Annotated in this window: 60 protein-coding genes and 2 pseudogenes (1 of these 62 only partly in view); 25 read left to right on the forward strand and 37 right to left on the reverse strand. The window is 66.2% G+C overall.

The features are described from left to right. The 12 genes from ACRARE_RS12445 to ACRARE_RS12500 all read right to left on the reverse strand — a co-directional run. Positions 1-1,033: phage portal protein (locus ACRARE_RS12445; RefSeq protein WP_432656773.1), on the reverse strand; the 1,033-nt coding region annotated here is incomplete at its 3' end. Beyond that, complete coding sequence (locus tag ACRARE_RS12450; RefSeq protein WP_432656774.1) at positions 1,030-2,697, reverse strand: terminase large subunit; 1,668 nt, start codon at positions 2,695-2,697, stop codon at positions 1,030-1,032. The genes ACRARE_RS12450 and ACRARE_RS12445, both read right to left, overlap by 4 nt. Next, complete coding sequence (locus ACRARE_RS12455) at positions 2,684-3,127, reverse strand: P27 family phage terminase small subunit (protein WP_432656775.1); 444 nt, start codon at positions 3,125-3,127, stop codon at positions 2,684-2,686. The genes ACRARE_RS12450 and ACRARE_RS12455 overlap by 14 nt, the downstream gene beginning before the upstream one ends. Before the next feature lie 109 nt (positions 3,128-3,236). Beyond that, positions 3,237-3,614 carry an HNH endonuclease signature motif containing protein gene (locus ACRARE_RS12460; protein ID WP_432656776.1) on the reverse strand — a complete coding sequence of 126 codons (378 nt, stop codon included), beginning with the start codon at positions 3,612-3,614 and terminating at the stop codon, positions 3,237-3,239. 457 nt (positions 3,615-4,071) lie between these two features. Further along, positions 4,072-4,404 (reverse strand): hypothetical protein, encoded by a 333-nt coding sequence (locus ACRARE_RS12465; protein ID WP_432656777.1) that lies wholly within the window; start codon positions 4,402-4,404, stop codon positions 4,072-4,074. Positions 4,405-4,546: 142 nt separating this feature from the next. Further along, a complete protein-coding gene (locus ACRARE_RS12470; RefSeq protein ID WP_432656778.1) occupies positions 4,547-5,197 on the reverse strand; it encodes a hypothetical protein in 651 nt (216 codons plus the stop codon). After that, positions 5,197-5,775 (reverse strand): hypothetical protein, encoded by a 579-nt coding sequence (locus tag ACRARE_RS12475; protein ID WP_432656779.1) that lies wholly within the window; start codon positions 5,773-5,775, stop codon positions 5,197-5,199. The genes ACRARE_RS12470 and ACRARE_RS12475 overlap by 1 nt, the downstream gene beginning before the upstream one ends. 167 nt (positions 5,776-5,942) lie before the next feature. Further along, entirely contained in the window at positions 5,943-6,596 is a 654-nt protein-coding gene (locus ACRARE_RS12480) for a hypothetical protein (protein WP_432656780.1), read from the reverse strand. Then, on the reverse strand, positions 6,596-7,240 hold the full coding sequence (locus ACRARE_RS12485) for a hypothetical protein (protein ID WP_432656781.1): 645 nt from the start codon (positions 7,238-7,240) through the stop codon (positions 6,596-6,598). The genes ACRARE_RS12480 and ACRARE_RS12485 overlap by 1 nt, the downstream gene beginning before the upstream one ends. Further along, a complete protein-coding gene (locus ACRARE_RS12490; RefSeq protein WP_432656782.1) occupies positions 7,231-7,989 on the reverse strand; it encodes a hypothetical protein in 759 nt (252 codons plus the stop codon). The genes ACRARE_RS12485 and ACRARE_RS12490 overlap by 10 nt, the downstream gene beginning before the upstream one ends. A gap of 394 nt (positions 7,990-8,383) precedes the next feature. Further along, positions 8,384-8,857: a hypothetical protein gene (locus tag ACRARE_RS12495; protein WP_432656783.1), complete on the reverse strand. Its 474-nt coding sequence runs from the start codon at positions 8,855-8,857 to the stop codon at positions 8,384-8,386. Between the two features lie 102 nt (positions 8,858-8,959). Further along, a complete protein-coding gene (locus ACRARE_RS12500; protein ID WP_432656784.1) occupies positions 8,960-9,175 on the reverse strand; it encodes a helix-turn-helix domain-containing protein in 216 nt (71 codons plus the stop codon). A 90-nt stretch (positions 9,176-9,265) separates the two neighbouring features. Here ACRARE_RS12500 and ACRARE_RS12505 point away from each other — a divergent pair, with 90 nt between their 5' ends. The 8 genes and pseudogenes from ACRARE_RS12505 (at position 9,266) to ACRARE_RS12540 (ending at position 12,173) form a co-directional block, all read left to right on the forward strand. Beyond that, positions 9,266-9,580, forward strand: coding sequence for a helix-turn-helix domain-containing protein (locus ACRARE_RS12505; protein ID WP_432656785.1), 315 nt, complete (start codon positions 9,266-9,268; stop codon positions 9,578-9,580). A gap of 349 nt (positions 9,581-9,929) precedes the next feature. Further along, positions 9,930-10,265: a hypothetical protein gene (locus tag ACRARE_RS12510; protein WP_432656786.1), complete on the forward strand. Its 336-nt coding sequence runs from the start codon at positions 9,930-9,932 to the stop codon at positions 10,263-10,265. Then, on the forward strand, positions 10,262-10,441 hold the full coding sequence (locus ACRARE_RS12515; protein ID WP_432656787.1) for a hypothetical protein: 180 nt from the start codon (positions 10,262-10,264) through the stop codon (positions 10,439-10,441). Before ACRARE_RS12510 ends, ACRARE_RS12515 begins: the two co-directional genes overlap by 4 nt. Beyond that, the gene (locus ACRARE_RS12520) at positions 10,438-11,004 is read left to right on the forward strand and encodes a MazG-like family protein (RefSeq protein ID WP_432656788.1); all 567 of its coding nucleotides are present in this window, start codon (positions 10,438-10,440) and stop codon (positions 11,002-11,004) included. Before ACRARE_RS12515 ends, ACRARE_RS12520 begins: the two co-directional genes overlap by 4 nt. Continuing rightward, positions 11,001-11,195 carry a hypothetical protein gene (locus tag ACRARE_RS12525; RefSeq protein WP_432656789.1) on the forward strand — a complete coding sequence of 65 codons (195 nt, stop codon included), beginning with the start codon at positions 11,001-11,003 and terminating at the stop codon, positions 11,193-11,195. Before ACRARE_RS12520 ends, ACRARE_RS12525 begins: the two co-directional genes overlap by 4 nt. A 17-nt stretch (positions 11,196-11,212) precedes the next feature. After that, positions 11,213-11,554, forward strand: coding sequence for a hypothetical protein (locus ACRARE_RS12530; RefSeq protein WP_432656790.1), 342 nt, complete (start codon positions 11,213-11,215; stop codon positions 11,552-11,554). 43 nt (positions 11,555-11,597) lie between these two features. Continuing rightward, a pseudogene (locus ACRARE_RS12535) lies at positions 11,598-11,834 on the forward strand (DNA translocase FtsK); the annotation flags it as partial. A 63-nt stretch (positions 11,835-11,897) separates the two neighbouring features. Further along, positions 11,898-12,173 (forward strand): DUF2312 domain-containing protein, encoded by a 276-nt coding sequence (locus ACRARE_RS12540; RefSeq protein ID WP_432657241.1) that lies wholly within the window; start codon positions 11,898-11,900, stop codon positions 12,171-12,173. Between the two features lie 13 nt (positions 12,174-12,186). Here ACRARE_RS12540 and ACRARE_RS12545 read toward each other — a convergent pair whose 3' ends face one another. Next, on the reverse strand, positions 12,187-12,708 hold the full coding sequence (locus tag ACRARE_RS12545; protein WP_432656791.1) for a hypothetical protein: 522 nt from the start codon (positions 12,706-12,708) through the stop codon (positions 12,187-12,189). Between the two features lie 143 nt (positions 12,709-12,851). On the opposite strand from ACRARE_RS12545, the gene ACRARE_RS12550 reads away from it, so the two are divergent. The 6 genes from ACRARE_RS12550 (at position 12,852) to ACRARE_RS12575 (ending at position 16,617) form a co-directional block, all read left to right on the forward strand. Next, complete coding sequence (locus ACRARE_RS12550; protein WP_432656792.1) at positions 12,852-14,882, forward strand: DNA cytosine methyltransferase; 2,031 nt, start codon at positions 12,852-12,854, stop codon at positions 14,880-14,882. Then, positions 14,861-15,019, forward strand: a complete 159-nt coding sequence (locus tag ACRARE_RS12555; protein ID WP_432656793.1) for a hypothetical protein — start codon at positions 14,861-14,863, stop codon at positions 15,017-15,019. The genes ACRARE_RS12550 and ACRARE_RS12555 overlap by 22 nt, the downstream gene beginning before the upstream one ends. After that, positions 15,016-15,189, forward strand: a complete 174-nt coding sequence (locus ACRARE_RS12560; protein WP_432656794.1) for a hypothetical protein — start codon at positions 15,016-15,018, stop codon at positions 15,187-15,189. Before ACRARE_RS12555 ends, ACRARE_RS12560 begins: the two co-directional genes overlap by 4 nt. Next, on the forward strand, positions 15,186-15,353 hold the full coding sequence (locus ACRARE_RS12565) for a hypothetical protein (RefSeq protein WP_432656795.1): 168 nt from the start codon (positions 15,186-15,188) through the stop codon (positions 15,351-15,353). Before ACRARE_RS12560 ends, ACRARE_RS12565 begins: the two co-directional genes overlap by 4 nt. A gap of 83 nt (positions 15,354-15,436) precedes the next feature. Beyond that, a complete protein-coding gene (locus tag ACRARE_RS12570) occupies positions 15,437-15,613 on the forward strand; it encodes a hypothetical protein (protein WP_432656796.1) in 177 nt (58 codons plus the stop codon). Continuing rightward, on the forward strand, positions 15,610-16,617 hold the full coding sequence (locus ACRARE_RS12575; RefSeq protein ID WP_432656797.1) for a tyrosine-type recombinase/integrase: 1,008 nt from the start codon (positions 15,610-15,612) through the stop codon (positions 16,615-16,617). The genes ACRARE_RS12570 and ACRARE_RS12575 overlap by 4 nt, the downstream gene beginning before the upstream one ends. A 54-nt stretch (positions 16,618-16,671) precedes the next feature. Here the strand turns inward: ACRARE_RS12575 and ACRARE_RS12580 are convergent. Beyond that, positions 16,672-17,208 (reverse strand): annotated as a pseudogene (locus ACRARE_RS12580) (response regulator transcription factor); the annotation flags it as partial. A gap of 95 nt (positions 17,209-17,303) precedes the next feature. Next, positions 17,304-17,582 (reverse strand): CtrA inhibitor SciP, encoded by a 279-nt coding sequence (gene sciP / locus ACRARE_RS12585; RefSeq protein WP_432656798.1) that lies wholly within the window; start codon positions 17,580-17,582, stop codon positions 17,304-17,306. Positions 17,583-17,751: 169 nt separating this feature from the next. On the opposite strand from sciP, the gene mnmA reads away from it, so the two are divergent. Beyond that, positions 17,752-18,897: a tRNA 2-thiouridine(34) synthase MnmA gene (mnmA, locus tag ACRARE_RS12590; protein ID WP_432656799.1), complete on the forward strand. Its 1,146-nt coding sequence runs from the start codon at positions 17,752-17,754 to the stop codon at positions 18,895-18,897. Between the two features lie 341 nt (positions 18,898-19,238). On the opposite strand, the gene lpxB is transcribed toward mnmA, so the two are convergent. The 14 genes from lpxB to pyrH form a co-directional block, all read right to left on the reverse strand. Beyond that, positions 19,239-20,396, reverse strand: coding sequence for a lipid-A-disaccharide synthase (lpxB, locus tag ACRARE_RS12595; RefSeq protein ID WP_432656800.1), 1,158 nt, complete (start codon positions 20,394-20,396; stop codon positions 19,239-19,241). A gap of 4 nt (positions 20,397-20,400) precedes the next feature. Beyond that, complete coding sequence (locus ACRARE_RS12600; protein ID WP_432656801.1) at positions 20,401-21,270, reverse strand: LpxI family protein; 870 nt, start codon at positions 21,268-21,270, stop codon at positions 20,401-20,403. Position 21,271: 1 nt separating this feature from the next. Further along, a complete protein-coding gene (gene lpxA / locus ACRARE_RS12605) occupies positions 21,272-22,072 on the reverse strand; it encodes an acyl-ACP--UDP-N-acetylglucosamine O-acyltransferase (protein ID WP_432656802.1) in 801 nt (266 codons plus the stop codon). A gap of 3 nt (positions 22,073-22,075) precedes the next feature. After that, positions 22,076-22,555 carry a 3-hydroxyacyl-ACP dehydratase FabZ gene (gene fabZ, locus ACRARE_RS12610; protein ID WP_432656803.1) on the reverse strand — a complete coding sequence of 160 codons (480 nt, stop codon included), beginning with the start codon at positions 22,553-22,555 and terminating at the stop codon, positions 22,076-22,078. 174 nt (positions 22,556-22,729) lie between these two features. Further along, positions 22,730-23,428, reverse strand: coding sequence for an OmpH/Skp family outer membrane protein (locus ACRARE_RS12615; RefSeq protein WP_432656804.1), 699 nt, complete (start codon positions 23,426-23,428; stop codon positions 22,730-22,732). A gap of 50 nt (positions 23,429-23,478) precedes the next feature. Continuing rightward, positions 23,479-25,827, reverse strand: coding sequence for an outer membrane protein assembly factor BamA (gene bamA, locus ACRARE_RS12620; protein WP_432656805.1), 2,349 nt, complete (start codon positions 25,825-25,827; stop codon positions 23,479-23,481). A gap of 195 nt (positions 25,828-26,022) precedes the next feature. Beyond that, a complete protein-coding gene (locus ACRARE_RS12625) occupies positions 26,023-26,154 on the reverse strand; it encodes a hypothetical protein (RefSeq protein ID WP_432656806.1) in 132 nt (43 codons plus the stop codon). A gap of 200 nt (positions 26,155-26,354) precedes the next feature. Then, positions 26,355-27,713 carry an RIP metalloprotease RseP gene (rseP, locus tag ACRARE_RS12630; RefSeq protein WP_432656807.1) on the reverse strand — a complete coding sequence of 453 codons (1,359 nt, stop codon included), beginning with the start codon at positions 27,711-27,713 and terminating at the stop codon, positions 26,355-26,357. Positions 27,714-27,765: 52 nt separating this feature from the next. Further along, entirely contained in the window at positions 27,766-28,947 is a 1,182-nt protein-coding gene (gene dxr / locus ACRARE_RS12635) for a 1-deoxy-D-xylulose-5-phosphate reductoisomerase (protein ID WP_432656808.1), read from the reverse strand. A 1-nt stretch (position 28,948) separates the two neighbouring features. Continuing rightward, positions 28,949-29,737 (reverse strand): phosphatidate cytidylyltransferase, encoded by a 789-nt coding sequence (locus tag ACRARE_RS12640; RefSeq protein WP_432656809.1) that lies wholly within the window; start codon positions 29,735-29,737, stop codon positions 28,949-28,951. A gap of 10 nt (positions 29,738-29,747) precedes the next feature. After that, positions 29,748-30,422: a polyprenyl diphosphate synthase gene (uppS, locus tag ACRARE_RS12645; RefSeq protein WP_432657242.1), complete on the reverse strand. Its 675-nt coding sequence runs from the start codon at positions 30,420-30,422 to the stop codon at positions 29,748-29,750. A gap of 176 nt (positions 30,423-30,598) precedes the next feature. After that, a complete protein-coding gene (gene frr, locus ACRARE_RS12650; protein WP_432656810.1) occupies positions 30,599-31,162 on the reverse strand; it encodes a ribosome recycling factor in 564 nt (187 codons plus the stop codon). A gap of 259 nt (positions 31,163-31,421) precedes the next feature. Beyond that, the gene (locus ACRARE_RS12655) at positions 31,422-32,285 is read right to left on the reverse strand and encodes an aldo/keto reductase (protein ID WP_432656811.1); all 864 of its coding nucleotides are present in this window, start codon (positions 32,283-32,285) and stop codon (positions 31,422-31,424) included. Between the two features lie 333 nt (positions 32,286-32,618). Beyond that, entirely contained in the window at positions 32,619-33,350 is a 732-nt protein-coding gene (gene pyrH / locus ACRARE_RS12660) for a UMP kinase (RefSeq protein WP_432656812.1), read from the reverse strand. Between the two features lie 110 nt (positions 33,351-33,460). On the opposite strand from pyrH, the gene miaA reads away from it, so the two are divergent. The 6 genes from miaA (at position 33,461) to ACRARE_RS12690 (ending at position 41,764) form a co-directional block, all read left to right on the forward strand. Next, positions 33,461-34,333 (forward strand): tRNA (adenosine(37)-N6)-dimethylallyltransferase MiaA, encoded by an 873-nt coding sequence (gene miaA / locus ACRARE_RS12665; protein WP_432656813.1) that lies wholly within the window; start codon positions 33,461-33,463, stop codon positions 34,331-34,333. Positions 34,334-34,411: 78 nt separating this feature from the next. Then, positions 34,412-35,206, forward strand: a complete 795-nt coding sequence (locus tag ACRARE_RS12670; RefSeq protein ID WP_432656814.1) for a helix-turn-helix transcriptional regulator — start codon at positions 34,412-34,414, stop codon at positions 35,204-35,206. Positions 35,207-35,566: 360 nt separating this feature from the next. Continuing rightward, positions 35,567-37,207, forward strand: coding sequence for an ABC transporter substrate-binding protein (locus ACRARE_RS12675; protein WP_432656815.1), 1,641 nt, complete (start codon positions 35,567-35,569; stop codon positions 37,205-37,207). Positions 37,208-37,338: 131 nt separating this feature from the next. Further along, positions 37,339-38,382 (forward strand): ABC transporter permease, encoded by a 1,044-nt coding sequence (locus ACRARE_RS12680; RefSeq protein ID WP_432656816.1) that lies wholly within the window; start codon positions 37,339-37,341, stop codon positions 38,380-38,382. Positions 38,383-38,395: 13 nt separating this feature from the next. Further along, on the forward strand, positions 38,396-39,592 hold the full coding sequence (locus tag ACRARE_RS12685; protein WP_432656817.1) for an ABC transporter permease: 1,197 nt from the start codon (positions 38,396-38,398) through the stop codon (positions 39,590-39,592). Between the two features lie 87 nt (positions 39,593-39,679). After that, on the forward strand, positions 39,680-41,764 hold the full coding sequence (locus tag ACRARE_RS12690; protein ID WP_432656818.1) for a dipeptide ABC transporter ATP-binding protein: 2,085 nt from the start codon (positions 39,680-39,682) through the stop codon (positions 41,762-41,764). Positions 41,765-41,909: 145 nt separating this feature from the next. On the opposite strand, the gene ACRARE_RS12695 is transcribed toward ACRARE_RS12690, so the two are convergent. Beyond that, positions 41,910-42,395: a hypothetical protein gene (locus ACRARE_RS12695; RefSeq protein ID WP_432656819.1), complete on the reverse strand. Its 486-nt coding sequence runs from the start codon at positions 42,393-42,395 to the stop codon at positions 41,910-41,912. A gap of 217 nt (positions 42,396-42,612) precedes the next feature. Beyond that, entirely contained in the window at positions 42,613-43,221 is a 609-nt protein-coding gene (locus ACRARE_RS12700; protein ID WP_480428943.1) for a lytic transglycosylase domain-containing protein, read from the reverse strand. Between the two features lie 246 nt (positions 43,222-43,467). Here ACRARE_RS12700 and ssb point away from each other — a divergent pair, with 246 nt between their 5' ends. The 3 genes from ssb (at position 43,468) to typA (ending at position 46,928) form a co-directional block, all read left to right on the forward strand. Beyond that, complete coding sequence (ssb, locus tag ACRARE_RS12705) at positions 43,468-44,022, forward strand: single-stranded DNA-binding protein (RefSeq protein WP_432656820.1); 555 nt, start codon at positions 43,468-43,470, stop codon at positions 44,020-44,022. A 189-nt stretch (positions 44,023-44,211) separates the two neighbouring features. After that, the gene (locus ACRARE_RS12710) at positions 44,212-45,042 is read left to right on the forward strand and encodes a GNAT family N-acetyltransferase (RefSeq protein ID WP_432656821.1); all 831 of its coding nucleotides are present in this window, start codon (positions 44,212-44,214) and stop codon (positions 45,040-45,042) included. A 71-nt stretch (positions 45,043-45,113) separates the two neighbouring features. Beyond that, entirely contained in the window at positions 45,114-46,928 is a 1,815-nt protein-coding gene (gene typA, locus ACRARE_RS12715; RefSeq protein WP_432656822.1) for a translational GTPase TypA, read from the forward strand. A gap of 80 nt (positions 46,929-47,008) precedes the next feature. Here the strand turns inward: typA and ACRARE_RS12720 are convergent, their stop codons facing one another. The 5 genes from ACRARE_RS12720 to recA form a co-directional block, all read right to left on the reverse strand. Then, positions 47,009-47,791, reverse strand: coding sequence for a pyrroline-5-carboxylate reductase family protein (locus ACRARE_RS12720; RefSeq protein ID WP_432656823.1), 783 nt, complete (start codon positions 47,789-47,791; stop codon positions 47,009-47,011). Between the two features lie 116 nt (positions 47,792-47,907). Next, positions 47,908-48,198, reverse strand: coding sequence for a DUF1330 domain-containing protein (locus tag ACRARE_RS12725; RefSeq protein WP_432656824.1), 291 nt, complete (start codon positions 48,196-48,198; stop codon positions 47,908-47,910). An 11-nt stretch (positions 48,199-48,209) separates the two neighbouring features. Beyond that, a complete protein-coding gene (gene alaS, locus ACRARE_RS12730) occupies positions 48,210-50,864 on the reverse strand; it encodes an alanine--tRNA ligase (RefSeq protein ID WP_432656825.1) in 2,655 nt (884 codons plus the stop codon). A gap of 154 nt (positions 50,865-51,018) precedes the next feature. Continuing rightward, a complete protein-coding gene (locus ACRARE_RS12735; protein WP_432656826.1) occupies positions 51,019-51,558 on the reverse strand; it encodes a DM9 repeat-containing protein in 540 nt (179 codons plus the stop codon). 323 nt (positions 51,559-51,881) lie between these two features. Next, complete coding sequence (gene recA, locus ACRARE_RS12740) at positions 51,882-52,958, reverse strand: recombinase RecA (RefSeq protein WP_432656827.1); 1,077 nt, start codon at positions 52,956-52,958, stop codon at positions 51,882-51,884. A gap of 191 nt (positions 52,959-53,149) precedes the next feature. On the opposite strand from recA, the gene ACRARE_RS12745 reads away from it, so the two are divergent. Next, the gene (locus ACRARE_RS12745; RefSeq protein ID WP_432656828.1) at positions 53,150-53,746 is read left to right on the forward strand and encodes a gamma-glutamyl kinase; all 597 of its coding nucleotides are present in this window, start codon (positions 53,150-53,152) and stop codon (positions 53,744-53,746) included. 116 nt (positions 53,747-53,862) lie between these two features. Here the strand turns inward: ACRARE_RS12745 and ACRARE_RS12750 are convergent, their stop codons facing one another. Further along, positions 53,863-54,735: the 3' portion of an ATP-binding response regulator gene (locus tag ACRARE_RS12750; RefSeq protein WP_432656829.1), read on the reverse strand. The gene runs 1,698 nt beyond the window's last position; 873 of the gene's 2,571 nt are visible here — the last part of the coding sequence; the start codon falls outside the window, past its right edge — the gene reads right to left on this strand; its stop codon occupies positions 53,863-53,865.

Genomic DNA, 54,735 nt, shown 5'->3' on the forward strand with positions numbered 1-54,735 from the left:
GCTGGGTCTCGATGAACCCGCCCCAATGGCTGAGGCAATCCGAGCGGTAGTCGATGGCCTGCTGCTGGCCGTTGGCCTTCACCCCGAACTCCAGCATCTGGAGTTTCGAGGGCGGCATCCGATAGGTCGCGGCGATCTGTTCGCGGTCGAACTTGCGGCTTTCCAGCAGCTGTTGATCGGCGGCCGAGAGATCGAGGCGCTTGATGTCGTCATCCGGGCCGATGACCGGGATCCCATTGTCGCCTTCGTCGCGCAGCGCCCGGCGCAGGCGTTCCCGCTGGCGCTGGTAATTCTCCTCGTCCGCATCGAAGGCCTGGATCTTGGCATAGGCCTTCATCGACGTTCCCGAGGCCGAGCGCGCCGCCGCTTCCTGCCCCGCAAGCGCGATCCCGAAGCTTTCCGCCGCGACCGCGATCGGGCTGCGCCCGGTCCAGCCGTCCTCGGCCATGTAGCGCAAATGGACCATCGCCCGGCCCGGCGCCCGGCGGTGGATCCCGTCGCCGTCCTCGAAATCGTAGAACCGCGCCCGACCGTTGCGCAGAACGCTGCACTGGTCGGGATGCACCCAGTCGATCATCGTCAGCTCGCCCGCCCCGTCCCGGGGGGCATAGGCATAGGCGGTGCCGCGCAGGGCAAAGGCATAGGCCATGGCGAAGCGGGTCACCATCGCGGTGACCCCGGCCGAGGCCTCGATGTTCAGCAGATAGCCCGCCGCATGGTCCCGCACCCGCACCTCGCGCCCCTGGGCGTCGCGCTGCCAGACCTGAAGCGGCAGCTTGGCCAGGTCACCGGCGATGATCGTGCAGCAGGCGGTCACCGTCGCATGGCGCTGCGCGATCACCGGGGTGACACGGGGCAGCGCCGCAACGCGGCTGCCGCCGCCGCTGAAACCGATGTCCTGAAGCCAGGGCTCGGGCTGGGCGGTGCCGCTGGCCGCGACGGCGTCGCGGGTCGTCACCGGCGGTTCCGCCCGGGGCGCGGCCGGGATCGGCGCGGCGCGAGGGCCGCGCGTCAGTGCTGCGAAGATGCTCATATGACCTCGATCTCCCGGTGTTTGGTCTTGCCCTTGCCCGCCACCGCCCGGCCCACCGCCATGATCATGGCGACGGCCGCGTCGATGCGCCCGGTGCTTTTCTTCTTGTTCGGCTTCACGTTCTCCGACGCGTCCTCGTCGCGGTGCACATTGCCGACCTGCCAGGCCAGAACCGGGTTGCCGCCGTGGCGGATCCGGTTCTGTGCCACCAGCTCCTCGACCCGCTTCATCGGGTTGGACATGCTGGCGAAGCCCTGGCGGTGCTCGACCATCGGGAAGCCGTCCTTTTCCAGACGTTCGGCCAGGTACTTCATGCCCCAGGGATCATAGGCGACTTCCTGGATGTCGAGATGCCGACGCAGCCAATGCAGCCGCGCCCGGATCTCTTCCTCGTCCACCGAACCGCCCTTGCAGATCTCCAGCCATCCGGCCTGTTGCCAGCCCACATATTCCCGCTTCTCGGTCTGGGCGCGGTGGATGAAGCCCCGCGGCCCTTCCGGCAGGAAGGTATAGGCGAAGACGTGGATCAGCTCGCCCTCGGGGATCGCCACCACGATGGCGGTCGTGTCCACCTTGTTGGACAGGTCCAGGCCGACCCAGGCGCGCCGCCCCTTGAAGGCGGTGATGTCCTGCGGCGTGGCGGCCGAGCCCTGATCCCAGACGTCTCGGGCGATCCAGGTCTCGGCGCCTTCAGTCCAAAGGTTCAGGTGAAACCGCCGGAAGTTCGGCATCTTGGCCGCGATGATCTGCGCCAGCTTCGCCGCCGCCTCGATCTCGGCCCGGGGCTTCGACACGTCCAGGTTCGGGTTGCCCATAGCCCAGCTCGCCGGGTCCATCGGGTCGCAGTCCACCGGCGGCTCGGCCACATAGGCGAAGAACCGGTCATCCTGCACGTCGCCGCGCAGAACGCTTTCGGCATAGTCGCGCAGCTCGCCGCAGAGCGAGGCCCGGTCATGGCCCGCCGTGGTGATCACCCAGTCGATGGGCTGGCTGCGGGCGATCATCGATTCCGTGATCGTCTCGGCCAGCTCGCGGTCGGTCCAGCGGTGCATTTCGTCCCGCGCCAGGAAGTGCGGGTTGATCCCGTCCGAGCTGTTCCCGTCGCGCGACAGGCAGGCGATCAACCCGTCGGTGTGCGGGTTCTCGATCTGGGTCCGGTAGACATCCATCCCCCGGCTCAGCACCGGCGAGTGCTTGATCATCCGCTTGATGCCGCGAAACAGCAGCCCCGCCTGATCCCGCGTCGTCGCCGCGCAATAGGCCTGCGGCGCCGCCTCGCCGTCCAGCAGCTGCGAAAAGAGCATCGGCACCGCCGTGTCGGTGGTCTTGCCGTTCTTCTTGCCCACCTGGTGATAGGTGTTGCGGAACCGGCGCAACCCGTCCGCCCGCTTCCAGCCGAAGACCGAGCCCATGCGGAACACCTGCCAGGGCTGAAGCTCGAAGGCCTGACCGGCCAGCGCGCCTTCGGTGTGCCGCAGGATCTTCGCGAAGTTCAGGATCCGGTCGGCGCCCTCGGGGTCGAACCAGATCCCACGCTCCGCGCCGGTCTCCAGGTCCGACAGGTGCCGGGCACAGGCCATGGTGACCAGCTCCCCCGCCACGGTGCGCCCCTCGACCACGTCGCGGGCGTAGACCGTGACCGGGTGGTCCTCAGGATGCGCCACCGCGCATCGCCTTCTCCAGCTCCTCCAGGAAAGACCCCTGCCCGCCATTGCCGAGCCGCGCCTCGTCCACCGGCGACATGCCGTAGAGCGCCCCGATCCGCTGCATGGTCGCCAGCGCATCCTGGCGCTGCCCCCAGGCGGCCCGCTTCTTTTCCTGAAGCCCGTTGCGGGTCTTGACCTGGTAGTAGTTGCCCATCACCGCCAGCTCGCCGCTGAACCGGATGAAGTCGCCCACCGACACGCAATAGGCCGCGAACAGATCCTCATGGTGCGGTTCCAGCCGGTTCTTGGCAATCATCACCGGCGCCAGGTGTTCCCAGGCCTCGACCGCCTCGGGATGCGGGAACCACTCAGGCGCCGGGGGCGTCGGGCGGTAGCTGTCGCCCTTCATCGGCACCACGTTGTCGAGGGCTGGCTTCTTTCCCTTCATCCTACCCTCCTTTCAAGTGGGCTTTTTTCTCCAATTAGGCGCGCACGACTGCTTCCATTAGCCCACCGGTGAGGAGCATTTTGCCCTGATTTTCAGGGCACCCCCGGGGTCAGCGGTGAAAGACTTCCCGAGCCGTCTTCCGCGAGTGGCAGGGCTTGCAAAGCGGCTGCCAGTTCGCCCGATCCCAGAATTTCGTGCGGTCGCCCAGGTGCGGGTCGATGTGGTCAACCTCGGTGGCGGGCACCACCAGCCCCAGTTCGGCGCAATGGGCACAAACCGGATGCTTGGCGAGAAACCCTTTCGCCGTCCGCTTCCAGGCCGCCGAGCTGTAGAGCCGCCGGTTCTGCTGCGCCTGGGCGCCCTGCTGTGCAGCTGCCTTCCTGGCCGCGATCTTGTCCTGGCGGATCAGCTCATGCGCGGGGCAATGGGAAAACCCCGCCTCGGCCAGCTCTTCGCAGCCGAAGGCGACGCAAATCTTGCGCGGCATGGTGATCCTCGATGTCAGAAAACGAAAAAACCCGGAGGCGAGAGAACCCCCGGGCGATAGTCACGAGCTGTATCCGCGTCAGGAGGGACAATCGAATACGACAGATAGTGCCGATTTGTTTCGCAGAAACGGCCACAATGGGTCAAGAAAAAAGTCGAATTGTGGCGAGCGCAGCTTCTCACGTTGCTCAGCTACGCAAGGTCCCTTCCTTCCGACGCCCTCACTCGTCGCGCTTCATCAGACGGATCGCATTCAACGAGGCAAGCCCCGGCCAGCTCTTCGCAGCCGAAGGCGACGCAAATCTTGCGCGGCATGGCCGACCTCGATGTCAGGAACGAAAACGCCCGGCAGCTGGTGATCAGCTCCGGGCGCAATGAGGTCAACTGCATTGATGCAATCCGTCGACCAACTCGTCAACAACAAAATTTTGAGACGCTTACATCTCTACAAACCGAGATCAGACACACCCCTTGGCGGCTTGCGTCCGCTCGATGGATTGGATCTTCCCCTTGGCCACGGCGATCATCGTCTCCTGGTCGTTGCCCGACATCGAAGAAACAGGGAGGCCGAGCAGGAAAACGCCCCACGCATCGCCGTTCGCGGCTGTTTTCTGCTTCGCCGAAAGGTTAGCAAGCTCTTGGGAAATCTGGAGCTTTTCAGCAGCCAATGTACGGCAAGATGCACCACGATAGGTATCGTCCGAAAGCTCGACAGCGGCAATCTGGTCAGGCTTCTTTGCACACGCCGCAACGGTCAGAATCGCCAGAGGCGCAAGAATGAGAAAGCGCATTTATTGTCCCTTAATTTGCATTCACCGGATCAAAAAAGCGTGTTCTTTCGCGCCAGGTAAACTAGACGCTCCAGTAAAAGAGCCAGTGTGACGAAAAAGCTTCTTTCGGGATCGAACTCCCTTCCACAGCCGTTTGGCAAGTTTACCGGTGATCGCGGGTCCAAGGTTTCATCGGTGGCAACTGTTCGGAGACCTGATGTCGGGTCAGCCCGCCATACACGCGGAACGTATCCCGCAGCTCCTTCAGCGCGCCCCACCAGAGCAAATAGGCGCGCCGCGCCCGCGCCTCTTCCCGCGGGTGGTTCTGGATGGTGATCGGGCACCAACGCGCCTCGACTTCGCGGGCCTTGCCCCGACTGCGGTATCGCACCACGCCGCAACGCTCCGTCTCGGCGAAGAGGCCATGCTTCGTCTGACGCCAAGCGCGCGGCTGCACCTGCGGCGCCTCGCCCGAGCCCCAGCCGTGGAGCTGACCGGCCCGGGCCAGCTCTGCGATGGTCAGCGCCATACGGCGCCCGCCCACACCCTCGGGCAGTTGCGCCAGGGCATCGGCCACCGCCTCGGCGTCGGGGTGCGGATCGGAGCGGCCACCGCCGTCCACGCGGCAGCCCAGCCGGGCGCGCTCGATCATCACCCATTCCATGCCGAAGCCCGGCAGCTGGCCCGGCATCGCCGCGCGCAGATCGTCGAACTCGATCGAGACCTTCTCGCGCCGGAAAGCCCAGTCGAGCAGCTCCAGGATTGAGACCTCGCGCAGCGCCGGGCGGGCACCATCACAGGACCGAAGAGCCATCATGCCGCCGCCTCATGTTTGACCAGCGCCAGGGCCGCCGCTTCGTCGCGCTCGACCCGGGCAAGATAGCGGCGGTCCACTTCGTCAATCTGGACCTCGCGGCGCAGCTTGTCGCGGATCCGCATGACGCGGTCGCGGATCTCTGCCGCCTTGGTCTCCACCAGGCGGCGCTGGTGATCCCTCACCGGCGGACAGTGGTATCGCTGCCAGAACCAGAACTCGGCCACCAGCCGGTCCCCTTCCAGCGCATCCCGCCCGGCCCGGCTGGCAAACCAGCTGGCCAGCCCCGGCATCTCGGCCAGCGGGCGGCCCTCGGCTTCCTGGGCGAAGGCAATGAAGGTGGCATGGGCGGGCCAAAGGTTGCGCGCCGCGCCCTGCCCCTTGGTGCGCATACATTCGAAGAGGCGACCGAGGTCCCGGTCGCTCAGGTAAGCCAGTTCATCGGCCAGGCGGTCGAGGCGGTTCTGCCCCTCCGCCGGATCGGTCCCGCGCTTCCAGTGGAACCCGATGTCCGCCAACGGCGTCAGCAACAGACGCCGGACGCGGTCCCGCTTGGTTTCGCCTCGCTCTTCGGTCATGGCCTTACCCTTTCTCTGCCCAGTTCCGACTTATCCACAGGCGCAACGCCTCCAATGGCAGCGCAGCGCCTTTATCGTTTTAATTTCATTGTCATTGTCTCTATCGACGCCGACATTAATTTAGTGTCCGTCTACGTCTGTCAGTGTCGCGGCGACATTGTCAGACGTTAGCTTTTGTCTTTCGGGAACCGCCCATTGCGGTCTTCTGCGAGGCAGGCCTGAACCGCCTCGTGCAGCTCCTGGGCATTGCGGCGCGCGCCACCTCTGGATGCCACGCGCTCTTCGATGAAGTTGTTGATCCAGCGGATCTTGCGGGGATCATCGACCACGCTCGGGGCCAGCTGCGCCACGTCTTCGGCCAGCCGCTCCAGCTTGCGCTTCTGGCTGGCGGCCTCGACCTTCGCGGCATGGTTGGCTCGCGAAGCGAAGGCCGCCGTGACGATCCGGGTCACCACCGGGTGCATCAAGCGGACATCATCGCCGCAACGGCAGTGGACCCACCCGTGAAGCGGGCCGTAGCGCAGCGCGCACAGAGCTTCGAAATGCTCGGGATCGACCGAGGGCTGGACCATCTTGGCCAGACGCTTCATGTCGTTCGGCAGGGTGCCAACGGGCGTCTCACCATGGGCAAGGTTCACCAGCTCGAACCACATCGACTTGCACTCGTGCGTCCCGCTCCACCGCATATCCGAAGACATCCAGCGCCGAAATTCCCACTGGATAAAGCTGTGGCTGTCCAGTCGCAGGCTGGGATCCAGGGGATATTCCTGGATCGTGTCCAGATCGACAGGGCGCACCGCCGATAGGGAAACCGCGCCCATTACTTCACACCCGCCCGCAAGCGGGCCGCCGGTCCAACCGCGCGGCGGATCTTCCCAAGGTCTTCCAGCATGGAGGCCACAACCTCTTCAAGCTTCGCCTTCTTCTGATCGAGAGCGGCCAGCTCACCCGAGATCCGGGCACGCTCGCTGTCCACCTCCTCGCACCACCCTTTCACCTGCTTCAAAGCCGCACTCAGAGCTTCGATGTCCTCATTCCCACCATCCGGCCCGAAGAACTCTTCGCGGAGCGCCGCAACCCAGCCCGGGCGCCCAGGGAAACCCAGAACCTCGGCAACCGACGCATCGGTTTCGCCCCCGGCATAGCGCCCAGCATCAGCGTCGTAGACCTCTTGCAGCAGCGCCATGATCTCGCGCTTCTGCTCGCGGGACGGCGATGGCGGCTCGGAGGCGTCTTCCAGTTTGGGCTTCATCGGGGTCACCACCTTTCTGTTTGCCTCGCATTTCGGGCAACGCAAGCGACCGGAGACCATGCTCCAGCCGAGGTTCTGAATTTTCTTGCGGGCCTGGCCTTCCTCACCCACCGGGCACGGAAAGACCTCTTCACGACCGCAGTCATCGCAAATCGCTTTCGCACGGGGCTGGCCCGGTCTGCCATGGCGCCCAGAAATGCTTGTCAGACCCATTCCAGCTTCCCCTGATCTTCTCGCGCTTCTTGCGCCCGCAGATGCTGGGGCAGCGGCGGGTAATCCCCGGGCCGGGTCAGGCGCTGGCGGCAGGGCGCAATGCGCCGATGCTCCGACCGGCCGTTCCACATGGGCGGCTTGATCCAGACCAGCCAGGAATAGGCGGTGGCCGAGGTCGGCTTTTCCAGCGCGCCCTGGCCGTCCTTCTTCACGCGCCAGACAGGCACCTCGGGGTCCAGCAAGACCCCGCGCCACAGCACGACGCGCTCGACAAAGGGTAGCACCAGCGCCTCGGGCCGATCCCGAAACAGGGCGCCATAGCGCGCGCCGCCCTCGACAAAGGCGCTGCGAACGAAGGCGGCCACACCGACGCGGGCGTGTTTCAGGGCGTGCTGGATGAACTCCAGCCCCAGCTTGAAGGGCGGGTTCATCACCACGAAATCCACCTTCGGGGCGTCCTGGGCCCAGTCGATCAGGAAGTCGGCCACGCCGTTCTGGCCGGCATAGCCGTAGTCCTTCACATCGGTGGCGAAGACCGAGCGGAAGGACTCGCGCAGGGGCTCCGCCATATATCCGCGATTGCAGCACGGCTCCCAGGCATCCATGGCCGCCAGGTCGAAGCCCTCGCGCGCCAGTTCCTCGCACAGCGCCCGCGTCGCCCAGGGCGGCGTCGGAAAGTCGTCGAGGCTGTCCGGCGCCTCATGGCGCTGCTGGCGCACGGCGGCGCTGGTGTTGGCGGTGCGTGTCATGCGTCCTCCAGGTAGCCGGAGCCGTCACAACGCGGGCAAGGATCGCAGCCGTTGTCCGAATGCGGATGCCAGTAGATCAGCCCGCGCCCGCCGCACCGGGGGCAGCGGCGCCGTTCCGGCAGGGAAGCGTCCTGCGGGTCGTCGAGTCGGCGCGAAGAACCACAGGCGCGGAGCGCGGGGATGGGGGGCGCGCTCCGCACCTCGAAGCGCGCGGCGGGGTGCCCGCGCTCCGCACGGGGCTTGGAGGAGCCGCCCCGAGGATCGGAATGGAAAAGGGCGCGGGACGGGCTACCGGCCAGATCGTCCCGCGCCAGGTATCCCGGCGCGCTGTCGAGCGCGCGGGGGCAGTCCCCGCCACGCGGGTGGGATGCGATAGGAAGGGCGTAAGGGCCGATCATGCGCGGCCCCCGATCTTCGCGCAAAGGACGGCGCGAAAGTTCATCGCGGCAGAGATCACTTCGTCCAGTTCAAGGATCTGACGCTCGGCCTCGGCGGGCGTGTAGTCATCGGGCCGCGCCGAGGCCGAGGAATGCGCGGCCGCGTGTTGTTGCAGCACATCAGAGAACTCACGGGTCAGCTGGTGCACGTCGCTGGCGGTCGGACCATCCAGAACCAGCGGCTGGAACGTGCCCCCGGCCAGCATCGCGAAGTGCTGCGCGATCGGCACCGCCGCCTCGGGCACGACCCGGCCCAGGCGGTCGAGGTAGTTGATGCCCAGACCGCCCGGGCGTGACTCCGAGATCTCGGTGCCATGCGACAGCGTCGAGACCCCGACCCCCAGGTCATTTGCCGCGGCTTCAAGGCCGCCCGCCGCTCGGATCGACGCCTGGACCGCCGACTGGATGGACGCCGGGCGCGCTTTACGCATGGGGAAATCCTCCGGGGGTTTTCACGGGACAGGCGGGGCGCGGTCTTGCAAGGTGTGATCCAAGGATCAGGTCAGCCAGAGCGCTGGTCGAACGCCCCTCCATCACGCAGCATCCTCGGCAGTCGGCTTCGCAAAACTGAAAACACCATCGGGGCACACGATGTCTTTCTCAGCGCACATTTCGCGCACCACAAGATACCACCGGGCCGGGAAACGTCCCTGCGCTACAGCATTCGCGATGGCCGCCTTGCTGACACCGAGGCGTGCCTCCATCTCTTTGCGACCAATTTCCTGGCAAATGTACGAAATGTCATCCATAGCCCAAGGCATAGTACACAATCTATGTACCTCGCAAGCGGCAAAACAATGTCCGTTCACATTTGCTGTACTCATGAAGATAATCTAGCCATGACGTACGAGGAAAAGTGCGCCCTGGCGCGGACCGGAGATGTTAGCAAGGAAGCTGCAGCGGCCCGACTAATCGCGGCACGCCACGCCATCGGCTTGAGCCAGAAGACCCTGGGCGAGCAGGCCGGCATCACCAAGGCGGCAGTCAACAACTCTGAACGCGCCCGCTCCTATCCCGGCAGAGAGGTCTTAATCTACCTCTACCGCGAGCATCGCATCGACCTAAACTTCACCATGTACGGCACATTCACTCAACTTCCGGCGGACGTTCAGGATAAGATCTTCGATGCACTAGCAGCCGAAGGTAGTGCTTAGGATCGTAGATTAGGTTCAGATTCACACCAATCGCTCCGAGAACCCAAGCCACCCTAAACCTAACCCACCCTCCCATCTCGGCCCCCACTGTTCTCTTTTCGTTCGCACCGTATCGCCGACCATTCGGTACGGTCAAGCCTTGACGCCAATTAGAGGCACACCCACCCTGCGGCAATCCGAGCCCACGGAAGCCAGCCAGAAGATCCACACCCCGCCCCCAAAACTTCCATTTTAAGCGCCTCAAACCCGCCACAGCGGCATTTCACCATACATTTTTTATGTACTTCTGTAGTTGACGGTACATATTTGCTGTACTAACGTCAAATCCATCCAACCGATGGAGGCGACCATGCGCGACCACCCCCCGATCTATGACCTGCCAGCTGCGCCCGAGATCTTCGCGCGCTGCCCCGCAGCGCTGCAATCGAACTGGGCCGAAGCGAAGCTGGCCCAGGGCCACCCCATCAGCGAAGAGCGCATGGCGCGCCTGCGCCCGGCCCATCTGACCGGCTGCACGGTCCAGCCGCTCGACATCGGCCCGCGCCGCGTGGCCGACGCTCAGCCCCTCCACCAGCAGCTGGCGCCCTTCATGGAGCGCACACGCGCCCGGGTCGTCGCCCTGGCCGCCGAGCGCCGCCGCGCGCCGGGTCACATCCCGACCCCGACCGGCGGGGACGCGGCATGACCGAGATCGACCCGAAACACCTTGGCTTTTACCGCGCGGTCACCCCGACCGGCTGGGCCGCCTTCTGCCGCAGTACCGGCATCACCCGCGATGCAACGGAACAGGAAGCCCGCGCCGCCGAAGAGATGACCGCCCCTGCCGCCGCGCCCGAGCGCGACCCGGAGCCGGAAGCATGAACCTCTCCCTGCACCAGGCGGCCCGCATCCTTCAGGCGCATTGGTTCCCCTCCGGGACCGTGCACCCCGACCTTCTCGACCACCTGAAGGACGCCGATTTCCATTCGCATCCCGCCGACATCGGCGTGGCCCTGGCACTGGAAGCCCTGATCGAGGCGACCCAGCCCCAGCCTCATCTCAACGACACGGAAGGAAATCAGCAGATGGCTCTCAGCTTCCAACAGCTCCGCGAAGCCAATGATCAACGCCAACAGGAATGGCCCGGCAACGAAAAGGCCGATGTTGCTTTCCGTGCAATCGAGGTCGCCGGTGAATGCGGCGAAGTGGCGGAGGCCGTGAAGAAGCACCTACGCGCCATGCGCGGAATAGAAGGCAGCACCGGCCTGATCGACGATGTGGCCGTCGAAATCGCGGATGCGGTCATCTCGCTGGACCTGCTGGCGGCCGAACTGGCCATCGACCTCAGCGAAGCGGTCACTCGGAAGTTCAACCTGACCTCGGACAAGTACGGGATGACCACCCGCTTGCCCGAGGCCAGAAATGCCACCGGAGGCTCCGCATGATCGACCATCTCACCGACCGCTACGACCAGCAGCGCCGCGCCGCGACCCGGCCCACGCCTGTGGAACGCCTCTTGCAGGGTCTCTGCTGGGCCTGCGTCGCCGTCCTGGTCACCATCGCCCTGCTGGACGTGAACACCCACCTGGCCCGCCGCCACATCACCGCCGGGGCCTTCCTCGGCGCCCAGCAATGACCGAGGAGGAACATCCCATGGCATACGGCACCTGGCGCAATGCGCGCCAACAGCCCGCATGGGGCCAGCCGCACCAAGCGATCCCCGCGCCCAGCCACAGCGCCAAGGCCTCTGGCCCAGCCCTGCTGCTCGATCATGAAGCGATCCGCGCCTTCCTCGACCGCATCGCCGCGCTGAACGGCCAGGCAGTCAGCGACGCCTTCATGGCCCAGGCGGTCGAGAGCGGCGGCACCTTCGCCGCTCAGCGGGACGGCGGTGCCTTCGTCGTCCATCTGCACCGCATCCCCGCCTGCGCCACCACCGAGGCCGAGGCCATCGCGGCCTGGTCCCGCAAGGCGCGCGAAGCCCTGGGCGACTGACGCCAGCGGCAGATGACGCAGCCCCCCCATGAAGGACGTTACAATGCAAACCGATAGCCTCGCCCTGACGCAAACCGACATTACCCGCCTGCTGTCTGCCATCCCGGCGGACGGTCAGGACGAACTCCTGCCCGCCGCCCTGGAAGTCGTGGTCGATCAGGCGAAGGCCTCGACCACCTGGCTCCAGAAGCATTTCGGGATCGGCTACAATCGCGCCTCGGCGATGATCGAGATCCTGGAAACCCTCCGCGTCATCACACCGGCGGATGCCCTCGGCAAGCGCCACGTGCGAACCCCGGCCGAGCTGCGCCAGGCACTGGGCCAGAACACCCCGAAAGGCGGCATGAAAGAGACCAGCGCCGATCGCGAGGTTCGGGACAAGGCCTATCGCGTCACGGCGGGCGAACTGCGCAGCTTCGTGGAGCGCTTCGAACGGCTGGACGCCGAGAAAAAGGACATCACCGACCAGCAGAAGGAGGTGATGGCCGAAGCCAAGGGGCGCGGCTACGACACCAAGGCCCTGCGCAAGCTTATCGCCCTGCGCAAGCGAGAGCCGGACGACGTCGCCGAGGAAGAGGCGGTTCTGGAAATGTACAAAGAAGCACTGGGGATGGCGTGATGGAGCTCGCCTCTTAAGGCCGATCTGAGGCCTCAGCCGGCACCACCATCCCTCCAAAGAACTGAACGTCGCCATTCACGGCGCGCACGACTTTACGCAGCCTGTCGTTGGTGTCCGCCACATCAAACGTGAACTCAAGAAGGACCTCAGGATGAGCCCCAGGAAGAACCACGTAGTTACAGGTCCGTTGACCTGCCGGAGCAACGAACACGCCGCGATAGTCGCGCCCCCTGGTCTCCTGGCCGGTCTCCTGTATCCAGGCGAAGTAGTCCTGGATCGTTTCGGCAGGGCGAGCGAAGCCCTGCCGCACCTCGGATCGAGGCTTCCTGGCAATGATCTTCCTGCTGATAAGGTCATGACCGCTTTGGTTGTCGATCAGGAAGATGACGTAGGAATCCCCTCTAACGTTTACCTCGGCCATACCCGAGATCGTGACATCCAGCGCCTCTTTCCGGGCTGGCAGGATTTTGAGGACGTTCATAACCACCCCTACTGCTCCGCCAATGAGGCGAATCCAAGTTTCAAGAATGGCCAACTGATCTCTCCAGAAGCTCTTCGGTTGGTCGGGTGCGGAGGCGTTGCTGCGCCTTCGCACCACCAGGTTAGCGGCAAGACCTCCTATCGGTCCAGACCGATGCCCACGCACCACGCTCTTCCCTTGGATCTGGAGGCCCGCTGATGGACGGCACGCATCTCCTCGACCTCGCAATCGACAGCCGCCCGGCACCCCTCGGCCCGCCGCTGATCGTCGACAGCTTCGCTGGCGGCGGCGGCGCCTCGACCGGGATCGAGATGGCCCTGGGCCGTGGTCCCGACATTGCCATCAACCACAACCCGAAGGCGCTGGCCCTGCACGCGGCCAACCACCCCGAGACCCTGCACCTCAGCGAGAACGTCTACCGCGTCGATCCCCTCGACCATCTGGCGGGCCGCCACATCGGCCTGATGTGGTTCAGCCCCGATTGCCGCCACTTCTCCAAGGCCAAGGGCGGGGCGCCCGTGGCCCGCAACATCCGTGACCTCGCCTGGGTGATCCCCGGCTGGATCGAGCGCATCCAGAAGAGCGGCGGCCAGGTGGACGTGGTCATCATGGAGAACGTCGAGGAGTGGAAGACCTGGGGTCCGCTGATCGAGACCCCGCGCGGCCCCATGCCCTGCCCGAAGCGCCGGGGCGAGACCTTCGACAAGTGGTGCAACGCCATCCGCCGCCTTGGGGGCAAGATGGAGACCCGCGAGCTGCGCGCCTGCGACTATGGCGCGCCCACGATCCGCAAGCGGCTCTTCGTCATCATCCGCTTTGACGGCCAGCCCATCGTCTGGCCCGCGCCGACCCACGGCGCGCCGGACGATCCCCGCGTGATCGCGGGGGACCTCAAGCCCTGGCGCACCGCCGCCGAGTGCATCGACTGGTCGATCCCCTGCCCCTCGATCTTCGACAGCGCCGAGGAAATCCGCGCGCGCCTCGGCCTGCGCGCCGTGCGCCCCCTGGCCGACAAGACCCTGGCCCGGATCGCCCGCGGCATGGCCCGCTATGTGCTCGAGGCCAAGGCGCCTTTCCTGGTCAACCTCCCCCTCGGCGGGCGGGTAGAGGCAGCCACCGCGCCGCTGCGCACCATCACCGCCGCGCACCGCGGTGAGAAGGCGGTTGTTGCGCCCTGCCTCACGCGCTTCAACACCGGGGCCACGGGCGCCGACCTGCGCGGCCCGGCCCCGACCATCACCGCCAACAGCTGGCTCAAGCGCCCTGGGGGTGCCGCGCCGCTCGGCCTTCTGGCGCCTTGCCTCGCCAGCCTCGCCCACGGCGACAGCGGCGGGCGGCGGGAATATCCTCTGACCGATCCCCTGGGCACCATCACGGGCCGCGGCATTCAACATGCGGTCGTCTCGCCGGTTCTGACCTACGCCCAGCAGGGCGGGAGCAACCGGGCGCCCACCCTGCCCCTGCACACGATCTGCGCCAGCCGGAAGGACCAGAACGCCGTCCTGCTGCCGACGCTGATCCAGACCGGCTACGGCGAGCGGCCCGGCCAGGCGCCCCGCGCCCTGGATCTCGGCAGGCCCCTCGGGACCGTGGTGGCGGGCGGCGCCAAACACGCCGCCTGCGCCGCCTTCCTCGCCCAGCAGAACGGCGGGCCCCGCATGGGGTCTCACGCAGGCCACGACGCGCGCGATCCGCTCTCCACCGTCGCCGCCAGCGGCAGCCACCAGACGCCCGTCACCGCCTTCTTTGCCAAATACTACGGCACCGGCGACGGCGCCCGCACCGATGCGCCCTGCCACACCATCACGGTGAAGGATCGCATGGCCCATATGCAGGCTGCCCTCCAGGCCCCGCCCTTCACCGAAGCCCTCGAGGCGCGCGCCCGCGAGGTCGCCACCTTCCTGCGCGCGCACGGCGCCTGGGACGGCGGCGACCTGGTCACCCTCGACATCGCCGGCACCCGCTACGTCATCGCCGATCTCGGACTGCGGATGCTCACCCCGCGCGAGCTCTTCACCGCCCAGGGCTTCCCCGCCGACTACGTCATCGAAGGGGTTTGGGAACGGGACAGCGATGGCGCGTGGGACTGGCGGAGCTTCAGCAAGGACACACAGGTCAGCTGTGTCGGCAACTCCGTCTGCCCGCCCGTCGCTGCGGCGGTGGTCGGGGCGAATTGCGGGCAGTTGGTGAAGAGGGAGGAGGCCGCATGTCCAAAACGCTCAGCCTAGACGAACTGGCCGAGGCCAAAGCCCACGCCGAGCAGCGCGCGAGCGAGGCCACCGAAGCCGCCCCGCGGATCTTCTTCCGAGCCTGCGCCACTGTGCTGGCCGATGCCCTGGAGCGCGCAACAGAGGAGGCCGTATGAGCTTGCTTTACTTCTTACTCGGAGCCTTCTGCATTCAACGAGGTGGCTGGACGCTGGTCTGGTCCTCCGCATTCATAGCGCTCGCCCTGCACGTCATAGAGATGGTCTGGCCAGGGCTGTTTCCAGATCTCGCCGCGATGCTCTTGGACTTGATCGAGGACCTGACATGACCAGCCCCACCAAAGACCAACACGACCTCAACCACGTCTTCACGGATGCCGAGCCAAATCCATCCCTTCCCGATGGCGCCGGGATCATCCTGACATTGATCGGCTGGGCGCTCTTTCTTGCTGGCCTCCTCGCAGGCGTCGCGCCGGAACGGTGGGTGCTGTGATGAAGCTGCGCGCGCGCCTCTCCACAACCGACCGCCTCGACCGGGCGGCCAAGCAAGCTTCTGACAGTTAAGGGAAGCATTCAATGGACACCACACCACAGCGAACAGCCATGCGGCCAGCGGACATGCGCCGGGCAGTCTCCGAATGGGTTTCTAAGGGATGCACGGTCAAGATAGGTCCAGACGGCTCGATCGAGGTGAAGCCGCCTCAGGTCACGATGGACGACGCCGACCTGGTCGACTGGACCCGCAAGGCATGAAGCGGCACCTACCGCCCTATGTCTATGCCAAGGGCAAGCGAGGCTATCTCTACTTCGTGAGAGGCAGCATCTGCGAGCGGATCAAATCGACCCCAGGCACCCCTGAGTTCGCCGCTGACTATGCGCGTCTGCTACGGGGAAGAACCGTCGCTCCACGGCGCACGATTTCGAAGCTGATCGACGAGTTCATGCGGTCGCCCAAATGGGCCGAATATGCATTCAATACCCGGCGAGGTCATGAACGTCATCTCGCCTACATTCGGGATGTCGCTGGTCACGTCGACCCGAGCCAGCTGCGAACGGTCCATGTCTATGAAATGCGCGATGCCTTGGCCGACAAACCGACCGATGCAAACCGCAAGCTGGACACCCTGTCGGCGCTGCTGAACCACGGGAAGAGGATCGGCTGGCTGGATGGGAACCCAGCCCAGGGCGTGGAGCGGCTAAAACCCACAGGGCGCAAGCGCCGCCCCTGGCCAGTGGACCTGCTCGAAGCCTTCAGGGCACATGCAACCGGACGCACTCTGCTGCTATTCGAACTGCTGCTGGGAACCGGACAGCGCATCGGGGATGTCCTTGACCTCAGGTGGTCCGACCTGGACGAGGACGGCTTCACCATCACGCAAGGGAAGACGAAAACCGAGCTCTACATCCCGCTCACGGATCGACTTCGCGAGGTACTGGCAGCCGAGACGAAGAAGGGCTTTTTCATTGTCTGCCATCCTGATGGTAGCCGGATCAGCTACCAACTCGCCCACAAGAACATCATGGCGGTGCGCCGCGAGATCGGCGCCGAAGCCTACGACATCCACGGGCTGCGCTACGCTGCTGCCTCCGAAATCGCAGCGATCCCGGGAATGACCTCAGAGCATGTGAAGGCGATCACCGGACACGCGGACGCAGCCATGATCAGGCTCTACGCAGGCGCGGCCGTCCAGAAGGCGCGAGCCCAAGAGGCCCAGAAGGCACGAACGGACAGAGATAGTACGAAACGCGAACTTTGAAACGCTCTAGAAATTGAAACGGACTATCATTGTTTTTAAACGATAAATCGCGAAATGCAGATGTTTCAGGAACATCTCCTTGGTCAGGGTGGTCCCCTTGCGCAGCGACAAAAGCTCCAGCATCTGGTATTCCTTGCCGGTCAGATGGACCGGCTTGCCGTCCACCTCGACCGTCTTGGCGTCCAGGTTCACCTCGATCCGGCCGGTGCGGATGATCGACTGGGAATGGCCCTTGGACCGACGGATGATCGCATGGATCCGCGCCACCAGCTCTTCGCGATGAAACGGCTTGGTCAGGTAATCGTCGGCGCCGAAACCGAAGCCCTTCAGCTTGCTTTCGGTGTCATCCGCCCCCGACAGGATCAGGATCGGCGTCTCGATCCGCGCCAGGCGCAACTGGCGCAGCACCTCGTGCCCGTTCATGTCGGGCAAGCCCAGGTCCAGCAGGATCAGGTCGTAATCATAGAGCTTGGCGAGGTCGATCCCCTCTTCCCCCAGATCCGTCGTGTAGACGTTGAGATTGGCATGTGTCAGCATCAATTCGATGCTTTTCGAGGTGGTCGGATCGTCTTCTACCAAAAGCACGCGCATCCCGAGTTCTCTCCGTTAATCCCCTGGTCAGTCTGGATCGTGGCGGCATTTGGTTAACCTGAGGTTACCGGGAAAGAGGCTTCCCGCCCAACAACCTAAGATTGTCTGTATTTCTGAAGCGCCGTCGCCTTCAGCGCCTCTTCGCCGTGGTTGGCCACCGCGCTGACCCATTCCAGGAATTCCTCCGGTGACAGCGAGTATCTCTCAAGCGCCTCGTCCTGGGATATAAGACCATGGACCACCCCGCGCACCACGGCGGCCTTGCGCGAGGCCACCCAGCGACGGGTGTTCGCAGGGGGCAGATCCGCCCGCGTCATCACTCGCCCGTCTGGCAGCGTCACCGCCCGCGGCCCCTGCACTTTCTTCAGATACATCGCTTTGGCCCTCACTGGCCCTCAGTGGATCCCGGCCATCCTTGGACGCGGGATTTAACGGCAGGTGAAACGGCGGGTTGAGAGTGTCTCGCATTTTCCTATATTCTCTTGATCTTCCGCCGGGCCGACGAGTCGTCCTCTCCCCACCCCCGGCAGAGCAGGAGCATCCATGGCACTGGACACCGCACCCGAGCTGAACTCGCTTGGCTTCCCCAAGCCCCCCTCCGAGACCCGCGTGGTCGTCGCCATGTCCGGTGGCGTCGACAGTTCCGTCGTGGCGGCGAAACTGGCCGAGGAAGGCTATGACGTGGTCGGTGTGACCTTGCAGCTGTATGACCACGGCGCGGCCCTGGCCAAGAAGGGCGCCTGCTGCGCAGGCATCGACATTCACGATGCGCGCCGGGTGGCCGAAGAGATGGGGTTCCCCCACTATGTCCTTGATTACGAAAACATCTTTCAGGACGCGGTGATCGACGAGTTCGCCGACAGCTATCTGGCGGGGGCGACGCCGGTGCCCTGCATCCGCTGCAATGAACGGGTGAAGTTCAAGGACCTGCTGGAAACCGCCAAGGATCTGGACGCCGATTGCATGGCCACCGGCCACTACATCCAGCGCAAGATGGGCCCGAACGGCCCCGAGCTGCATTGCGCCGCCGATGCCAACCGCGACCAGAGCTATTTCCTGTTCTCGACCACCCCCGAACAGCTGTCCTTCCTGCGCTTCCCGCTGGGCCATCTGCCGTCGAAGGACGCCACCCGCGAACTGGCGGCGCAATACGGGCTGGCCGTGGCCGACAAGCCCGACAGCCAGGACATCTGCTTCGTGCCGAACGGAAACTATGCCTCGGTGATCGAGAAACTGCGCCCCGGCGCGGCGGAACCGGGCGAGATCGTCCATGCGGACGGCCGCGTGCTGGGCACCCACGAGGGCGTGATCCACTACACCATCGGCCAGCGCCGCGGCCTGGGCATCGGCGGCCTCAGCGAGCCGCTTTACGTGGTCAAGCTGGACGTCGACGCCAAGCAGGTGATCGTGGGGCCGAAAGAGCTTCTGGCGACCCGCAAGGTGCCGGTGCGCGAGATCAACTGGCTGGGCGACGGCAAGATGACCGACAAGGCCGAGCATCACATCTCGGTCAAGGTGCGCTCGACCCGGCCGCCGCGCGAGGCGATCCTGCGGCCGATCAGCGAGACCGAGGCCGAGGTGGAGCTGCTGACCGCCGAGGAAGGCATCTCGCCCGGGCAGGCCTGCGTGTTCTACGACAATGACAGCCCGCGCATCCTGGGCGGCGGCTGGATCTGGCGCGGCTACTGAGCCGGGCCTGAGGGCTGATAGAGCGCGCGTCCCTCGGGGCGCGCGTTTGCATTTGGAGGGAGGGAGATGGGGGCTCTGCCCCCCCGTCGCCGGATGGCGACAAATGGAAGAGACAACGGGGCTCTGCCCCCCTTGAGCCTGCGGCTCAATTCCCCCCGGGATATTTTTGGCCAACAAATAGAGAAAGAGGGGCGTGCCTTGGGGGCGGACGGTCCGCGCAGGCGCCCGGGAGCGGCGCGGCGCCGGGCGGGTGCGAGGCAGGCAGGACAGAGGCGGGCCACCGACGCCGCGCCTGCGGGAAAGCTGGCAGCGGACTCCTGCCGTCGCGCCACCGGGGCAGGTTAGAGGCGGGCGAGGATGGCGCGGGCGGCGCGCAGGCCGGGGGCCTCGCCGCCCCGGCCCAGGCGGTCCATCGTGACCTCCAGCGCGTCGAACTGGTCGGAGGGGTCCTCCAGCACCGCCGAAAGCGCCGGGGCGATCTTTTCGGCGTCGCAGTCATCACCGATGAACTCGGGGATCACGCGGGTTTCCGAGACCAGATTGACCAGGGTCACCGTGTCGGTGATCAGCATCTTCTGCATGATCATCCGCGTCAGCCAGGCCATGTCATAGGCGATGACCATCGGCGTGTCATTGGCCGCCAGTTCCAGCGAGACCGTGCCCGAGGCCGCCAGGGCCACATCGGCAGCGCGGAAGGCGGCGCGCTTGATCTGGGCAAACTCCTCGGGGTCGGCATCGCGGGGATCGAGGATCATCAGCCCCGTAGGCCAGTCGGTGGTCAGTTCCTCGACCAGCGGCGCCACCGGACCGGCGGCGGGCAGCACGAAGCGAAGTTCGGGATGGCGGGCGCGCAGCTGGCGCAGCACCGGGCCGAAGACCGGCGCCAGGCGCGCCACCTCTCCCGCGCGCGAGCCGGGCAGCACCAGCATCATCGGCGCGTCACCGATTCCGCTTTGCACCCGGAAGCGATGCACCTCTTCGGTGCTGGCCACCTCCTGGGTGGCGATCGGGTGGCCGACGAAATCGCATTCCATCCCGGCGGCCTGCATCAGCGGCGGCTCGAAGGGGAAAAGCGCCAGCACCTGGTCGATCACCCGGGCCATCTTCTGTGCCCGCTTGGGACGCCAGGCCCAGACCGTGGGGGCGACGTAATGCACCGTGCGGATGCCCGGGTTGGCGGCCTTCACCAGCTTGGCCACGCGCAGGCAGAAATCCGGGCTGTCGATGGTCAGCAGCAGATCCGGCGGATCGGCCAGCACCGCCTGGGCGCATTCGCGGATCCGGCGCTTGAGGTGGAAATACTTTGGCAGGATCTCGGCCAGGCCCATGACCGAAAGCTCCGACATGGGAAAGCGCGAGGTCAGGCCGCAAGCCTCCATCGCCGGGCCGCCGACGCCGTCGAAGCGCGCAGCGCCCTCGGTCAGCTCTGTCAGCCCGGCCATGACGGCGGCGCCGAGGTTGTCGCCCGAGGGCTCTCCGGCGATGACGAAAACGCGCATCAGATCACATCTCGACCGCGTGCAGCGCGATCCCCAGTTCGCGGGCCAGATCGGGCAGCAGCGCCCCATCAACCAGCAGCACCTTGCCCGCCGCGATCACCACCGCCTCAAGGCCCGCCTCGGCGGCGGCCTTCAGCGTGGCCGGGCCGATGGCAGGCATGTCGACGCGCAGGTCCTGGCCAATCTTCGGCGCTTTCACCAGCACCCCCTTGCCGGGGCGTTTCAGCGCCGGGGTCTCGCCCACGAAGCGCAGCATGGCATCGGTGCCCTGCAAGGTCTCGATCCCCAGGCAGAGGCCACCCGCCACGACGCAGCCCTGACCGATGTCCAGGGGCGACAGGGTGCTCAGGATCTCTTGCGCGCGGGTGATGTCGGCCCTGGCCTCGCGCGACAGCGCCGGGCCGCCGATACGGCCGGGTTTGGCGGTGGCATCGGGCAAGAGCTCATGGCTGCCCACAACGGCAAAGCCCTCGTCCTCGAGGATCGAGATCACCAGCCGCAGCACGCCGTCATCCCCTGCCCCGCCAAGCGCCTTCAGCAGCTTCGGCGCCAGGGTCATCACCTTGCGGTCGACCTGGGTCATGTCCAGCTTGGGCCGCGCCAGCGCCCCCGCCATGACGATCCGCTCCACCCCCTCGGCGCGCATCCGGTCGAAGAGCCCGCCCAGCTTCTCGAAGCGGAAACGGGTCAGCTGATCCTCGGGCAGTTCGCAGGGCGAGCCCTCGAAGGACACCAGGAAGGCGCCGGGATTGGCCTCGGCCAGGCGCACGGGCAGACGCCCCGCCCCCGCCAGGATGGCCAGCCGCGGCCCGGAGGCAGCGGGATCGGCAGCGCCTGGGCGGGTTGCGCCGGACCGGCGTTTCAGAAGGGCCATGTCATCCCCCGGGGGTCAGGAAGGAGCGATCGCTTTCGCCGGTAATGAAATCAACGATTTCCCGCACATAATCACTGTCGGTCTCATCCCCCAAGCGCTTTGCGCGTTCCTGGAAGGCGCCTTCGCCCTGGGCGAGCATCTGGAAGGCAGCACGCAGCGCGGTGATGTCGGAACGGGCAACCCCGCGCCGCTTCAGCCCGACCAGGTTCAGCCCGTGCAGCTCGCCCCGGGGGGCCTGGACCAGACCATGCGGAATCACGTCATTGGTCACCATGGTGACCGCGCCGATGATCGCGCCGCGCCCGATGCGCACCCACTGGTGCACCCCCGACAGCCCGCCGATGATCACCTCGTCCTCGATGATGCAATGGCCCGCCAGCGCCGCGTTGTTGACGATGATGACATTGTTGCCCACCTGGCAGTCGTGCGCCACATGGCAGCCTGCCATGAACAGACCGTCATCGCCCACGCGCGTCACGCCGCCGCCGCCCGCCGTGCCGGTGTTCATCGTCACCGTCTCGCGGATGCGGTTGCGCTTGCCGATGATCAGCCGGGTCTCCTCGCCCTTGAACTTCAGGTCCTGGGGGATGCCGCCCAGGACGGTGAAGGGATGCACCAGGGTGTCCTCGCCGATCTCGGTGATCCCCTGGACCACCACATGGCTCATCAGCTCGACCCGGGGGCCGATCACCACCTTGGCGCCGATATGGCAGAAGGGGCCGATGCGGGCGCCCGCGCCGATCTCTGCCCCGTCCTCGACATGGGCAGAGGGGTGCACGATGGCTTCGTGGCTGATCGCCATGGCTCAGCCCTCCGCCGCCACGTCGGCAGGCAGGTCGAGCATGGCCATGAACTCGGCCTCGCAGGCCAGGTCGCCGTCGACGGTGGCGCGGCCGCCGAATTTCCACATCTTGCCGCCAGGCTTGCCGCGCAGGGTCTCGACATGCAGTTCCAGCACGTCGCCCGGCACCACCATGCGGCGGAACTTGGCCTTCTCAATCGACATGAAGTAGATCAGCGCGTTCTTGTCTTCCAGCCCAAGCGCCGCGCCCACCATGACACCGGCGGTCTGTGCCATGGCCTCGACGATGGTGACGCCGGGCATGATCGGCTTGCCGGGGAAATGGCCCTGGAAATGCGGCTCGTTCATGGTGACGTTCTTGATGCCACGGCCCGAGGTGTAGCCGTCGATATCGACCACCTTGTCCACCAGCAGGAAGGGATAGCGGTGCGGGATGATGCGCTGGATGCGCGCGATGTCGGCGGTCTGAAGCGTTTCGGTCATGAAATCCTTACCTCTTGCGGTCCGGGAGGCGGCGCACGCGCCGACCTGCGGGAAAGCCTCGTGTGGTTCTGTCCCTAGCAAGTCGCCCGAGCGGCGGCAAGCGGCAGGGCCAGCGGTCGGGTCAGAGGCAGGGCCTGTGCGAAGACCGCCGCCAGCCTGGGCCTGGCCGTGGGCTCAGTCCGCCTCGGTCTCGTCCGGGGCGGGCGTGGTCCCTGTGGCGGCCCCCTCGGTCGGGGCGGTGACCCCGCCCTCCTCCGTCGCGGGGGCGGCGGGCGCCTCCTCGGTCGGGGCCGCGTCCTCTGCGGCGCCGGACAGCAGCGTGGCGTCGATGCGCGCGATGGCCTCGTCGGTGATGTCCACCGCCTCGCGGGTGACGAAGACCGAGCGGCGTTCCAGGATCACGGCGGCGCCCGCATCCTGCATCAGCCGGTCCAGCACCGGCTCGACCGCCGACAGGAACTGCCGCCGGATCGCCTCGCTGTCCTGACCCAGCCCCTGGGCCGCCTGGTCGCGTTCGCGACGCAGGCGCGAGACCTTTTCGTCAAAGGCATCGGCCAGATCGCGGAAGGCCTGGGGCGCCAGCTCGGCGCGGCGCTCGGTCAGCTGCCGCTCTTCCTCGGCCAGGGCGGCCTCGATGCGGCGGTTCTCGGCGGCGATCTCGGCGGCCCGCGCCTCCAGCTCATCCGCCAGTTGCTGGCCAAAGCCGCTGCCCGAGAAAAGCCGCTCGCTGTCGATCACCAGCACCGGCGAGCGCAGCACCGTGCGCGCGCCCGCTGACGCCTCTGCGGCCCCCTCCTGCGGCGGGGCCGCATCCTGGGCCCGGGTCCCGCCCGGCGCGGCGCACAGGCCAAAGGCAAGGGTCCCGGCCAGCAACAGCCGGACCGGGACCCCGAAACATGCGAAAGAGGATGACACGGTGGTCCTCAGAATTCCGTGCGAACCGACAGATCGAAGGTCTGCTCTTCGTCGAAGTCTTCCTTCTGAAGGGCCTTCGTCCAGTTGAACCGCAGCGGGCCGACCGGCGTATCCCAGAACAGCGACAGACCGACCACCTGACGCAGCGAGGCGTCTTCGTAGAGAACGTCGGCGGCGGACTGGTCCAGGCCCCAGACAGAACCGATGTCGTAGAAGACACCGCCGCTGATGCCCAGTTCCTCGGGCAGGCCCAGCGGGAATTCGGCGTCGAACTGCGCCACCGCATAGGAGGTGCCGCCCAGGGCGTCGTCGTAGTTGCCGGCCGAATACTGGCGCGGGCCGATACCATCGGGGGTGAAGCCGCGCATGATCGACGAACCGATCCGGTAGCGCTCGGTGGCAATCGAGGTGCTGTTGCCCAGCATCGAGATATTGCCGGCCCGCAGGGTGGCGCGCAGGGTCACCTCTTCGTTCCAGACCTTGGTCTGGGCAATGGCCCGCGCGGTCGAGCGGATGAAGTCGACATCGCCGCCGACCCCGCCGAAGTCCTGGCCGAATTCCAGCAGGATCCCGGCGTTCGGGTTCAGGCCGGTCACCCGGGTGTCATAGGAATAGGTGTAGCCGATCGAGGAGGAATAGCGCATGTCCTGCGCCGCCTCGGCCTGCAACAGCGAGCCCACGTCGCTGGCATCGTCGAGGTTGATGTCCTCGGCGCTCAGCTTGTAGTTCAGGTTCAGGCGCGACAGCTCGCTCAGCGGGAAGGTCAGGCCGGTGGTGAAGCTGCCGCTGGTGGTATCGTAATCCGAGTAATCCGACTCCGTCTCGCGATAGCTGACGCCGAAGTTCAGGCGCAGGTTACGGCCCAGCAGGCGCGGCTCGACGAAGTTGATCGAGTAGGTGGTATCCGAGCTGGCGCCCGCCACGGTCACGCCCAGGGTCTGACCCCGGCCCAGGAAGTTGCGTTCCTGGAAGGCCACTTGCAGGCCGAAACCATCGGTCGTCGAATAGGTGCCGCCGAAGGACAGCGACCCGGTGGGCGCCTCTTCCACGTCCACGTCGACGATCACCTGGTCGGGGCGGCTGCCCTCGCGGGCCTTCACGTCGCTGGTGGTGAAGAAGCCCAGGGCGCGGATACGCTCGGCGCTTTGGCGGATTTCGCGCGGGTTGAAGGGGTCGCCTTCGGCCATGCGGAATTCCTGGCGCACGACGCGGTCCAGCGTGGTGGTGTTGCCCTCGATGTCGATCCGTTCGACGAAGATCCGCGGGCCGCGCGACAGGACGAATTCCACGTCCAGGGTCAGGTCGCGGTCGTTGCGGGTGATGCGCGGTTCGATCCGCAGGAAGTCGCGGCCCTGGCGCACGGCCAGGCGTTCCATCCGGGTGATCGAGTTCTCGACATCGGTCGGCGTGTAGGTCTGGCCCGGCTTGATGCGCAGCGCGTCCTGATACTCGGCCGCATCGACGCCCTCGTATTCGCTGACCGTGGTGATCTGGCCGAACTCGAAGGGCTGCCCCTCCTGGATGTTGAAGGTCACCACATAGCCGTTGCGCTCAGGCGACAGCTCGGCATTGACGCCGGTGATGCGGAAATCGACATAGCCGCGCGACTGGTAGAAGTCCTGAAGGACCTGCTTGTCGAACTCGATCCGGTCGGCGACGAAAGTGTCCGAGCGGAAGAAGGCGCGCAGCAGGCCCGCCTGTTTCGATTCCAGCACCTGGCGCAGGCGGCGGTCGGAATAGACGGTGTTGCCGACGAAGGAGATCCGCTCGACCTCGACGTTGGAACCTTCGAAGATCTCGAACACCAGGTCGACGCGGTTGTCGCTGCGACGGATGATGCGCGGGGTCACCTTGGCGGCCAGGCGGCCCTGCTGGCTGTAGGCCTCGGAAATCAGCGCGGCGTCGGCCTCGGCCTCGGTCGGCGAGAAGACGCGCCGCGAGGTGGATTGCACGATCTCGGTCAGGACCTCGTCCTTGATCCGCTTGTTGCCCTCAAAGCTGACGCGGTTGATCGTCGGATATTCGGTCACGGTGATGACCAGGGTGCCACCGCGCGGGGTCAGCTCGACGGTCTCGAAGAGGCCGGAATTGACGATGTTCTGGTAGGCGTCGTTCAGCTGGGCGGCGGTGACCGCCTCGCCCCGGGCGATTCCCGTGTAGGACACGATGGTGGAATCCGGGATCCGCTGGTTCCCTTCGATCGCCACCGTCGAGAAACGATAGCTTTGCGCCATCACGGCCTGCGGCGCGGTGAGAGAAACACCTGAAACAATGGCGAAAATCGCAGCAGCCAGAGGCAAGGAAAATTTGTTGCGGCGAACGGGGGTGGCAGCCCCGGTTCCAAAGGTATTCGACATATTCCAAACCCAGTCAGACATCCCAGTTAAGACGTGAGTACCGGGTTAGTAACCACTTGTCAAAACGGGAAAACGCGCGGGGCCTGTTGCCGCGCGCGTTGTGTCGGATGGGGGACGAATGGGGGTGGCAGCGCGCGGAAAAGCTGGCCGTTTCCGCAGCCCTGCGGGACAGTCTGGCGGCCCGCGCCGCCCGGCTCAGAAGACGATCTGGCCCAGATAGGCGCCGCCGGTCAGCGCCATGGCGATGATCCCCGCGTAAAGCAGCAGATCGGAATTCAGATCGAAGAGCACCGTCATGCCACGGTAGCCTTTCCGGAGGAGCGTCATGGGGAGGCCCACCTTTCCTGTACGCAAAAGGGTCCACCGGACCCGTTCCTGGGGCGTGATCGCACCAGAATGCGGCAAAAATCGGGCAAGATGGCGCACCACCCCGACAACCCGGAGTTGCAAAATGGAACCTGCGGCCCTGACCCCGCCGGGCGCGCCCCGGGATCAGCCCCGGGGTCAACGCCGCGAAACGGCCGCGATCAGGGGCAGAAGACGTCGTTGGTCAGGGCAAAGATCATCACCGACAGCACCAGGGTCAGACCCGCCGCCATCAGCACCCGCAACGCGCGGTCCGAGGGCGGTTTGCCCGCCACCGCCTCATAGGCGTGGAACACCAGGTGGCCGCCGTCCAGGATCGGCACCGGGAAAAGGTTCAGCAGGCCCACCCCGGTGGACAGGGCGGCGACGAACCACAGGAAGCTGGTGGTGCCCTGGCTGGCCATGGCGCCCGAGGTCTTGGCGATGCCGATCGGCCCGGACATGTTGCACGAGGAGATGGCGCCGGTGATCATGTGCCAGATGCCCGACAGCGAACTGGTGATCACCCCCCAGGTCTGCACCACCCCACCCCAAAGCGAGGTCAGAACCCCGGCCCGTTCCGTGGCCAGGTCAAAGCCCATGCCGCCGGCGATGCCGATCCGCCATTCGGTGCGGAAGCCGCCCTCGGGCGAGGGTTCGTCCACCCGGCGCGGGGTCAGGGCGAACTCTAGGGTCTCACCGCTATCGGGGCGCCAGACGTCCAGCAGCAGCGCCGCGCCCTCGGACCCCTCGACCCGGTCCTTCAGCTGATCGAAGGCAAAGATCGCCTCGCCGTCCACGGCGGTGATCACGTCGCCCTGTTTCAGGCCAATGTCATAGGCCGCGGAATTGGGCGCCAGTTGCAGCACGATGGGCGGATAGGGATAGGGGCCGGTCACGGTGATCTCGGCGCCGTCACGGCGCAGGCGGTAGTCCAGCTGGGCGGCCTGCGGCAACGCGTCGGAGAAGCCCGACAGGCCTTCGGCATCGTCCAGACCCGGCATCTCGACCCCGCCGATGGCCAGGATCTCGTCGCCCGGGCGCAGGTCGGTGCCCTGGGCCAGAACCGGCGGCAGCGGGCGCAGCTCGCCCACGGCCAGCGGGTCGGCCACCTGGCCGCGCGCCAGGAACAGCCCCGCGAACAGCAGGATCGACAGGATGAAGTTGAAGACCGGCCCCGCCGCCACGGTGGCCGAGCGGGCCCAGAGCGGCGCGCCCAGCATGGTATGGCGCCGGTCCTCGGCGCTCATCCGCGAGATGACCTCTTCATCGGGGCCGGCCGAGGCCGCGTCGCCGTCGCCCAGGAATTTCACATAGCCGCCGAAGGGCAGCGCCGCCAGTTGCCAGCGGGTGCCGTGGCGGTCGACGCGGGAGAACAGCACCGGGCCGAAGCCCAGCGAAAAGACCTCTGCCTTGATGCCCGAGACGCGGCCGATGATGTAATGGCCGTATTCGTGGATGGCGACGATGATCGACAGGGCCACGACAAAAGCGATGATGACGTAAAGGGCGTTGCCGAACTCTGGCAGAAAACTGGTCATAAAGGTCTCTGGCTTCCTTGGTCTAAATCTGAGCGGTCTAAGTCTGCATGGTCTAGGTCAGAACCGCCGCGCCGGAATTGACGCATTCACGGGCATAGGCCCTGGCGATCTGGTCCATTGATAGAATGTTATCAAGGTCGAAGGGGGCATCAATGAGACCACAATCGGTCTCGATCCGGTCAAGAACCCGTGTGACCACCTGCGCCATCTGCATGAAACCGATCTGGCGGGCCAGGAAGGCGTCCAGCGCCACTTCCTTGGCGGCGTTCATCGCCGCCCCCGACAGCCCGCCGCGCCGCATCACCCGCTGCGCGATCTCCAGCGCCGGATAGCGCGCCGGGTCCGGCGCCTCGAAGGTCAGCTGGCCGATCTTTGTCAGGTCCAGCCGCTCGACCGGCAGATCGACGCGGGCGGGCCAGTTCAGGGCATAGCCGATGGCATGACGCATGTCCGCCGGGCCCAGGTGGGCCAGGATGCCGCCGTCGATATGGCCGACCAGCGCGTGCACAAGGCTTTCGCGGTGCACCACCACCTCGATGATGGCGGGGTCCAGGTGGAAGAACTCCTTCGCCTCGATCAGCTCCAGCGCCTTGTTGAACATAGAGGCGGAATCCACCGTGATGCGCTGGCCCATGGCCCAGTTCGGGTGGGTCGAGGCCTGTTCCGGCGTGGCCGTGGCCAGCTTTTCCAGCGGCCAGTCGCGGAAGGCGCCGCCCGAGGCGGTGATGATCACCCGCTCGACGCTGTCCATCTCTTCGCCCAAAAGCGCCTGGTAAAGGGCGGAATGTTCGCTGTCGACGGGGATCAGATCCGCCCCCGCGCGCCGGGCGGTCTCCAGCACCAGCGGCCCGGCGCAGACCAGGGTTTCCTTGTTCGCCAGCGCCAGGGCCGCGCCGCGGTCGAGCGCGGCCAGCCCGGGCGCCAGACCCGCGGCGCCGACGATGGCCGACATGACCCAGTCGGCGGGACGCTGGGCGGCCTCCATCAGGGCGCCCTGCCCCGCCGCCACCTCGACGCCCGAGCCAGACAGCGCGGCCTTCAGATCGCCGTAACGCTCTTCATGGGCGGTGACGGCCAGCTTGGCGCCCAGGCGCCGGGCGTCCTCGGCCAAAAGGTCGATGTTGTGCCCGCCGGTCAGCGCCTCGACGGTGAAATCATCCGGGCGCCGGGCGATCAGGTCGACGGTGTTCTGCCCGATGGACCCGGTGGCCCCAAGGATGGTGATGCCGCGCATATTACCCCGCGATGAAGAAAAGGCCGGTCCAGGGCCCGGTCAGCAGCAGCATCAGCGAGGCGCCCAGCATCCCGTCGAAGCGATCCATCAAGCCGCCATGGCCGGGGATCAGGTTCGAGCTGTCCTTGACGCCCACGCGCCGCTTGGCCGCGCTTTCGGCAATGTCGCCCATCTGCGAGGCCATGGACAATGCGACCGAAACGCCCGCCAGATGCAGCCCCTCGCCGGTCCACATCCCGAAGGCCAGCCCGACCAGGGCGGCGGCGATCCAGCCCGCGACGGTGCCCGACCAGGTTTTCTTGGGGCTGACGCGCGGCCAGAACTTCGGCCCGCCGATCAGGCGGCCGGCGAAATAGCCCGCCACGTCGGTGACCACGACCACCGCCACCAGCCAGCCAAGCCACAGCGCCCCCTGCCCGTCGCGCAGCCCGACCATGCCGTAGCCCGCGATCAGGATCATGGCGCAGAAGGTGATGAAAAGGGTCCGGCGCTGCGGCAGCAGCGACAGGCCCACCATCGACGGCGCCAGCAGGAAGGGCAGCGCGAAACCGCCCGGCAGATAAAGCGCCAGCGCCAGCGAGACGGCGGCCACGCCGCCCATCTGCAAGGGCACGTCGCGGCGCAGCGGCGCGCACATCCGCGCCATTTCCCAGACCATGCCGCCGCAGGCCAGGGCGATGAAGATGCGGAACCAGTGCCCGCCCGCCCAGATCAGGGCCAGCCCGCCCAGCACCATGACCACGCCCGATATCATCCGGGGCGCCAGATCCGACCACTTGCGTTCCGCCATCCGTCCCGCCCTAGCCCTTGGCGCCGCCGAAACGGCGGTCGCGTTTGCCGAAATTGTCCAGCACCCCGGCGAAGACCTCGCGGGTGAAATCCGGCCAGAGCGTGTCGATGAACTCGTATTCCGCATAGGCCGATTGCCAGAGAAGGAAGTTCGAGATCCGCGCCTCGCCCGAGGTGCGGATCACCAGATCCGGGTCGGGCAGCACATAGGTATCCAGGTAACGCGGCAGGGTCTCTTCGTCGACATTCTCGGGCAGCAGGCGGCCCGCCGCCACATCCTCGGCCAGGCGCTTGGTGGCGCGGGCCACCTCGTCGCGGCCGCCGTAGTTCAGGGCGATGGTCAGATTGGTGCCGTCGCAGTCGGCGGTCATCTCTTCCAGCTCGTCCATAAGCGCCTGCAACTTCTCGTCCAGGCCGGGACGGTCGCCGATGAAGCGCACCCGCACGTTTCGGTCGCGCAGCGCGCGCGCCTCCTTCCGGATGTAGGAGCGGAACAGCGACATCAGCCCCGCCACCTCGATCTGGGTGCGTTTCCAGTTCTCGGTCGAAAAGCCGAAGATGGTCAGATACTTGACGCCCAGATCCGGGCAGGCCTCGACGATCTCGCGCACCCGGCGGGCGCCGGCGTGGTGGCCGAAAAGGCGCGGACGGCCGCGCATCGTGGCCCAGCGACCATTGCCGTCCATGATGATGGCCACATGACAGGGACGCGGCCCTTCCTCGGCCCTGCGGGCCTCCTCGGAGGCGGGACTGTCGGCCCGGTCCTCGACGTTCTGTCCCATGTCCGCTCTCTCCGTCCCTTCATCGCCAAAGGCGGGCCTGCGCCCGCCTTCGATCCCTGTCGCAGCGAAAGCCAGGGTCGTCAGACCTGCATGATTTCCTGCTGCTTGGTCTCCAGCGCCTGGTCGACCTTCTTGATGTAGGTATCCGTCAGATCTTGAACTTCCGTTTCCCAGAACTTCTGATCGTCCTCGGACAGGCCATTGGCCTTGGCCTTCTTGATCTGGTCCATGCCATCGCGGCGCAGGTTGCGCACGGCGACGCGGGCATGTTCGGCATATTGCGCCGCGACCTTGGTCAGTTCCTTGCGGCGCTCCTCGTTCAGCTCGGGGATCGGCAGCATGATGATGGTGCCGTTGAGCTGCGGGTTGATGCCCAGGCCGCTTTCGCGGATGGCCTTCTCGACCTTGTTCACCATCGCCTTGTCCCAGACGTTGATCGTCACCATGCGCGGTTCCGGCACGTTGACGGTGCCCACCTGGTTGATCGGCGTCATCTGGCCGTAGGCCTCGACCATCACAGGCTCCAGCATGGAGGAGGAGGCGCGGCCGGTCCGCAGCGAGGCGAATTCGGTCTTGAGGTTGGCCATGGCGCCATCCATGCGGCGCGAAAGGTCGTCGGTGTCGAGTTCGAAGTCTTCAGACATGGTGATGTTGCCCGCTGAGCTGGTTCTTCTTTCCGCAGCCTTCTAAGTGCTCGGCCCGGGGATGTATAGTGATTTGCGACAGATGGGCGACAGCGGCCTGCCTGGCGCGCGCCCCGCCAGCCCCCGAAGGTCCCCCTGGCGGACATGCGAAAGGCGCACCACCAGGGGTGCGCCTTTGCTGCCGGGCCCCGGGGGATGACCCCGCCCCGCAGAGGGGCTAGGCCGGGACCCGGCAAGGCCTGGGCGGGGATCTGCCGAATTACAGCTTGCCGCCGTAGACCGGGAACATGCTGGCTTCGCCGTAGTCCTTGATCTGCTCCATCGACTTCAGCGTCTCCATGTCCGCATCGGAGATGACGAAATCCAGCTCGGCGTTGGTCTTCATATGCGCGGGCGTCTTGGTCTTGGGCAGGGCCAGGACATCCAGTTGCAACACGTAGCGGATGCAGATCTGGGCCACGGTCACACCGTATTTGTCGGCCATCGCCTTGATCTCGGGGTTGTCCAGGATCTGGCCGTGGCCGATCGGCGAATAGGCCTCGACCAGCATCCCCTTGGACTTGCAGTAGTCGATCAGCTCGAAGGGGGTGTTCGAGACGTGGCACAGCACCTGGTTGATCATCGGCGCGACGGCGGCGTTGTCGATCAGGTTGTCCAGGTCTTCCTTCTGGAAGTTGGACACGCCGATGGCGCGGATCTTGCCCGCCTCGTAGAACTCGGTCAGGGCCTTCCAGGCGGCCAGGTTCCCCTCGAAGAAGCGGTCTTCGCCGGCAAATTCCATCCAGGGCTGCGGGCTGTGGATGATCATCAGGTCGATGTAGTCGACGCCCAGAAGGTCGAGCGAGCCCTGGATTGCCGCCTTGGCGGTCTCGTAATCCTTGGCCTCGGCGGCCAGCTTGGTTTGCAGGAAGATCTGCTCGCGCGGCACACCGCTGTCGCGGATGCCTTCGCCCACGCCGCGTTCATTGCCATAGGCCTGGGCGGTGTCGATGTGGCGGTAGCCCAGCTCGATCGCGGTCTTGACGGCCTCGGCCACCTCTGCGTCCTCGATCATCCAGGTGCCCAGGGCCAGCTTGGGAATTTCAACGCCGTTCGGCAGGGTTGCGGTCTCTTGCAGGATCATCTGATGTCCCTTTCCTGTGAGGCTCAAAAAGCCGTTCCATTTTCCCGGATCAGACACCGCGAGCCGCCCCGGCCCCAAGGGGCACCTGTGGGCAGCGTCGGTCCTGTCATCGGGCACGCAAGGCGCAGCGCTCTGGGCAGAGCGCGGCCTGTGCCTGATCCTTGCCCTTGATCTAGGGCGCCGCACCCTCGGTGATAAGCGCCGCAAGGATCAACTTACTCATGAGCCAGAGACATGAATGCCCCCCCTGTCGGCTCGCCCGGCCCCAGGCGGCCACGAAAAAGGGCCGCCCACCGGGCGACCCTTCTGTCTGCCGAACCTGTTCCGCGCCGCTTAGTCGCGCACGATGGTATAGGTGCCGCGCCCTTCCAGCACGCCCTTGAACCCGTTGGGCTCATCCAGCGGGAAGACGATGATCGGCTTGTGGTTGTCGCGTGCCAGGGCAATGGCCGAGGCGTCCATCACCTTGAGGTGCTTTTGCAGCACCTCGTCATAGCTGACCGTGTCGAACCGCTTGGCGTCCGGGTTGGTCTTGGGGTCGCTGTCATAGACCCCGTCGACGCCATTCTTGCCCATGAAGATGGCCTCGCAGGCCATCTCGTTGGCGCGCAGGGTGGCGGCGGTGTCGGTGGTGAAATAGGGGTTGCCGGTGCCCGCGGCGAAGATGCAGACCCGTTTCTTCTCCAGGTGGCGGACGGCGCGGCGGCGGATATAGGGCTCGGCCACCTCGTTCATGGTGATGGCGCTGATCACCCGGGTATAGACGCCCAGCCCCTCAAGGGCCGACTGCATCGCCAGGGCGTTCATCACCGTGGCCAGCATCCCCATGTAGTCAGCGGTGGTGCGTTCCATCCCCTGGGCGCTGCCTGCCAGGCCGCGGAAGATGTTGCCGCCGCCGATGACCATGCAGATCTCGACCCCCATGTCATGGACGCTTTTCACCTCTTCGGCGATACGTTCCACGGTCGGCGGATGCAGGCCGAAGCCCTGGGGCCCCATCAGGGCCTCCCCCGAGATCTTCAGCAACACCCGCTTGTAGGTGGGCTCCTGCGCGGTTTCGGCCATGTTGCGCTCCTTCACGGCGGGGGACTAGGATCGCGCGCAAAATGTAGGAAACGGCGGGCAGATTCAATGCGCGAATTGGGACAAGAGGCCACCTTTGCCGGGGGGTGCGAATGAGACAGGCGCCACAGGTCGATCCCGCCCGTCCGGTGCTCATCGCCGGGCCGACGGCTTCGGGCAAATCGGCGCTGGCGATGGAGATCGCGGCGCGCGACGGCGGGGTGATCGTCAATGCCGATGCGCTTCAGGTCTACGGCAACTGGCGCCTGCTGTCGGCCCGCCCCTCGGCCGAGGAGGAAGCCGCGCTGCCGCATCGCCTGTTCGGCCATGTGGGGCGCGAGCAGCCCTACTCCACCGGCGCCTGGCTGCGCGAGGTGGCCGATCTGCTGGCCGGGCCCGAGCGGCTGATCATCGTCGGTGGTACGGGCCTTTATTTCAGCGCCCTAACCGAAGGTCTGGTCGAGATCCCGCCGGTGCCCGAGGCCATCCGCGCCGAGGGCAACGCCCTGCGCCAGGCCGATCTGGCCGCCATGGTGGCGCAGCTGGACGCGCCCACCGCCGCCCGCATCGACCTGGCCAACCCCGCACGGGTGCAGCGCGCCTGGGAGGTGCTGCGCGCCACGGGCCGCGGCCTGGCCGCCTGGCAGGCCGACACCCCCGCCCCCCTGCTGCCGCCCGAGTCCGCCACGCGTCTGCTGCTGGAGGCGCCGAAGGACTGGCTGACGCCCCGGATCGAACGACGATTCGACCTGATGCTGGCGGGCGGCGCCCTGGAAGAGGCGCGCGCCAATCTGGACGGTTGGGACCCCGCCCTGCCCTCTTCCAAGGCGATCGGCGGGCCGGAACTGATTGCCCACCTGCTGGGCGAGATTTCTCTGGACGAGGCCCGGGAGCGCGCCATTATCTCAAGTCGTAGATACGCGAAGCGGCAGCGGACCTGGTTCCGCGCCCGGATGCGGGACTGGCACGCGCTCACGACTTCGTGAGGCTTTACTTATCCCGGCTGAGCCGTTCTACTCCCGCTTCAGGGACACTCGGGACACTTACCAGAACGCTTTTCGCTCTTGGCTGATTACACGCCTCCTACGGTCAGAAGTCAGACCCTTGCACAGCTTTCCGGCAGCGAAGACTGGCGGTTAGAGCTGCCGCACGCGCGCAGCACGCATCTGTTCCTGTACCTGTCCAAGGGTCAGGGACGGACCATCGTGCTGGGGCGCCGACGCGGCCTGACGATGAATACCGCGCTTTTCGTGCCTGCGGGCACGCTGATGATGCTCGACATCGGCAAGCAGAGCTATGGCCAGGCGGTACAGATCCCCACCGACACCGGGCTAGTGCTGCCCACCGATCCGGTGCAGCTGCGGGTGCGCGACAGCCTGGCCCAGGCCGAGCTGATCGCCATCATCGACGCCATGCAGCGCGAACAGGCCACCCACCGCCCCTATGGCGCCGAGGCGCTTCAGGCCCACGCCGGGCTGCTGTCGGTCTGGCTGCGCCGCATCCTGGCCAGCGAACCCGCCCCCATGGGCGCGGGCAAGGCCGCCGACCGGCTGGCCGCCGCCTTCTGCGCCCTGGTCGAACGCGATTTCCGCTCGGGCCAGTCGATGGCCGATTTCGCCGCCACCCTGGGGGTGACGCCGACCCATCTGACCCGCACCCTGCGCCAGACCGCCGGGATCACCGCCGCCGAGATCCTGACCGGGCGCAGCCTGCACGAGGCGCGCGGCCTGTTGCAGGACGGCAGCCTGCCCATCGGGCTGGTCTCGGAAATGCTGGGCTTCTCCTCTGCCGCCTATTTCACCAGGTTCATCCAGAAACACACCGGCAAGACGCCGACCGCGCTGCGCCGCCGCCGCTGACGCCCCCCGCCCCGCGCCCCGGCCCGCCCGCGCCGGTTCCGCTGCCGAGGAAACCGCCACAGGCCCTGTTTTTGGCGCCTTTTCAAAGACCTGCAACCATCCGCCCCGGTACGCTTTGCGCAGCGGATCGGGCCATCATGTCGTTTTCGGATGGAATGCGTGTCGGTTTTGAACTACGAAATGGCGGAGACATGAATTGACGCACTGGTTTTTTCCTGCGGGAATGCCGGTGGGAAACCAGACCGAACAAGGCCCGCGCCGGGACCGGCACCAGACGGGTCGACAAGACACCTTCTTCTTCGGCGCCATGGGCATTGCCCGTCCGGCGCCCCCGGGATGGAACGTCACAGGGAGAACGACATGACGTATCACGACAAAGCACAGGGGCGCATTCACCCCGCCGCCCGCATGTATGCGGAGGAATTCAAGGCCGGCAAACTCAGCCGCCGCGAATTCATGGCCCGCGCCTCGGCGCTTGGCGTGGCCAGCGCGGGGGTCTATGCCCTGGGCGGCCTGAACCAGCCGGCCCTGGCCCAGTCCACCCCCAAGGCGGGCGGCACCCTGCGGGTGCAGATGGAAACCAAGGCCCTGAAGGACCCGCGCAATTTCGACTGGTCGCAGATGGCCAACTTCACCCGCGGCTGGCTGGAATACCTCGTCGAATACGAGAATGACGGCACCTTCAAGGGGATGCTGCTGGAAAGCTGGGACGTCAGCGAGGACGCCACCGAATACACCCTGCATGTCCGTCCCGGCGTGACCTGGAACAACGGCGATGCCTTCACCGCCGAGGACGTGGCCTTCAACATCACCCGCTGGTGCGAGGAAGGGGTCGAGGGCAACTCGATGGCCTCGCGCATGTCCTCGCTGATCGACAAGGAGACCGGCATGGCCCGCGAGGGCGCCATCACCGTGGTCGACGACCTGACGGTGAAACTGGTCTGCTCCACCCCCGATATCACCATCGTTCCGGGCTTTGCCGACTACCCGGCGGCCATCGTGCACCCGTCCTATGCGGGCGAGGACCCCTCCGAGAACCCGCTGGGCACCGGCCCCTACCTGCCCGAGACCAACGAGGTCGGCGTGACCCAGGTGCTGGTGAAGAACACCGATCACGCCTGGTGGGGGGAAGGCGCCTATCTGGACCGGATCGAGTTCATCGACTTCGGCACCGACATGGCCAGCTGGGTCGCCGCCGCCGACAGCGACGAGATCGACATGACCTACCAGTCGACCGGCGAATTCATCGAAGTTCTGGACGCCATGGGCTGGAAGAGGTCCGAGGCGGTGACGGCAGGCACGATCTGCGTGCGCTTCAACCAGAAGCAGGAACCCTACACCGATCCCGAGGTCCGCAAGGCGCTGATCCAGGCGGTGGACAACAACGTGATCCTGGAACTGGGCTATGCGGGCTACGGCACCGTGGCCGAAAACCACCACGTCTGCCCGATCCACCCCGAATATGCCGAGGTGCCCGGCATCCCCACCGATCCGGCGGCCGCCATGGCCAAGCTGGAAGAGCTGGGCATGGCCGAGACCGAGTTCACCCTGATCTCGATCGACGACCAATGGCAGTCGGAAACCTGTGACGCCGTGGCCGCCCAGATGCGCGACGCGGGCATCAACATCCAGCGCGAGATCCTGCCGGGCTCGACCTTCTGGAATGACTGGCTGGTCTATCCCTTCTCGGCCACCGAGTGGAACATGCGCCCCCTGGGCGTCCAGGTTCTGGCCCTGGCTTACAAGTCGGGCGTGCCGTGGAACGAATCCGCCATGGAAAACCCCGAGTTCGACGCCCTGCTGGACGAGGCCCTGTCGATCGCCGATGCCGACGCCCGGCGCGAGGTGATGGCCAAGCTGGAAACCATCATGCTGGACGACGGCGTCATGGTGCAGCCCTACTGGCGCTCGCTGTTCCGCCACGCGAAGGACTACGTCATGGATGCCCCGCAGCACCCGACCTTCGAGATGCACCATTACAAATGGTGGATCGACGCCTGATCGACGCACCGACCCGGGCCATGGCGTCACCCACGCCATGGCCCTTTCGCTTCCTGCGGCCGCCAAGACCGAAGACCGGGCCCCGGTGCCACGCGCACCGGCCCCCCGGACGCCACTGACGGGAACGCTATATGCTCCTTTTTCTTCTCCGACGGGTCGGGGTGATGATCCTGACGGCGCTTTGCCTCAGCTTCATCGTCTTCTTCCTGACCAACCTGCCCCCCAACCTGGAAAAGGTTGCCAAATACGAGGGCAACAGCCGGATGACCGACGAACAGGTCGCGGGATGGCTGGAAAACAACGGCTTCAATCAATCCACCCTGGTGCGCTATGGCGAATGGCTGGGCGTGGTGCCGGGCTGGACCAATGACCGGGGGGATCGCATCACCGGGCGCTGCATCACCGGCGATCTGACCGCCGAGACGGCACCGGCGCGCTGCGGCATCCTGCAAGGGCAATGGGGCGAAAGCCGGGTGTTCCGCGACGAGGTCTCGACCATCGTCGGCGTGCGCCTGTGGATGACCGGCAAGCTGATGCTTTGGGTGATGCTGCTGATGGTGCCCGCGGCGCTGATCATCGGCGTTCTGGCGGGGATGCGCGAAGGCTCGAAACTGGACCGGGGGCTGTCGACCCTGTCGATCGCCACCACGGCGACGCCGGAATATGTCTCGGGCGTGATCCTGATCGCGGTCTTCGCCAGCTCGGCCGTGGGGTTGAAATGGTTCAAGGGCACGGCGACGGCGGCGATGGAGAACGCCACCTTCGAGAACTTCTTCCTGCCGGTGCTGACCATCTCGCTCTACGGCATGGGCTATATCGCGCGGATGACCCGGGCCTCGATGGCCGAGGTGATGACCGCGCAATATATCCGCACCGCGCGGCTGAAGGGCGTCAGTTTCCGCAACATCGTGCTGAAACACGCCCTGCGCAACGCGCTGATCGCGCCCTTCACCGTCATCATGCTGCAATTCCCCTGGCTCTTGAACGGGGTCGTCGTCGTCGAGACCCTGTTCAACTACAAGGGGCTGGGCTGGGCGCTGGTGCAGGCGGCGGGCAACAATGACATCGACCTTCTGCTGGGCATTTCGGTCGTCTCGGTGCTGGTGGTCCTGGTGACGCAGCTGATCTCGGATATCGGCTATGTCTACCTGAACCCCCGGATCCGGATTTCCTGAGGAGGCGCGGCACATGGAACCTTTGTCCTGGGGGCAGATCGCCCTGCAACTCGTGATCCGCTTCCTGCCCGTCTGGGTGGCGCTGATCGTGACCTTCGCCCTGTCCATCGCCTACAAGCGCAAGCTGGGGCTTTATGGCAAGCTGTTTGACAACACCATCGGCATGGTGGGCTTTGGCCTGGTGATGTTCTGGGTCTACACGGCGCTGGCCGTGGGCCTGTTCGACCTGATCGCCACCCATGACCCGCTGACCACCGCCATGGGGATGAAGAACAAGGCCCCCGGCACGCCCCTGCGCAGCCCCGACGCGGGCGAATTCGCCTATTACCTGCTGGGCGGCGATACCCTGGCGCGGGATGTCTTCTCGCGCATGGCGGCGGGCGCCTGGGTGGTGATCCGCATCGCGCCCCTGGCGACGCTCTTTGCCTTCATGGTGGGGATCACCCTGGGTCTGCCCGCGGGCTATTTCGGCGGCAAGCTGGACGCGGGCCTGTCCTTCCTGGCCAACCTGATCCTGGCCTTCCCGGTGATCTTGCTCTTCTACCTGCTGGTGACGCCGGAAATGGTGCAGACGGGCATTCCCAGCTACATGGCGATTGTCCTGTTCCTGTTCCCGATCCTGTTCCTGACGGTGCTGATCAACGCGCGCTACCGCACCCAGCCGTCAAAGCGCAACGTCATGCTGGCGGTGCTGATTTTCGTGCTGGGCTGGGCCTATCTGTCGCTGATCTCGGATCCCGAGACGCGGGTGGCCTTCCTGCCGGAGGCGCTGGATCTGTTCAATATCCCGGGCGGGATCCTGGTGGTCTTCGTCAGCGTGGTCTTCGTCAATGCGCCCACGGTCTTCCGCATCGTGCGGGGGCTGACGCTGGACATCAAGACGCGCGACTATGTGGCCGCCGCCCAGACCCGGGGCGAGGGCCCGTGGTACATCATGCTGTGGGAGATCCTGCCCAATACCCGCGGGCCGCTGATCGTCGATTTCTGCCTGCGCATCGGCTATACCACCATCCTGCTGGGCACCCTGGGCTTCTTCGGCCTGGGCCTGCCGCCCGAAAGCCCGGACTGGGGGACGACGATCAACCAGGGGCGCAAGCTGCTGTCGATCTATCCGCATCCCGCCATCGTGCCGGCCGTCGCGCTGCTGTCGATGGTGCTGGGGCTGAACCTGCTGGCCGACGGGCTGCGTGAGGAAAGTCTGAAAGATTGAGGCGGCGGGACCGGGGGCCAGCCCCCGGACCCCCGGAGTATTTCCAGCCATCGAATGGGAACACGGCAGTTCCTGCGGAGAGGTGTCATGAGCGACAAGCCCGAGTATGACGGACCCATCCTGGAGATCGACCGGCTGTCGATTTCCTTCTTCACCCGCCTGCGGGAAATCCCGGCGGTGATGGATTTCTCTGTCTCCGTGCGCCCCGGCGAAGCCGTGGGCCTGGTGGGCGAAAGCGGCTGCGGCAAATCCACCGTCGCCCTGGGCGTGATGCAGGATCTGGGGGTGAACGGGCGGGTCGTGGGCGGCTCGATCAAGTTCAAGGGCCGCGACCTTGCCGAGATGTCCGACGCCGAGCTGCGCCATATTCGCGGCAACGAGATCGCGATGATCTACCAGGAGCCCATGGCCTCCCTGAACCCGGCGATGCGGATCGGCAAGCAGCTGATGGAAGTGCCGATGATCCATGAGGGGATCTCGGAGAGCGAGGCGCGGGCCCGGGCGCTTCAGGTGATCGAGGACGTGAAACTGCCCGATCCCGAGCGTATCCTGAAGGCCTTCCCGCACCAGCTGTCGGGCGGCCAGCAACAGCGGATCGTCATCGCCATGGCGCTGATGTCGAAACCCGCCTTGCTGATCCTGGACGAGCCGACCACGGCGCTGGACGTCACCGTCGAGGCGGCCATCGTCGAGCTGGTGAAGGATCTGGGTAAGAAATACGGCACCTCAATGCTGTTCATCTCCCACAACCTTGGGCTGGTGCTGGAGACCTGCGACCGGCTTTGCGTGATGTATTCCGGCGAGGCGGTGGAGCGGGGCTCGATCGAAGATGTCTTCGACCAGATGCGCCATCCCTATACCCAGGCCCTCTTCCGCTCGATCCCGCTGCCCGGGGCTGACAAGACCTCGCGCCCGCTGGTGGCCATTCCGGGCAACTTCCCCCTGCCCCATGAGCGCCCGCCCGGCTGCAACTTCGGGCCGCGCTGCGATTATTTCGAGGCCGGGCGCTGTGACGCGCAGGATATCCGCATGGCGCCGGTGAAGGGCGATGAGCGCCACGAGACCCGCTGCCTGCGCCAGGACGAAATTGATTGGGACGCGCCGGTGGTGGCCGCCCAGCAGAACGCCAAGCCCGAGCCGGGGCGGACCGTGCTGAAGATGGAGAACCTGAAGAAATACTACGAGGTCGCGGCCTCGGCCCTGTTCAAGGGCGGCGAGAAGAAGGTGGTGAAGGCCAACGAAACCCTTAGCTTCGAGGCCCGCGAAAGCGAGACCTTGGCCATTGTCGGCGAGAGCGGTTGCGGCAAGTCGACCTTCGCCAAGGTCCTGATGGGGCTGGAGACGGCGACCGAGGGGCGCATCCTGCTGGACAATCGCGAGATCCAGGGCACGCCGATTGAGGCGCGCGACACCAAGACCGTGGCCGATGTGCAGATGGTGTTCCAGAACCCCTTCGACACGCTGAACCCCTCTATGACCGTGGGCCGCCAGATCATGCGCGCGCTGGAGGTTTTTGGCGTGGGCGCCAGCGAGGCCGAGCGGCGCGAGCGGATGCTGACCCTGCTGGATCTGGTGAAACTGCCGCGCGAATTCGCCGAGCGGATGCCGCGCCAGCTGTCGGGCGGGCAGAAGCAGCGGGTGGGCATTGCCCGTGCCTTTGCCGGTGACGCGCGGATCGTGGTGGCGGATGAGCCGGTCTCGGCGCTGGACGTCTCGGTGCAGGCCGCCGTCACCGACCTGCTGATGGAGATCCAGCGCGAGCAGAAGACGACGCTGCTGTTCATCAGCCACGACCTGTCGATCGTGCGTTATCTGTCGGACCGGGTCATGGTCATGTACCTGGGCCATGTGGTCGAACTGGGCACCACGGAAGAGGTCTTTGCCCCCCCCTATCACCCCTATACCGAGGCGCTGCTGTCGGCGGTGCCGATTGCCGATACTTCGGTGAAGAAAAAGCATGTGGTGCTGGAGGGCGACATTCCCTCGGCCGTCAACCCGCCGCCCGGCTGCCCCTTCCAGACCCGTTGCCGCTGGAAGGACAAGGTGCCGGGGGGCCTGTGCGAGCGCGAGCTGCCGCCCATGCGCCACTTCGGCGCCCATCAGATCAAATGCCACCTGTCGGAGGCGGATTTCGCCGAGATGGAGCCGGTGATCCAGATCGCCGCCGAGTGAGGGCGCGCGGGGAGGGTCTGGGATGCGCAGGGACAGGCGCCGCGACAAAAGAACGGCCCTTCCAGAGGCAGGGCCAGAACCAGCGCAAAAAAGGCCCCTGCCAAAGGCAGGGGCCGGGACAGACTGAGATCTGTCGGGGTCGGGGTCAGTCGGTGGGGGCTTCACCGATGACTTCCTTGGGATCATTCACCGGCAGCTCGGCGATATGCTCGGCTGCGATCGCGGCGAACTTCTCGACCATCGGGCCATAGTAGGCATTCGGGTCGGTCACGCCGGTCAGGGTGTCGGCTTCCAGTTCCACGTTGAAGGTGGTGATGATGTCGCCGTTCTGTTCAAAGACCGCGACCTGGCCAGCCATGGTGCCCATGTCCGGGGTCAGTTCCATGCCCAGGATCGAGGCTTCGACATGCAGGCCTTCACCGTCTTCGACGGGGGACTCGAAGTGGGTCATCAGGGCCGCTTCGACATCGTCGTTGATGGTGTCGACATAGGCGGCGGGGAACTTGCCTTCCTGGACGGATTCCTCGACCACGTCGGTCTTCACGTCGGAAATCGGGCCGTCATAGGCAAAGGCGGGAATGGCGGTCAGCGAGGCTGCGGCGATGGCGGGAATGATCAGTGCGTTACGCATGATGAGGTCCTTTCTTCTTTCCTCTGCAACGCCTCCCGCCGGGCCCCTTGTGGGCCTTGGCTGCGGCGGCGTCGCCTTCTGGATAGACAACACCGACCCCCTGCCCGGGTTCCTGAAGAGGGGTCGAAAAAACGCAAAAAAGCCCCCTGCGGCGCGGATCGGGCGCGGCAGGGGGCACATAAATATCAGCGATTTCAGCAGGTTGCGAAAAACGCGCTTAGCTGCCCCAAATCGTCTTCACGTAGGCTTGAGTTTCCGCATAGGGCGGGATGCCACCGTGTCGTTCCACCGCCTTGGGGCCCGCGTTGTAGGCGGCCAGGGCCAGGGGCCAGCTGCCGAAGGTGCGGTATTGCGCCGCCAGGTAGCGCGCGCCGCCGTCCAGGTTCTGGTAGGGATCGGTGGCATCCACCCGCAGCAACCGCGCGGTGCCGGGCATCAGCTGCGCCAGGCCGATGGCTCCCTTGTGCGACACGGCCTCGGCGTTCCAGTTGCTTTCCTGCTGCACCAGCCGCAGGAAGACCCCCTCGGGCACGCCGTTGCGCTGCGCGGCAGAGCGGGCCATGTCCAGATAGGGGCCGGCATAGGCGCCCTGGAAGGTGACATCATCCCATTTGGTCGGCGTGCGGATCGCCCGCGGGGTCAGCCGGACCGAGGCGGCATATTGCGAGGCGGCGCGCTGATCCAGCAGGCGGGTCTGGGAACGGAACTGTTCCTTGCGCGCGTGCGAGGCCAGAACATCCGCCGAGGCAGGCAGCGCCCCCGGCGCCATCAGCACCAGCGACAGCAGCAGCGCCCGGCGCGAGCGATGGGAAAAGCGGCGATCCATGCGTCTTTCCTCCGGAACCAATCGAATAAGCCTAAAATCGGCGCGATCTTAGCCTAGCCCGGCGAGGAATGCACCCCCCTTCGCGCCGCGGGTCCGGCCGTCGCCGATGCCCGGCCAGGCGGCATCCGGGCCGCGATAGACCGCACACCCAGTGCAAGCGGCTTGCGATTTGACGCCCTGTTTGATGTAACGCTTTGAACACCGGCCTGACTCGGGCCGCGACATGAACACGAGGGGAGACGCACCATGGCAGGTTCCGTCAACAAGGTCATCCTGATCGGCAATCTGGGGCGCGACCCCGAGGTCCGGTCGTTCCAGAACGGCGGCAAGGTCTGCAACCTGCGGATCGCCACGTCGGAAAACTGGAAGGACCGCAACAGCGGCGAACGGCGCGAGCGCACCGAATGGCATTCGGTCGCCATCTTTTCCGAGCCGCTGATCCGCGTCGCCGAGCAATATCTGCGCAAGGGCTCGAAGGTCTATATCGAGGGCCAGCTGGAAACCCGCAAATGGCAGGACCAGCAGGGCCAGGACCGCTATTCCACCGAGGTGGTGCTGCGCCCCTACCGCTCCGAGCTGACCATGCTGGACGGCCGTGGTGAAGGCGGCGGCGGTGGCGGCGGCAACTATGGCGGCGGCCAGGGTGGCGGCGGCTATGGTGGCGGCGGCGGCGGTTACGACGATCGCGGCGGCCCCGGTGGCGGCTATGACGACCGTGGCGGCTCGGGCGGCGGCTACGGCGGCGGTTCGGGTGGCGGCGGTGGCCGCAACAACGATCTGGATGACGAGATCCCGTTCTAAACCGACCGGACAAGCCATTCCGCTAGGGTCAGCAGCAGCCAGATCGGCGGCGCCAGCCCCAGGAACACCAGCAAGGCCGCCCGCCACGTCGGGCGGCCTTGTTGCGTTGCGGGCAGCGAAGTGGCGGAGGCGCGTTTTCTCATCGCCCGCATTAACCCTGTAGAAGGTTTTCATCGGCTTAACGGGGTCATGAAACATGCCCGTTTTCCCGTGCTGGGGGGCGATGGCCGGATGCATCGCCATCCCCATTACGCCACCACCCTCACCCGGCTCGGCGCCGCCACCGGGCGGCTGCCCTGCGGCACTCTGACGGTGACCCGGCGCCTGGGGCCCCTGGCGCTGATCTGGCTGCCCGAGCCGCCGGTGCTGCCCGACCCGGCAACGCTGCCCGGCCCGGCGCTGATCTCGGCGGCGGGGGCGACCCAGGACGCAGAGTTGCGCGGCAGCGGCGCGATCCGGGTGATGACGCCGCAATCGCGCGCCGTGCTGCCCCTCTGGCCCGAGGCGGCAGCGCAGCGCGCCGCCCAGCATCAGAAGTGGCGCAACCGGCTGTGCCGCGGCGAAGAGGCGGGGCTGCGGATCCGCCACGCCCCCCTGCCCCGGGATCCCGCCCACTGGCTTTTCGCCGCCGAGGCCGCGCAGCGCCGCGCCCGGGGCTATCGCGCCCTGCCGCCGGCCTTCGCGCTCAACTGGCCGGAAACGCAGCTCTTCACCGCCTCTCGCGGCAGCCAGGTTCTGGCGGCCATGCTGTTCCTGATCCACGCCCCCGGCGCCAGCTACCACATCGGCTGGAGCGGGCCGGAGGGGCGCCGCGCCTCGGCCCATACCCTGCTGCTGTGGCGCGCGGCGCGCTGGCTGGCCGCGCGCGGCATCACCCGGCTGGACCTGGGCCCGGTGGATCGCGACCGCGCGCCGGGCCTTCTACGCTTCAAGCTCGGCAGCGGCGCCCGGATCGAGGACACGGGCCATAGCTGGTTCCATAGCCGGATTTCTGCACCGCTTGGCCGCTTCCTCGGCTGATCCCCGCTTTGGGCCTTTCTTTTTTGGCCGTCCCGGGCTAGGGGCTGCGCGAGACCCTGAGAGGACCCCACATGGATCTGCGCAATATCGCCATCATCGCCCACGTTGACCACGGCAAGACCACCCTTGTTGACGAACTGCTGAAACAATCCGGTGCCTTCCGCGCCAACCAGGCCGTTGCCGAACGCGCCATGGACAGCAACGACCTGGAACGCGAGCGCGGCATCACCATTCTCGCCAAGGCCACCTCGGTGGAATGGAAGGGCACGCGGATCAACATCGTCGACACCCCCGGCCACGCCGACTTTGGCGCCGAGGTCGAACGGATCCTCTCGATGGTCGATGGCGTGGTCCTGCTGGTCGATGCCGCCGAGGGTCCGATGCCGCAGACCAAGTTCGTGACCTCCAAGGCCCTGGCCCTGGGCCTGCGCCCCATCGTGGTGCTGAACAAGGTCGACAAGCCCGACGCCGAGCCCGACCGGGCCCTGGACGAGGTCTTTGACCTGTTCACCGCGCTGGATGCCAACGAAGACCAGCTGGACTTCCCCCACATGTACGCCTCGGGCCGTTCGGGCTGGGCCGATAACGAGCTGGACGGGCCGCGCCAGAACCTGGACGCACTGTTCAACCTGATCGTCAACCACGTGCCCAAGCCCAAGCAGATCGCCCGCCAGGACGAGGATTTCCGGATGCTGGCCGTGACCCTGGGCGCCGACCCCTTCGTCGGTCGGATGCTGACCGGCCGGGTGGAGTCGGGCAAGCTGAAGGTCGGCCAGACCGTGCAGACGATCTCGCGTATCGGTCAGAAGGTGGAACAGTTCCGCTGCACCAAGATCCAAGCCTTCCGCGGCCTGGCCTTGCAGGACATCGAAGAGGCCGTGGCGGGCGACATCGTCAGCCTCGCCGGCATGACCAAGTCGACCGTGGCCGACACGATCTGTGCCCTGGCCGTGGATGAGCCCCTGGAAGCCCAGCCCATCGACCCGCCGACCATCACCGTGACCTTCGGCATCAACGACAGCCCCCTGGCGGGTCGTGACGGCAAGAAGGTTCAAAGCCGCGTCATCCGCGACCGTCTGCTGAAAGAGGCCGAAACCAACGTGGCGATCAAGGTCGCCGACACCCCCGGCGGCGAAGCCTTCGAAGTGTCGGGCCGTGGCGAACTTCAGATGGGCGTGCTGATCGAGAACATGCGCCGCGAAGGCTTCGAACTGTCGATCTCGCGGCCGCAGGTGATCCTGCGCGAGGAAGACGGCCAGAAGATGGAGCCGATCGAGGAAGCCACCATCGACGTGGATGACGAATACTCCGGCGCGGTGATCGAGAAGCTGACCGGCGCCCGCAAGGGCGAGCTGGTCGAGATGCGCCAGGCCGGTGCGGGCAAGACCCGGATCATCGCCCATGTGCCCTCGCGCGGGCTGATCGGCTATCACGGCGAATTCCTGACCGACACCCGCGGCACCGGCGTTCTGAACCGCGTGTTCCATTCCTGGGCCCCCTACAAGGGCGCGATCCCGGGCCGCCGCGCGGGCGTGCTGATCTCGATGGAACAGGGTCAGGCCGTGGCCTATGCCCTGTGGAACCTCGAAGATCGCGGGCGCATGTTCATCGGCGCCCAGGCGGATATCTACCAGGGGATGATCATCGGCGAGCATAGCCGCGAGAACGACCTGGAAGTGAACCCGCTGAAGGGCAAGAAGCTGACCAACGTGCGCGCCTCGGGCAACGACGATGCCGTGCGCCTGACCACGCCGATCACCCTGTCGCTGGAAGAGGCCATCGCCTATATCAACGACGACGAACTGGTCGAGGTGACCCCGAACGCGATCCGCCTGCGCAAGCGCTATCTGGATCCGCATGAGCGCAAGCGCATGTCCAAATCCTGAGCGGGTTTGGCCGCGCGCCAGGGCGCGGTCCTGCCTTCGGCGAGCGTATTGTCAGCTTTCGGATAAGAGAAAGGCGCGGATCAGATGGTCCGCGCCTTTTGCGTTGCCGCCGTCAGTGCGGCGGAAAGCGCGGCATCGAACTCGCCCTGGCGCAGATGGGTCAGACCGGCGGCGGTGGTGCCGGCGTAGTCGACCATCTCCTGCACATGCTGGGCAGGCGTCGCCCCCTCTTTCAGCATCTCGCCCGAGGCCAGGATCAGCTGGCGGATGGCGCGGGTGGCGATCTCTGCGGGAATGCCCTGGGCCGTGGCATGGCGGATCATGCTGTCGGCGAAATAGGCGACGAAGCCAGGGACCGGGCCGGTCATGGCCGTAAAGTCGTCGATATGGGCCTCGTCGGAGATCTCATCCGTCTGGCCAATGGCGCCGAAAAGCGCCGTGGCCAGGGCACGATCCCGGGCGGTGACGGCACCGCCTGCGACCCAGGGGGTATAGGCCAGCCGCTGCTCTGCCGCCGGGCTGGACATGGCGCGGATCACCCGGCGGGCACCGGTGGCGTGGCGCATCCCCGCCAGCGACAGCCCGGCCACCACCGACAGGACCAGGTGGTCGGGCAGATCCAGCGCCAGCGCGGGCACTACGGCGGGCGGCACCGCCAGCAGCACCACGTCGCAGGCCTCGCAGAGGGCCGCCAGATCCGTGGTCTGGGTCACACCCGCGCCGCCCTCCAGCGCGACCGGGCTGCCGCTGCGATTGGCCAGCCACAGGTTCGATCCGGGCAAGCCGCCCATCAACAGCCCCTGCGCCATGGCGCGCCCCAGTTGGCCGGTGCCGATGATACCCAGGGTGATCTCTGACAGCATGGTGCCCTCCCTTATGCTGGGCAAAGCCTAGCAGGGGTCCGCACATGAAAAAAGCCACGCCCGGGGCGCAGCTTTTCTCGGTCTCTCGAAGATCGGGCCGGGCCCGCGACAGGGCCTTACTCGAAGGCCTCGACGATCATCAGATCGCGCTCCGAGGCGCCACGGGCGTGGCTGAGGGCCTCTTGATAGTCGGGGCCGTGGTAGCAGGCCTCGGCCTCTTCCAGCGAGGGGAAGACGGCCACGACATTGCGCGACTTCTCGTTGCCTTCCAGCCAGCTGTAGCGGCCGCCACGGGCCAGGAACTTGCCGCCATGCTTGGCGATGGCGGGGCCGGCCAGCTTGGCGTAGCGGCCATAGGCCTCTTCGTCGGTCACATGCACATGGGCAATCCAATAGGCCTGGGGCATTGTCGTTCTCCTTACGCTTCCAATACGGCGCGGCCTGCGGCCAGCGCCTCATCCGCACCGGCAAAGTCCTTGCCGCCGCCCTGGGCCATGTCGGGGCGGCCACCGCCGCCCTTGCCGCCCACGGCCGGCACGGCGGCCTTCAGCACATCCACCGCCGAGACCGTGCCGGTCAGGTCGTCGGTGACGCCGCAGGCCACGGCGACCTTGCCGTCTTCCTCGGCCACCAGCAGCACCACGCCAGAGCCGATGCGCTGTTTGTGGGCGTCGATCAGGGCGCGCAGATCCTTGCCCGAGACCCCTTGCAGGGCCTGGCCCAGGAACTTGACGCCGTTGACCACCTCGGCCTCGGCACCACCGCCCGAACCGCCGCCGCCCATGGCGATCTCGCGCTTCAGCTGGGCCACTTCGTTTTCCAGCCGCTTGCGGTCGTCCATCAGCGCCTTGACGCGGTCCACCGCCTCGGGGCCTTGCGCCTTCAGCATCCCTTCGATCGACGACAGGGTCAGGTCGCGGCCACGCAGTTCCGCCAGGGCCGCGGCGCCGGTCAGCGCCTCGATCCGGCGCACGCCGGCCGAGCTGGCGCTTTCCCCCGTCAAGGCAAAGGCGCCGATGTCGCCGGTGCGGGTGACATGGGTGCCGCCGCAAAGCTCGATCGACCAGGTGTCGCCCTTGGGGCCCTTTCCGGTGGCGGCCTGGCCCATCGAGACCACGCGCACCTCATCCCCGTATTTCTCGCCGAACAGCGCCTGGGCACCGATGGCGCGGGCGTCGTCGGGGGTCATGATCCGGGTCTCGACGGCGGTGTTCTGACGGATGAAATCGTTCACCTCCCGCTCGACCTGGGCCAGTTGCTCGGCGGTCATGGCATGGCCATGGCTGAAGTCGAAGCGCAGGCGGTCCGGCGCGTTGAGCGAGCCGCGCTGTGCCACATGTTCACCAAGCGCCTCGCGCAGGGCCTCGTGCAGCAGGTGGGTGGCCGAGTGGTTGGCGCGGATCTTCGAGCGGCGGTCGTGGTCGACTTCCAGCACGGCGGCCTCGCCCTTCTTGACGCTGCCCTCGGTCACCTCGCCCATGTGCAGGAAGACGCCCGCCACCTTCTTGGTGTCAGTGATGCGAACCTTGCCGCCCTCGGTGCGGATCTCGCCGGTGTCGCCCACCTGGCCACCGCTTTCGCCGTAGAAGGGCGTCTGGTTCAGCACCAGGGTCACGGCGCCGCCGCTGGCGACGCTGTCGACCTGGGCGCCGTCCTGCACCAGGGCGATGATCTGCCCCTCGGCGGTTTCGGTGTCATAACCCAGGAAATCGGTGGCACCGTGGGTTTCGGCAATGTCGAACCAGACCGCCTGGTCGGCGGCCTCGCCGGTGCCGGCCCAGGCGGCGCGGGCCTTGGCCTTCTGCTCGGCCATGGCGGCGTCAAACCCGTCGGTATCCACCGCCCGGCCCTTCTCGCGCAGGGCGTCCTGCGTCAAGTCCAGCGGGAAACCGTAGGTGTCGTAAAGCTTGAAGGCCGCGGCGCCCGGCAGCTCGGCGCCCTCGGGCAGGTCCGACAGTTCCTCGTCCAGAAGTTTCAGACCGCGATCCAGGGTCTGCTTGAAGCGGGTTTCCTCCAGCTTCAGCGTCTCTTCGATCATCGGCTGGGCCTGGCGCAGCTCGGGATAGGCCTCGCCCATCTGGCGCACCAGTTCCGGCACCAGGCGGTACATCAGCGGATCCTGGCTGCCCAGCAGATGCGCATGGCGCGCAGCACGGCGCAGGATGCGGCGCAGCACGTAGCCGCGCCCGTCGTTCGAGGGCATCACGCCATCGGCGATCAGGAAGGAGGTCGAGCGCAGGTGGTCGGCGATCACCCGGTGATGGGTCTTGCCCGGCCCGTCGGGCTCGGTGCTGGTCGCATGGGCCGAGGCCTCGATCAGCGCCCGCATCAGGTCGGTGCCGTAGTTGTCGTTGGTGCCCTGCAGCAGGGCCGCCACCCGTTCGATGCCCATGCCGGTGTCGATCGACTGCATGTCCAGCGCCCGCATCGAGCCGTCCTCGAACTGTTCGTTCTGCATGAAGACGACGTTCCAGATCTCGATGAACCGGTCGCCGTCCTCTTCGGGGCTGCCCGGAGGGCCGCCCCAGAACTTCTCGCCATGGTCGAAGAAGATCTCGGTGCAGGGGCCGCAGGGGCCGGTCGGCCCCATCTGCCAGAAGTTGTCGGAGGTGGCGATGCGGATGATGCGGCTTTCGGGCACGCCGATCTTCTTCCACAGCTCATAGGCCTCGTCATCGGTGTGATAAACGGTGGTGTAAAGACGCTCGGGCGAGATGTCGAAATGCTTGGTCACCAGGTCCCAGGCAAAGGGGATCGCCTCGGCCTTGAAATAGTCGCCGAAGCTGAAGTTGCCCAGCATTTCAAAGAAGGTGTGGTGGCGCGCGGTATAGCCGACGTTGTCGAGGTCGTTGTGCTTGCCGCCCGCCCGCACGCATTTCTGCGCGGTGGTAGCCCGGGTGTAATCGCGATGTTCGACCCCGGTGAAGCAGTTCTTGAACTGCACCATGCCCGAGTTGGCGAACATCAGCGTCGGGTCGTTGCGCGGAACCAGCGGCGAGGAAGGGACAATCGTATGTCCCTGCTTCTCGAAGTAGTTCAGGAAGGTCGAGCGGATCTCGTTCAGCGTCTTCATTCTTGGCGGCCCTTGTCCCGGTTGCCTGACGGTCCCGTCGATTTAACGGGCGGCGCGGGCAGTGTCTACCGCCCCCGGGGTCCGGGGCCGGATTTGACGCGCCCCCGCGACAGGCGGCGCGCCGAACCCGGGCCAAAGACGGGCCGGTCCAGGGTCAGTAGACGTAGACCTGGTAGTCGTAGAGGGTCAGTTCCTGACCGCCATAGCCGATGTTGCAGCCGCCGGTGCGCGCGCCGATCTTGCCCGGTTGATAGCCGCCGTTGTGGGGCGCCAGGCAGAGGAACAGCGGCGTCATGTCCGCCTCGCTGCCGAAGGCCCAGGCATTGTCCGGGATGGCGCCGGGATAGGCGGGCGCGGCCCAATAGCCCGGGTTGTTCACCAGCACATCGTAGCGCTCGGCGGTGTATTCCTGGCCACCATAGCCGAAATTGCACCCCGAGAAGCCCGGGCGCACCTTGCCCAGATGGCGCCCGTTGAAGGCCCCCGCGACGCAGACGTAAAGGAATTCGCCATTGCCCTCCTGCCCCTGGGCATAGGTGCCATCGGGCACCGCGCCGTTCTGCGCCGGGATCCAGACCGGCCCGCCCTGAACCGGCAGGATCCGCTCGGGCCCGGCGCCGGGCTGCTCTGCCACACCGGCCACGGCCAGAACCGTTCCGACCAGCACGCTGGCCATGCTTGCAATCACAGTCATTATCTCACTCTCCCCAATCCGGTGGGCGCGTCCCATGGCCCCCGATCTGGCCTTTCTATACGCCAGGCGCGGCTCGCCGCGGGTGACATTTCTTGTCACCTCCACCGCTTTTCGTCCCCTCAGGCCCGCGCCCTGCCCGCTTTGCGAGCGCGCCGCGCCGCCAGATGCGCAGAGACCAGCGCCAAAGCGGCAAGACCACGCCCCGTCATGACATGCCCCGCCGCCCCGGGATGCTCCAACAGCGCCCAGCCAAACGAAAAGAGCGGCCCCCGGGGGCCGCTCTGTCCAATCCTCTGCGCGGGGCATGTCGGCCCGGGTGGGCCTCAGCCCTCCATCACGTCGCCATCGTCGTCCTCGGAGAAGTTCTCGCCGAACTCCAGCCCGTGGGCTGCGCGGATCTTGTCCTCGATCTCATAGGCGATATCGGGGTTTTCCTTCAGGAAGGTCTTGGCGTTCTCACGCCCCTGCCCGATCCGCTCGTCGCCGTAGCTGTACCAGCTGCCCGATTTCTCGACCACGCCGGCCTTCACGCCCATGTCGATCAGCTCGCCGGTCTTCGAGATGCCTTCGCCATACATGATGTCGAATTCCACCTGCTTGAAGGGCGGCGCCACCTTGTTCTTCACCACCTTGACGCGGGTCGAGTTGCCGACCACCTCGTCACGGTCCTTAATGGCGCCGATACGGCGGATGTCCATGCGGACCGAGCTGTAGAACTTCAGCGCGTTACCGCCCGTCGTGGTCTCGGGACTGCCGAACATCACGCCGATCTTCATGCGGATCTGGTTGATGAAGATCACCGTGCACTTGGTGCGGCTGATCGAGCCGGTCAGCTTGCGCATCGCCTGGGACATCAGACGGGCGTGCACCCCGACCGAGCTGTCGCCCATGTCGCCTTCCAGTTCCGACTTGGGCGTCAGGGCCGCGACCGAGTCGACGATGACCATGCTGACCGCGCCCGAACGCACCAGCGTATCGGTGATCTCCAGCGCCTGTTCGCCGGTGTCGGGCTGCGAGATCAGCAGCTCGTCCAGGTCGACGCCCAGCTTGCGGGCATAGCCCGGGTCCAGCGCATGTTCGGCGTCGACGAAGGCGCAGACGCCGCCCTTTTTCTGTTCCTCTGCCACGCAATGCAGCGTCAGCGTGGTCTTGCCCGAGCTTTCGGGCCCGTAGATCTCGACGATGCGCCCCTTGGGCACGCCGCCGATGCCAAGCGCGATATCAAGGCCCAGCGAACCGGTCGAGGTGGCCTCGATCTCCTGGATGGCATCCTTGCCCCCCAGCTTCATGATCGAACCCTTGCCGAACTGACGCTCGATCTGGGACAGCGCCGAATCCAGCGCCTTCTGCTTGTTGGGGTCTTTTTTGGAGTTCATGGAGAGTAGATCTGCCGTTGCCATTCTCTGCTTCCTTATTTCACACCCCGGTCAGGGCAGCAATGAGCGCTTATGTTCGCTTCTTGTTCCCGCTTGTATGGGGGCAAAAAGAGAACATTTCAATCAAATTCTTCAGGTTCCGACTTTGCGGAGCCAGGGTTAAAGAGTAGTTTACGGGCGCAAATACAGGGGTCGGGACGGCCAAGGGGGTTGAAATGATGGTATTTTCCAAGGCCCGGCTGGTGTTCCTGTCGGTCCCCAAGACCGGAACAACCGCCTACGAATCCGCCCTGGGGCCCCTGGCCGATATCCTGGTGTCGAATCCGCCCGAGCTGAAGCACGCCCCGGTCTACCGCTACAACCGCTTCTTCCGGCCCATGCTGGAGAAGTTCGTGGGCGCGGATCTGGAGGTTCTGGCGGTGGTGCGCGAGCCGGTCTCCTGGCTCGGCTCCTGGTATCGGTTCCGGCAGCGACCCTTCATGGCGGGTAAGCCCAATGCGACCCATGAGCTGAGCTTCGACGAATTCGTCGAGGGTTATTGCAAGGGGCAGCGCCCGGGCTTTGCCAATGTCGGCAGCCAGGCGAAGTTCCTGGAACCGGCGGGCAACGGCACCTGCGCGACGAAGCTGTTTCGCTACGAGGATCAGGCCGGACTGCGCGCCTGGCTGGAAGAGCGGCTGGAAACCCGCATCGAGACCGCGCGCGAAAACGTCTCACCCGAGATGGAGCTGACCCTGTCGCCCGAGGTCGAGGCCAAGCTGCGCCGCAAGCACGCCGAAGAGTTCGCCCTTTACGATAGCATTCCCGCCTAGGCCCGCCCCAGAGCCTTTGACGCTCGGACGGTCGCCCCCAGGGCGCGCGTCGGCAAAGGGGCCCCGTAGGGCGGGGTTCACCCCGCCATCCGCCCTCCTGTCATCCCCCTCCGCGCTCAGTCCTCGGCGGGTGGCGGCGGAGCTGCGCCGCCCTCTACCTCTTGCCCGTCGGCCGCAGCGCCGCCCGGCTCCGGCCCGCTCAGCTGGCGCTGCACCGTCTCGGTCAGCTCGGCCAGCGAGAAAGGTTTCGGCAGGAAGACAGAGCCGGGGATGCGGGCGGCGCTGTCGGCGAAACTGTCCTCGGCATAGCCCGAGACAAAGACCACCCGGGTGTCGGGCCGGGTTTTCAGCGCCGCGCGCACCCAGCTGGGCCCGTCAAGCCCGGGCATGATCACATCGGTGACGAAAATGTCGATCTCCTGCTCGGTCGCGGCCAGTACCTCCAGCGCCTGTTCGCCGCTGTCGGCCTCCAGCACGCTATAGCCGCGCAGGCGCAGGGCGCGGCTGGCGAAGGCGCGCACCGGGGCCTCGTCCTCGACCAGCAGCACGACGCCCTCGGCGCGGGTGGGCAGCGCCCGGGCGGGGGCCGGGGCGGCGGGGGCCTCGGGCCGGGCCTCGGCCTCGCGGGCGGGAAACAGCAGGGTGAAACAGGTCCCAGCCCCCGGCGTGCTGTCAACGAAGATATACCCGCCCGACTGCTTGATGATGCCATAGGCGGTGGACAGGCCCAGTCCCGTCCCCTCGCCCACCCGTTTGGTGGTGAAGAAGGGTTCGAACACCTTGGGCAGCTTGTCGGGCGGAATGCCATGGCCGGTGTCGCGCACCTGCACCTGAACGTAGTCCCCAGGCGCCACCTTGGCGCGGTCGCGCCGCAGTTCCGATGCCAGGTGCAGCATCTGAGTGGCAATGCGGATCTCGCCGCCCTCGGGCATGGCGTCGCGGGCATTGACGACCAGGTTCATCAGCACCTGTTCCAACTGCCGCTTGTC

The sequence above is a fragment of the Pseudooceanicola aquaeponti genome, from assembly GCF_050897975.1.
Taxonomy (GTDB): domain Bacteria; phylum Pseudomonadota; class Alphaproteobacteria; order Rhodobacterales; family Rhodobacteraceae; genus Pseudooceanicola.

Bases quoted from the DNA above. Each gene is read 5' to 3' on its own strand.
- ACRARE_RS12455 (WP_432656775.1), bottom strand. From the start codon at position 3,127: ATGAAGGGAAAGAAGCCAGCCCTCGACAACGTGGTGCCGATGAAGGGC.
- ACRARE_RS12460 (WP_432656776.1), bottom strand. From the start codon at position 3,614: ATGCCGCGCAAGATTTGCGTCGCCTTCGGCTGCGAAGAGCTGGCCGAG.
- ACRARE_RS12465 (WP_432656777.1), bottom strand. From the start codon at position 4,404: ATGCGCTTTCTCATTCTTGCGCCTCTGGCGATTCTGACCGTTGCGGCG.
- ACRARE_RS12470 (WP_432656778.1), bottom strand. From the start codon at position 5,197: ATGGCTCTTCGGTCCTGTGATGGTGCCCGCCCGGCGCTGCGCGAGGTC.
- ACRARE_RS12475 (WP_432656779.1), bottom strand. From the start codon at position 5,775: ATGACCGAAGAGCGAGGCGAAACCAAGCGGGACCGCGTCCGGCGTCTG.
- ACRARE_RS12480 (WP_432656780.1), bottom strand. From the start codon at position 6,596: ATGGGCGCGGTTTCCCTATCGGCGGTGCGCCCTGTCGATCTGGACACG.
- ACRARE_RS12485 (WP_432656781.1), bottom strand. From the start codon at position 7,240: ATGGGTCTGACAAGCATTTCTGGGCGCCATGGCAGACCGGGCCAGCCC.
- ACRARE_RS12490 (WP_432656782.1), bottom strand. From the start codon at position 7,989: ATGACACGCACCGCCAACACCAGCGCCGCCGTGCGCCAGCAGCGCCAT.
- ACRARE_RS12495 (WP_432656783.1), bottom strand. From the start codon at position 8,857: ATGCGTAAAGCGCGCCCGGCGTCCATCCAGTCGGCGGTCCAGGCGTCG.
- ACRARE_RS12500 (WP_432656784.1), bottom strand. From the start codon at position 9,175: ATGGATGACATTTCGTACATTTGCCAGGAAATTGGTCGCAAAGAGATG.
- ACRARE_RS12505 (WP_432656785.1), top strand. From the start codon at position 9,266: ATGACGTACGAGGAAAAGTGCGCCCTGGCGCGGACCGGAGATGTTAGC.
- ACRARE_RS12510 (WP_432656786.1), top strand. From the start codon at position 9,930: ATGCGCGACCACCCCCCGATCTATGACCTGCCAGCTGCGCCCGAGATC.
- ACRARE_RS12515 (WP_432656787.1), top strand. From the start codon at position 10,262: ATGACCGAGATCGACCCGAAACACCTTGGCTTTTACCGCGCGGTCACC.
- ACRARE_RS12520 (WP_432656788.1), top strand. From the start codon at position 10,438: ATGAACCTCTCCCTGCACCAGGCGGCCCGCATCCTTCAGGCGCATTGG.
- ACRARE_RS12525 (WP_432656789.1), top strand. From the start codon at position 11,001: ATGATCGACCATCTCACCGACCGCTACGACCAGCAGCGCCGCGCCGCG.
- ACRARE_RS12530 (WP_432656790.1), top strand. From the start codon at position 11,213: ATGGCATACGGCACCTGGCGCAATGCGCGCCAACAGCCCGCATGGGGC.
- ACRARE_RS12540 (WP_432657241.1), top strand. From the start codon at position 11,898: ATGAAAGAGACCAGCGCCGATCGCGAGGTTCGGGACAAGGCCTATCGC.
- ACRARE_RS12550 (WP_432656792.1), top strand. From the start codon at position 12,852: ATGGACGGCACGCATCTCCTCGACCTCGCAATCGACAGCCGCCCGGCA.
- ACRARE_RS12555 (WP_432656793.1), top strand. From the start codon at position 14,861: ATGTCCAAAACGCTCAGCCTAGACGAACTGGCCGAGGCCAAAGCCCAC.
- ACRARE_RS12560 (WP_432656794.1), top strand. From the start codon at position 15,016: ATGAGCTTGCTTTACTTCTTACTCGGAGCCTTCTGCATTCAACGAGGT.
- ACRARE_RS12565 (WP_432656795.1), top strand. From the start codon at position 15,186: ATGACCAGCCCCACCAAAGACCAACACGACCTCAACCACGTCTTCACG.
- ACRARE_RS12570 (WP_432656796.1), top strand. From the start codon at position 15,437: ATGGACACCACACCACAGCGAACAGCCATGCGGCCAGCGGACATGCGC.
- ACRARE_RS12575 (WP_432656797.1), top strand. From the start codon at position 15,610: ATGAAGCGGCACCTACCGCCCTATGTCTATGCCAAGGGCAAGCGAGGC.
- sciP (WP_432656798.1), bottom strand. From the start codon at position 17,582: ATGTATCTGAAGAAAGTGCAGGGGCCGCGGGCGGTGACGCTGCCAGAC.
- mnmA (WP_432656799.1), top strand. From the start codon at position 17,752: ATGGCACTGGACACCGCACCCGAGCTGAACTCGCTTGGCTTCCCCAAG.
- lpxB (WP_432656800.1), bottom strand. From the start codon at position 20,396: ATGCGCGTTTTCGTCATCGCCGGAGAGCCCTCGGGCGACAACCTCGGC.
- ACRARE_RS12600 (WP_432656801.1), bottom strand. From the start codon at position 21,270: ATGGCCCTTCTGAAACGCCGGTCCGGCGCAACCCGCCCAGGCGCTGCC.
- lpxA (WP_432656802.1), bottom strand. From the start codon at position 22,072: ATGGCGATCAGCCACGAAGCCATCGTGCACCCCTCTGCCCATGTCGAG.
- fabZ (WP_432656803.1), bottom strand. From the start codon at position 22,555: ATGACCGAAACGCTTCAGACCGCCGACATCGCGCGCATCCAGCGCATC.
- bamA (WP_432656805.1), bottom strand. From the start codon at position 25,827: ATGTCGAATACCTTTGGAACCGGGGCTGCCACCCCCGTTCGCCGCAAC.
- ACRARE_RS12625 (WP_432656806.1), bottom strand. From the start codon at position 26,154: ATGACGCTCCTCCGGAAAGGCTACCGTGGCATGACGGTGCTCTTCGAT.
- rseP (WP_432656807.1), bottom strand. From the start codon at position 27,713: ATGACCAGTTTTCTGCCAGAGTTCGGCAACGCCCTTTACGTCATCATC.
- dxr (WP_432656808.1), bottom strand. From the start codon at position 28,947: ATGCGCGGCATCACCATCCTTGGGGCCACCGGGTCCATCGGGCAGAAC.
- ACRARE_RS12640 (WP_432656809.1), bottom strand. From the start codon at position 29,737: ATGGCGGAACGCAAGTGGTCGGATCTGGCGCCCCGGATGATATCGGGC.
- uppS (WP_432657242.1), bottom strand. From the start codon at position 30,422: ATGGACGGCAATGGTCGCTGGGCCACGATGCGCGGCCGTCCGCGCCTT.
- frr (WP_432656810.1), bottom strand. From the start codon at position 31,162: ATGTCTGAAGACTTCGAACTCGACACCGACGACCTTTCGCGCCGCATG.
- ACRARE_RS12655 (WP_432656811.1), bottom strand. From the start codon at position 32,285: ATGATCCTGCAAGAGACCGCAACCCTGCCGAACGGCGTTGAAATTCCC.
- pyrH (WP_432656812.1), bottom strand. From the start codon at position 33,350: ATGGCCGAAACCGCGCAGGAGCCCACCTACAAGCGGGTGTTGCTGAAG.
- miaA (WP_432656813.1), top strand. From the start codon at position 33,461: ATGAGACAGGCGCCACAGGTCGATCCCGCCCGTCCGGTGCTCATCGCC.
- ACRARE_RS12675 (WP_432656815.1), top strand. From the start codon at position 35,567: ATGACGTATCACGACAAAGCACAGGGGCGCATTCACCCCGCCGCCCGC.
- ACRARE_RS12680 (WP_432656816.1), top strand. From the start codon at position 37,339: ATGCTCCTTTTTCTTCTCCGACGGGTCGGGGTGATGATCCTGACGGCG.
- ACRARE_RS12685 (WP_432656817.1), top strand. From the start codon at position 38,396: ATGGAACCTTTGTCCTGGGGGCAGATCGCCCTGCAACTCGTGATCCGC.
- ACRARE_RS12690 (WP_432656818.1), top strand. From the start codon at position 39,680: ATGAGCGACAAGCCCGAGTATGACGGACCCATCCTGGAGATCGACCGG.
- ACRARE_RS12695 (WP_432656819.1), bottom strand. From the start codon at position 42,395: ATGCGTAACGCACTGATCATTCCCGCCATCGCCGCAGCCTCGCTGACC.
- ACRARE_RS12700 (WP_480428943.1), bottom strand. From the start codon at position 43,221: ATGGATCGCCGCTTTTCCCATCGCTCGCGCCGGGCGCTGCTGCTGTCG.
- ssb (WP_432656820.1), top strand. From the start codon at position 43,468: ATGGCAGGTTCCGTCAACAAGGTCATCCTGATCGGCAATCTGGGGCGC.
- ACRARE_RS12710 (WP_432656821.1), top strand. From the start codon at position 44,212: ATGAAACATGCCCGTTTTCCCGTGCTGGGGGGCGATGGCCGGATGCAT.
- typA (WP_432656822.1), top strand. From the start codon at position 45,114: ATGGATCTGCGCAATATCGCCATCATCGCCCACGTTGACCACGGCAAG.
- ACRARE_RS12720 (WP_432656823.1), bottom strand. From the start codon at position 47,791: ATGCTGTCAGAGATCACCCTGGGTATCATCGGCACCGGCCAACTGGGG.
- ACRARE_RS12725 (WP_432656824.1), bottom strand. From the start codon at position 48,198: ATGCCCCAGGCCTATTGGATTGCCCATGTGCATGTGACCGACGAAGAG.
- alaS (WP_432656825.1), bottom strand. From the start codon at position 50,864: ATGAAGACGCTGAACGAGATCCGCTCGACCTTCCTGAACTACTTCGAG.
- ACRARE_RS12735 (WP_432656826.1), bottom strand. From the start codon at position 51,558: ATGACTGTGATTGCAAGCATGGCCAGCGTGCTGGTCGGAACGGTTCTG.
- recA (WP_432656827.1), bottom strand. From the start codon at position 52,958: ATGGCAACGGCAGATCTACTCTCCATGAACTCCAAAAAAGACCCCAAC.
- ACRARE_RS12745 (WP_432656828.1), top strand. From the start codon at position 53,150: ATGATGGTATTTTCCAAGGCCCGGCTGGTGTTCCTGTCGGTCCCCAAG.